49 protein-coding genes and 2 tRNA genes are annotated in these 57452 nt (G+C 58.7%); 29 read left to right on the forward strand and 22 right to left on the reverse strand.

The window, feature by feature from the left end; all coding sequences use genetic code 11:
* Positions 1-1465 (reverse strand): iron ABC transporter permease (locus E3W21_RS11515; RefSeq protein ID WP_134419975.1); only part of this gene is annotated, 1465 nt, incomplete at its 3' end.
* Positions 1465-2475 carry an iron ABC transporter substrate-binding protein gene (locus E3W21_RS11520; protein WP_134419841.1) on the reverse strand — a complete coding sequence of 337 codons (1011 nt, stop codon included), beginning with the start codon at positions 2473-2475 and terminating at the stop codon, positions 1465-1467. The genes E3W21_RS11520 and E3W21_RS11515, both read right to left, overlap by 1 nt.
* Positions 2476-2498: 23 nt before the next feature.
* Here E3W21_RS11520 and E3W21_RS11525 point away from each other — a divergent pair, with 23 nt between their 5' ends.
* Positions 2499-2708 (forward strand): hypothetical protein, encoded by a 210-nt coding sequence (locus tag E3W21_RS11525; RefSeq protein WP_129438964.1) that lies wholly within the window; start codon positions 2499-2501, stop codon positions 2706-2708.
* A gap of 28 nt (positions 2709-2736) precedes the next feature.
* On the opposite strand, the gene E3W21_RS11530 is transcribed toward E3W21_RS11525, so the two are convergent.
* Both E3W21_RS11530 and E3W21_RS11535 read right to left on the reverse strand, forming a co-directional pair.
* Positions 2737-2823: transfer RNA gene (locus tag E3W21_RS11530), tRNA-Leu, on the reverse strand.
* Between the two features lie 167 nt (positions 2824-2990).
* Positions 2991-3077, reverse strand: a tRNA-Leu gene (locus E3W21_RS11535).
* A gap of 229 nt (positions 3078-3306) precedes the next feature.
* Between E3W21_RS11535 and rnr the strand changes: the two genes are divergently transcribed.
* The 7 genes from rnr to dnaB all read left to right on the forward strand — a co-directional run bounded on the left by rnr (position 3307) and on the right by dnaB (position 10611).
* Positions 3307-5937: a ribonuclease R gene (rnr, locus tag E3W21_RS11540; RefSeq protein WP_134419843.1), complete on the forward strand. Its 2631-nt coding sequence runs from the start codon at positions 3307-3309 to the stop codon at positions 5935-5937.
* Positions 5934-6701, forward strand: coding sequence for a 23S rRNA (guanosine(2251)-2'-O)-methyltransferase RlmB (gene rlmB, locus E3W21_RS11545; RefSeq protein ID WP_129438960.1), 768 nt, complete (start codon positions 5934-5936; stop codon positions 6699-6701). The genes rnr and rlmB overlap by 4 nt, the downstream gene beginning before the upstream one ends.
* A gap of 317 nt (positions 6702-7018) precedes the next feature.
* Positions 7019-7441 (forward strand): 30S ribosomal protein S6, encoded by a 423-nt coding sequence (rpsF, locus tag E3W21_RS11555; RefSeq protein ID WP_054595362.1) that lies wholly within the window; start codon positions 7019-7021, stop codon positions 7439-7441.
* Positions 7442-7469: 28 nt separating this feature from the next.
* The gene (rpsR, locus tag E3W21_RS11560; RefSeq protein WP_002551829.1) at positions 7470-7700 is read left to right on the forward strand and encodes a 30S ribosomal protein S18; all 231 of its coding nucleotides are present in this window, start codon (positions 7470-7472) and stop codon (positions 7698-7700) included.
* A 36-nt stretch (positions 7701-7736) separates the two neighbouring features.
* Positions 7737-8630, forward strand: a complete 894-nt coding sequence (locus E3W21_RS11565) for a hypothetical protein (RefSeq protein WP_056746335.1) — start codon at positions 7737-7739, stop codon at positions 8628-8630.
* Positions 8631-8649: 19 nt separating this feature from the next.
* The gene (gene rplI, locus E3W21_RS11570) at positions 8650-9096 is read left to right on the forward strand and encodes a 50S ribosomal protein L9 (protein ID WP_003197251.1); all 447 of its coding nucleotides are present in this window, start codon (positions 8650-8652) and stop codon (positions 9094-9096) included.
* Positions 9097-9216: 120 nt separating this feature from the next.
* Positions 9217-10611, forward strand: a complete 1395-nt coding sequence (dnaB, locus tag E3W21_RS11575; protein WP_134419845.1) for a replicative DNA helicase — start codon at positions 9217-9219, stop codon at positions 10609-10611.
* Positions 10612-10643: 32 nt separating this feature from the next.
* On the opposite strand, the gene E3W21_RS11580 is transcribed toward dnaB, so the two are convergent.
* Positions 10644-13604 (reverse strand): DUF6543 domain-containing protein, encoded by a 2961-nt coding sequence (locus tag E3W21_RS11580; RefSeq protein ID WP_166793818.1) that lies wholly within the window; start codon positions 13602-13604, stop codon positions 10644-10646.
* A complete protein-coding gene (locus tag E3W21_RS11585) occupies positions 13561-14607 on the reverse strand; it encodes a dermonecrotic toxin domain-containing protein (RefSeq protein WP_134419849.1) in 1047 nt (348 codons plus the stop codon). Before E3W21_RS11585 ends, E3W21_RS11580 begins: the two co-directional genes overlap by 44 nt.
* 225 nt (positions 14608-14832) lie before the next feature.
* On the opposite strand from E3W21_RS11585, the gene E3W21_RS11590 reads away from it, so the two are divergent.
* The 4 genes from E3W21_RS11590 to E3W21_RS11605 all read left to right on the forward strand — a co-directional run bounded on the left by E3W21_RS11590 (position 14833) and on the right by E3W21_RS11605 (position 24276).
* Positions 14833-17148, forward strand: a complete 2316-nt coding sequence (locus tag E3W21_RS11590; RefSeq protein WP_134419851.1) for a YgiQ family radical SAM protein — start codon at positions 14833-14835, stop codon at positions 17146-17148.
* A gap of 387 nt (positions 17149-17535) precedes the next feature.
* Entirely contained in the window at positions 17536-20811 is a 3276-nt protein-coding gene (locus E3W21_RS11595) for a DUF2126 domain-containing protein (protein ID WP_134419853.1), read from the forward strand.
* Between the two features lie 88 nt (positions 20812-20899).
* A complete protein-coding gene (locus E3W21_RS11600; protein ID WP_134419855.1) occupies positions 20900-23386 on the forward strand; it encodes a circularly permuted type 2 ATP-grasp protein in 2487 nt (828 codons plus the stop codon).
* Positions 23386-24276, forward strand: coding sequence for a transglutaminase family protein (locus E3W21_RS11605; protein ID WP_134419857.1), 891 nt, complete (start codon positions 23386-23388; stop codon positions 24274-24276). Before E3W21_RS11600 ends, E3W21_RS11605 begins: the two co-directional genes overlap by 1 nt.
* 226 nt (positions 24277-24502) lie before the next feature.
* Here the strand turns inward: E3W21_RS11605 and E3W21_RS11610 are convergent, their stop codons facing one another.
* Both E3W21_RS11610 and E3W21_RS11615 read right to left on the reverse strand, forming a co-directional pair.
* On the reverse strand, positions 24503-24694 hold the full coding sequence (locus E3W21_RS11610; protein ID WP_018928487.1) for a hypothetical protein: 192 nt from the start codon (positions 24692-24694) through the stop codon (positions 24503-24505).
* Between the two features lie 68 nt (positions 24695-24762).
* Positions 24763-25350, reverse strand: coding sequence for a TIGR00730 family Rossman fold protein (locus E3W21_RS11615; protein ID WP_134419859.1), 588 nt, complete (start codon positions 25348-25350; stop codon positions 24763-24765).
* A gap of 343 nt (positions 25351-25693) precedes the next feature.
* Here E3W21_RS11615 and azu point away from each other — a divergent pair, with 343 nt between their 5' ends.
* Complete coding sequence (gene azu, locus E3W21_RS11620) at positions 25694-26140, forward strand: azurin (protein ID WP_046054918.1); 447 nt, start codon at positions 25694-25696, stop codon at positions 26138-26140.
* 193 nt (positions 26141-26333) lie between these two features.
* On the opposite strand, the gene nadE is transcribed toward azu, so the two are convergent.
* The 4 genes from nadE to E3W21_RS11640 form a co-directional block, all read right to left on the reverse strand.
* Positions 26334-27161, reverse strand: coding sequence for an ammonia-dependent NAD(+) synthetase (nadE, locus tag E3W21_RS11625; protein WP_134419861.1), 828 nt, complete (start codon positions 27159-27161; stop codon positions 26334-26336).
* A gap of 4 nt (positions 27162-27165) precedes the next feature.
* Entirely contained in the window at positions 27166-28401 is a 1236-nt protein-coding gene (pncB, locus tag E3W21_RS11630; protein ID WP_123367628.1) for a nicotinate phosphoribosyltransferase, read from the reverse strand.
* 347 nt (positions 28402-28748) lie between these two features.
* On the reverse strand, positions 28749-29006 hold the full coding sequence (locus E3W21_RS11635) for a hypothetical protein (protein WP_134419863.1): 258 nt from the start codon (positions 29004-29006) through the stop codon (positions 28749-28751).
* 130 nt (positions 29007-29136) lie between these two features.
* Positions 29137-30597 (reverse strand): sodium:alanine symporter family protein, encoded by a 1461-nt coding sequence (locus E3W21_RS11640; protein WP_134419865.1) that lies wholly within the window; start codon positions 30595-30597, stop codon positions 29137-29139.
* Between the two features lie 184 nt (positions 30598-30781).
* Here E3W21_RS11640 and E3W21_RS11645 point away from each other — a divergent pair, with 184 nt between their 5' ends.
* Positions 30782-31591, forward strand: a complete 810-nt coding sequence (locus E3W21_RS11645; RefSeq protein ID WP_134419867.1) for a helix-turn-helix transcriptional regulator — start codon at positions 30782-30784, stop codon at positions 31589-31591.
* 90 nt (positions 31592-31681) lie between these two features.
* On the opposite strand, the gene E3W21_RS11650 is transcribed toward E3W21_RS11645, so the two are convergent.
* Positions 31682-32593, reverse strand: coding sequence for a LysR family transcriptional regulator (locus E3W21_RS11650; RefSeq protein ID WP_129438940.1), 912 nt, complete (start codon positions 32591-32593; stop codon positions 31682-31684).
* 174 nt (positions 32594-32767) lie between these two features.
* Between E3W21_RS11650 and E3W21_RS11655 the strand changes: the two genes are divergently transcribed.
* From E3W21_RS11655 to E3W21_RS11695, 8 genes are all read left to right on the forward strand, one after another.
* Positions 32768-34258 carry an aldehyde dehydrogenase family protein gene (locus E3W21_RS11655; protein ID WP_134419869.1) on the forward strand — a complete coding sequence of 497 codons (1491 nt, stop codon included), beginning with the start codon at positions 32768-32770 and terminating at the stop codon, positions 34256-34258.
* Between the two features lie 158 nt (positions 34259-34416).
* A complete protein-coding gene (locus E3W21_RS11660; protein WP_134419871.1) occupies positions 34417-35700 on the forward strand; it encodes an FAD-binding oxidoreductase in 1284 nt (427 codons plus the stop codon).
* Between the two features lie 363 nt (positions 35701-36063).
* Positions 36064-37197 (forward strand): branched-chain amino acid ABC transporter substrate-binding protein, encoded by a 1134-nt coding sequence (locus tag E3W21_RS11665; RefSeq protein WP_033055567.1) that lies wholly within the window; start codon positions 36064-36066, stop codon positions 37195-37197.
* A gap of 170 nt (positions 37198-37367) precedes the next feature.
* Entirely contained in the window at positions 37368-38282 is a 915-nt protein-coding gene (locus tag E3W21_RS11670; protein WP_054044085.1) for a branched-chain amino acid ABC transporter permease, read from the forward strand.
* Between the two features lie 3 nt (positions 38283-38285).
* Positions 38286-39569 (forward strand): high-affinity branched-chain amino acid ABC transporter permease LivM, encoded by a 1284-nt coding sequence (gene livM, locus E3W21_RS11675; RefSeq protein ID WP_129438932.1) that lies wholly within the window; start codon positions 38286-38288, stop codon positions 39567-39569.
* Complete coding sequence (locus tag E3W21_RS11680) at positions 39566-40441, forward strand: ATP-binding cassette domain-containing protein (protein WP_129438930.1); 876 nt, start codon at positions 39566-39568, stop codon at positions 40439-40441. The genes livM and E3W21_RS11680 overlap by 4 nt, the downstream gene beginning before the upstream one ends.
* Positions 40438-41154, forward strand: coding sequence for an ABC transporter ATP-binding protein (locus tag E3W21_RS11685; RefSeq protein WP_129438928.1), 717 nt, complete (start codon positions 40438-40440; stop codon positions 41152-41154). The genes E3W21_RS11680 and E3W21_RS11685 overlap by 4 nt, the downstream gene beginning before the upstream one ends.
* 840 nt (positions 41155-41994) lie before the next feature.
* On the forward strand, positions 41995-42762 hold the full coding sequence (locus E3W21_RS11695) for an SDR family oxidoreductase (RefSeq protein WP_056746308.1): 768 nt from the start codon (positions 41995-41997) through the stop codon (positions 42760-42762).
* Positions 42763-42863: 101 nt separating this feature from the next.
* Here the strand turns inward: E3W21_RS11695 and E3W21_RS11700 are convergent, their stop codons facing one another.
* The 7 genes from E3W21_RS11700 to E3W21_RS11730 all read right to left on the reverse strand — a co-directional run bounded on the left by E3W21_RS11700 (position 42864) and on the right by E3W21_RS11730 (position 48215).
* Positions 42864-43997, reverse strand: a complete 1134-nt coding sequence (locus tag E3W21_RS11700) for an AGE family epimerase/isomerase (protein WP_134419873.1) — start codon at positions 43995-43997, stop codon at positions 42864-42866.
* A gap of 167 nt (positions 43998-44164) precedes the next feature.
* A complete protein-coding gene (locus tag E3W21_RS11705; RefSeq protein WP_129438924.1) occupies positions 44165-44737 on the reverse strand; it encodes a HupE/UreJ family protein in 573 nt (190 codons plus the stop codon).
* 33 nt (positions 44738-44770) lie between these two features.
* Positions 44771-45385 carry an urease accessory protein UreG gene (gene ureG / locus E3W21_RS11710; protein ID WP_008157381.1) on the reverse strand — a complete coding sequence of 205 codons (615 nt, stop codon included), beginning with the start codon at positions 45383-45385 and terminating at the stop codon, positions 44771-44773.
* A 23-nt stretch (positions 45386-45408) separates the two neighbouring features.
* The gene (locus E3W21_RS11715; protein ID WP_129438922.1) at positions 45409-46083 is read right to left on the reverse strand and encodes an urease accessory protein UreF; all 675 of its coding nucleotides are present in this window, start codon (positions 46081-46083) and stop codon (positions 45409-45411) included.
* Positions 46080-46580 (reverse strand): urease accessory protein UreE, encoded by a 501-nt coding sequence (gene ureE, locus E3W21_RS11720; RefSeq protein ID WP_134419875.1) that lies wholly within the window; start codon positions 46578-46580, stop codon positions 46080-46082. Before ureE ends, E3W21_RS11715 begins: the two co-directional genes overlap by 4 nt.
* A 250-nt stretch (positions 46581-46830) precedes the next feature.
* Positions 46831-47463 carry a TetR family transcriptional regulator gene (locus tag E3W21_RS11725; protein ID WP_129438920.1) on the reverse strand — a complete coding sequence of 211 codons (633 nt, stop codon included), beginning with the start codon at positions 47461-47463 and terminating at the stop codon, positions 46831-46833.
* Positions 47464-47618: 155 nt separating this feature from the next.
* The gene (locus E3W21_RS11730; RefSeq protein WP_134419877.1) at positions 47619-48215 is read right to left on the reverse strand and encodes a hypothetical protein; all 597 of its coding nucleotides are present in this window, start codon (positions 48213-48215) and stop codon (positions 47619-47621) included.
* 387 nt (positions 48216-48602) lie between these two features.
* Here E3W21_RS11730 and E3W21_RS11735 point away from each other — a divergent pair, with 387 nt between their 5' ends.
* Positions 48603-50678, forward strand: coding sequence for an AsmA family protein (locus E3W21_RS11735; protein ID WP_134419879.1), 2076 nt, complete (start codon positions 48603-48605; stop codon positions 50676-50678).
* A 156-nt stretch (positions 50679-50834) separates the two neighbouring features.
* On the opposite strand, the gene E3W21_RS11740 is transcribed toward E3W21_RS11735, so the two are convergent.
* Positions 50835-51779 (reverse strand): LysR substrate-binding domain-containing protein, encoded by a 945-nt coding sequence (locus E3W21_RS11740; protein WP_166793819.1) that lies wholly within the window; start codon positions 51777-51779, stop codon positions 50835-50837.
* Positions 51780-51889: 110 nt separating this feature from the next.
* On the opposite strand from E3W21_RS11740, the gene E3W21_RS11745 reads away from it, so the two are divergent.
* From E3W21_RS11745 to E3W21_RS11755, 3 genes are all read left to right on the forward strand, one after another.
* Positions 51890-52528 (forward strand): FMN-dependent NADH-azoreductase, encoded by a 639-nt coding sequence (locus E3W21_RS11745; protein ID WP_129438914.1) that lies wholly within the window; start codon positions 51890-51892, stop codon positions 52526-52528.
* Entirely contained in the window at positions 52529-52834 is a 306-nt protein-coding gene (locus E3W21_RS11750) for a multidrug efflux SMR transporter (RefSeq protein WP_008157366.1), read from the forward strand. It begins immediately after the preceding gene.
* A 109-nt stretch (positions 52835-52943) separates the two neighbouring features.
* Positions 52944-53834: a triacylglycerol lipase gene (locus E3W21_RS11755; RefSeq protein WP_134419883.1), complete on the forward strand. Its 891-nt coding sequence runs from the start codon at positions 52944-52946 to the stop codon at positions 53832-53834.
* Between the two features lie 84 nt (positions 53835-53918).
* On the opposite strand, the gene E3W21_RS11760 is transcribed toward E3W21_RS11755, so the two are convergent.
* The gene (locus E3W21_RS11760; RefSeq protein WP_134419885.1) at positions 53919-54806 is read right to left on the reverse strand and encodes a DMT family transporter; all 888 of its coding nucleotides are present in this window, start codon (positions 54804-54806) and stop codon (positions 53919-53921) included.
* Between the two features lie 96 nt (positions 54807-54902).
* Between E3W21_RS11760 and E3W21_RS11765 the strand changes: the two genes are divergently transcribed.
* The 3 genes from E3W21_RS11765 to E3W21_RS11775 all read left to right on the forward strand — a co-directional run bounded on the left by E3W21_RS11765 (position 54903) and on the right by E3W21_RS11775 (position 57372).
* Complete coding sequence (locus E3W21_RS11765) at positions 54903-55697, forward strand: helix-turn-helix transcriptional regulator (RefSeq protein WP_178084132.1); 795 nt, start codon at positions 54903-54905, stop codon at positions 55695-55697.
* A 64-nt stretch (positions 55698-55761) separates the two neighbouring features.
* On the forward strand, positions 55762-56067 hold the full coding sequence (locus E3W21_RS11770) for a PsiF family protein (RefSeq protein ID WP_033055593.1): 306 nt from the start codon (positions 55762-55764) through the stop codon (positions 56065-56067).
* Positions 56068-56358: 291 nt separating this feature from the next.
* On the forward strand, positions 56359-57372 hold the full coding sequence (locus E3W21_RS11775; RefSeq protein ID WP_129438906.1) for an AI-2E family transporter: 1014 nt from the start codon (positions 56359-56361) through the stop codon (positions 57370-57372).
* Positions 57373-57452 lie beyond the last annotated feature (80 nt).

The following is a 57452-nucleotide window of genomic DNA, read 5'->3' on the forward strand; positions in this document are numbered from 1 at the left end:
TCGCGGTATGCGCCCAGACTTCCGTCGCCAGCGTATTGAGCCCAGTCGGGCTCAGCAGCAACGTCGCCGTCAATTCCTTCATCGCATCCAGAAAAACCAGCGCAAACGCCGCGCCCAATGCCGGGAAGATGATCGGCAACGTCACCCGGCAAAACGCACTGAAGGACGACGCCCCCAGTGTGCGTGCAGCCTCTTCCAGTTGCGGCGCAGCCTTGTTCAGCGCCGTACGAATCGGCGCCTGCGCCAGCGGCAGAAACAGCAACGCATAAGCAATCAGCAGCAGCGCAGAAGTCTGATACAGCGCCGGCACATAATGCAGGGCGAAATACACCAGCGTCAGCGCGATCACCAGTCCTGGCAGTGCATGCAGCAGATACGGCAAGCGTTCGGCCCAGATTGCCAGCTGGCCTTTGTAGCGCACCACCAACAAACCCACCGGCACTGCCAGCACCAGGCACAGCGCCGCGCCGCCCAGTGACAACGCCAGGGAGGAGAGCAGCGCCTCGCTGATTGCCGCCACCGGGAATGCTGCCGACGAACCCACTGCCAGCCAGTACGCGAGCATCCCGAGCGGAATACCGCTGCCGATGATCGCCAGCGCCAGGCAATAAAGTTGTCCGGCAGCAGCCCAAGGCCCCAGCCGAACCTGTTCCGCATGCCGGGCCGCGCCCTGACCGGTGCGCACGTGTCGGCCCTTGCCGCGTACGCGCAGTTCCAACCAAAGCAGCATCAGACACAGCGCCAGCAACACGGCGGAAAGCATCGCAGCATTCGCGTTACTGAACTCGAGCTCGAACTGTTGATAGATCGCGGTTGTGAAGGTTTGCAGGCCGATGATCGACAGCGCACCGAATTCCACCAGCATGTGCAGTGCGATCAGCAGCGAACCGGCGAGCAGTGACGGCCAGAGCAGCGGCAGAGTGATTCTGAAAAATACGCCCCAGCGATTCTGCCCAAGGGTCCGTGCGGACTCCTCGAGAGACGGATCGAGATTGCGCAGGGTCGCCGCGACCGGCAGAAAGATCAGCGGGTACTTGGACAGGGTCATCACCAGGATCGCCCCGCCCAAGCCTTCGAAATGAGCGCTCAACGAGACCCAGGTAAAGCTGCTGACAAATGCCGGTACCGCGAACGGCAGGCACAGAATCACGCCCCACAAGCGCCGCCCCGGCAAGTTGCTGCGCTCAAGCAGCCAGGCCAGCGACAGGCCGATCACGCCACAGGCGAGCGTCACACCGACCATCAGCGCCAGGGTGTTGCGCAGCAGGCCAAACACATAAGGGCGCCACAACAAATGCAGCGCCTCGGCCCAACCGGCCTGCCAGGTTTTGAGCCCGACATACGCCAGCGGCAACAGGCTGAGTACCACCAGCAGCAAAACCGGTAGCAACAGCCAGATCGATGGCCGCTTGCGCCGCGGTACGTAACCCCCGCGCGTGACGGGAGCTGATAACGATGCGCTCATCAGTTCAAGCCAACGTCACGTTCCAGGTCCAGGGCTTCTTCGGCATTGCCGAGATCGGCTGGCGTGACCTTCGGTGCTTCGAGCTCGCTAAACGGCTTGAGCCCACGATCCGATTCCATGCCTTTGTGTAGTGGGTATTCAGCGGTGGTCTGAGTGATCACGCGCTGACCTTCTTCGCTGGCCATGTAGGCGAGAAATTGCTGGGCTTCTTTTGGATGCTTGCTGGATTTCAGCACGGCCGCACTGGAAACAGTGATCAGCCCACCGACGTCGCCGCCGGTGAAATAATGAAGTTTCGAATCGAGCTGGCCTTTTTCGCGCTGCAAGGCGAACCAGTAATAGTTGTTCACCAGCACGGTGGCGACTTCGCCGTTTTCCACTGCCTTCAGTGCAACCATGTTGTTGCTGTAGGTCTTACCGAAAGCACGCAAGCCGGTCAGCCATTCTTCGGCCGCGTCCATGCCGTGCACTTTGATGATTGCCACAGCCTGTTCCTGGAAGGCGCCGCTGGTAGGCACGAAACCGACCTTGCCTTGCCATTTCGGATCGGAGAACTCCATGACCGACTTGGGCAGGTCTTTTTCGTCGATCAGTTTCGGGTTGAAGGCGACCACGCGGACCCGTGCGGTGACACCGATCCAGGTGCCGTTGCCGGCAACGTAATCTTTTGGCAGAGCGGCGAGGGTGGCGGCATCGGTCTGTGCGAGCAGGCCTTGTTCGCCGAGTTTGTTCAGTGGTGGCGATTCTTCGGTGTAGATCACGTCGGCAGGGGAGCGATCGCCTTCTTCGACGACCTGGCTGGCGAGCTGGTTGCTGCTGCCTTTGCGCACATTGACGTGAATCCCGGTCTTGGCTTCGAAGGCTTTGGCGATGGCGTCGCCGACTTCTTTGTGTTGACCGTTATAGAGTGTCAGGGAAACCGGTTCGGCGGCTTGGGTGAGGGGAGTGGCGAGTGCCAGGCCGAGCAGGGTCATGGTCAGGCCGCGGCGTAGGGTATTTCGAAACATCATTCGCAAGGTTCCTCACTGTCGCATTGCAAAAACTTGAAACAATGATAAACGATATTGTTTCTCAAGTGCGCCTTGCAGCGGGTGAGGGGTTGGTAGGAGCTGCCGAAGGCTGCGATCTTTTGATCTTGATTGTTGGTGGAGCTGAAATTGCTGAAGATCAAAAGATCGCAGCCTTCGGCAGCTCCTACACAAACCCCGGAAACGCAAAAACCCGCTTTCGCGGGTTTTTGTGAAATTTCAGATCGACTCTGAAATTTGAATTGGTGCCCAGAAGAAGACTCGAACTTCCACGACCTTGCGGTCACCAGCACCTGAAGCTGGCGTGTCTACCAATTTCACCATCTGGGCATNAATCTTCAGCGTTGCCGCTGTTGATGTGGCGCACTATACGGAGAGCTTTTTGATCTGTAAACCCCTGATTTAGTTTTAATAAATCAGGGGTTTAGAATGCAAAAAACCCGTTTTCGCGGGTTTTTGTGTGAGCCTTGAAATTGATCTAATCTCAAGCTCGAAATTGGTGCCCAGAAGAAGACTCGAACTTCCACGACCTTGCGGTCACCAGCACCTGAAGCTGGCGTGTCTACCAATTTCACCATCTGGGCATTATCGACAATGCGTCTGCGTTGTTGATGGNNNCGCGCACTATACGGAGCGTCTTTTTAACTGTAAACCCCTGAGGTCTAAAAAACCTGGAAAATTTTACCAATGGCATTTAATTCAGCTTCGCGCTGTCGATAAAGGGCTTTAGATGGGCTGTCATAGCCTGAAATTTCCCGTTTCATTACGCCTATGCCAAACTAACCCGCATATAGACAAGGTGAAAACTCTCTAATGGCCGATTGGCAGTCCCTCGATCCCGAGGCCGCTCGTGAAGCGGAAAAATATGAAAACCCTATTCCTAGCCGCGAACTGATCCTTCAGCACCTTGCTGATCGGGGTTCGCCTGCTAACCGCGAGCAGCTGGTCGAAGAGTTTGGTCTGACTACAGAAGATCAGATCGAAGCCCTGCGCCGCCGCCTGCGCGCCATGGAGCGCGACGCTCAACTCATCTATACCCGTCGCGGCACCTATGCGCCGGTGGACAAGCTCGACCTGATCCTGGGCCGCATCAGCGGTCACCGTGACGGCTTCGGCTTCCTGGTCCCGGACGACGGCAGTGACGACCTGTTCATGAGCCCTGCGCAAATGCGTCTGGTGTTCGATGGCGACCGTGCGCTGGCCCGTGTTTCCGGTCTTGACCGTCGCGGTCGTCGCGAAGGCATGATCGTCGAAGTGGTCTCCCGTGCCCACGAGACCATCGTCGGTCGCTACTTCGAAGAGGGCGGTATTGGTTTCGTCGTTGCGGACAATCCGAAGATCCAGCAAGAAGTGCTGGTGACGCCGGGCCGTAACGCCAACGCCCAGATCGGTCAGTTCGTCGAAGTGAAGATCACTCACTGGCCGACACCACGCTTCCAGCCGCAAGGCGACGTGGTTGAAGTCGTGGGTAACTACATGGCGCCGGGCATGGAAATCGACGTTGCCCTGCGCACCTACGATATTCCTCACGTCTGGCCTGAGGCTGTGCTGAAAGAAGCCGCCAAGCTCAAGCCGGAAGTCGAAGAGAAAGACAAAGAGAAGCGCATCGACCTGCGTCATCTGCCGTTCGTGACCATCGACGGCGAAGACGCTCGCGACTTCGATGACGCGGTCTACTGCGAAGCCAAGCCGGGCAAGCTGCGCCTGTTCTCCGGCGGCTGGAAGTTGTACGTGGCGATTGCCGACGTTTCCAGCTACGTGAAAATCGGTTCGGCGCTGGACAATGAGTCCCAGGTTCGCGGCAACTCGGTGTATTTCCCCGAGCGCGTCGTGCCGATGCTGCCTGAGCAGCTGTCCAACGGCCTGTGCTCGCTGAACCCGCATGTCGATCGCCTGGCCATGGTTTGCGAGATGACCATCTCCAAATCCGGGGAGATGACCGACTACTGCTTCTACGAAGCGGTGATTCACTCCCACGCTCGCCTGACCTACAACAAGGTCAGCGCGATGCTGGAAACGCCGAAAGTCACCGAAGCTCGCCAGCTTCGTGGTGAATACAACGACGTTCTGCCGCACCTCAAGCAGCTTTACGCACTGTACAAAGTGCTGCTGGCCGCTCGTCACGTGCGTGGCGCGATCGATTTCGAAACGCAGGAAACCCGGATCATCTTCGGGACCGAGCGCAAGATTGCCGAAATCCGCCCAACCGTTCGTAACGACGCCCACAAGCTGATCGAGGAATGCATGCTGGCGGCCAACGTGGCCACCGCCGAATTCCTGAAAAAGCACGAAATCCCTGCGCTGTATCGCGTCCACGATGGCCCGCCGCCGGAGCGTCTGGAAAAACTGCGCGCTTTCCTTGGCGAACTCGGCCTGTCCCTGCACAAAGGCAAGGACGGCCCGTCGCCGAAGGATTACCAGGCATTGCTGGCGAGTATCAAGGACCGTCCGGATTTCCACCTGATCCAGACCGTTATGCTGCGTTCGTTGAGTCAGGCGGTGTATAGCGCCGATAACCAGGGCCACTTCGGCCTGAATTACGAAGCCTATACCCACTTCACCTCGCCGATCCGCCGCTACCCGGACTTGCTAACGCACCGGGCGATTCGCAGCGTCATCCATTCGAAAATGGACACCCCGCACGTTCGCCGTGCTGGCGCGATGACCATTCCGAAAGCGCGCATCTACCCGTACGACGAAGCGATTCTGGAGCAGCTCGGCGAGCAGTGCTCGATGAGCGAGCGCCGTGCCGACGAAGCGACCCGCGACGTCGTGAACTGGCTCAAGTGCGAGTTCATGAAAGACCGCGTGGGCGAATCGTTCCCGGGTGTGATCACTGCCGTGACCGGTTTTGGTCTGTTCGTCGAGCTGACCGATATCTACGTCGAAGGCCTGGTGCACGTCACCGCGCTGCCGGGTGATTACTACCACTTCGATCCTGTGCACCACCGCCTGGCCGGTGAGCGTACCGGTCGCAGCTTCCGCCTCGGCGACACCGTTGAAGTGCGCGTCATGCGCGTCGACCTCGACGAGCGCAAGATCGACTTCGAGATGGCTGAAAAGACCATCAGCGCGCCGATCGGTCGCAAGAAGCGCGGGACTGAAACCGCTGCACCCGCTACCAAAACGGCTGCAGAGCCGGCCCCGGCGAAAACCGGTCGTCGTCCTGCCAAGGAAAAGGCTGTCGAAGCCTATCGTCCAGGCGATGCTGCGGCGAAAAATGCTGAATTGCGCAAAAGCCGTGAGATGAAGCAGGCGTTGCTGTCTGAAGCGAAAAGTGGCGGTAAAGCGGCGTCTGGGGGAAAGACCGGACGGTCGGCGCCTGACAAGGCTCCCGGCGGCAAGCCAGCCAAGCCGAGCAAACACCGTAAAGGCCCGCCAAAAGCGGGTTCTGCTCCAGCCGCCAAAAGCGGCGGGGCGCGTAAACCGAAGGCCAAGTCATGAGTCAGTTGGAAAAGATCTACGGCGTGCACGCTGTAGAAGCGTTGCTGCGTCACCACCCAAAACGCGTCAAGCAGATCTGGCTGGCCGAAGGCCGCAGTGATCCGCGGGTTCAGACGCTGATTGAGCTGGCTAACGAAAATCGCGTGGCCGTCGGCAACGCCGAGCGCCGTGAGTTGGATGCCTGGGTTGATGGTGTGCACCAGGGCGTGGTGGCGGACGTGAGTCCGAGCCAGGTCTGGGGCGAGGCGATGCTCGACGAGCTGCTCGATCGCACCGAAGGCGCGCCGCTGTTGCTGGTGCTCGACGGCGTGACCGATCCGCACAACCTCGGCGCTTGCCTGCGTTCGGCCGATGCGGCCGGCGCATTGGCGGTGATCGTGCCGAAGGACAAGTCAGCCACGCTGACCCCGACGGTGCGAAAAGTCGCCTGTGGCGCGGCGGAAGTGATTCCGTTGGTCGCCGTGACCAACCTGGCGCGCACCCTGGAAAAACTCAAGCAGCGCGGCTTGTGGGTCGTCGGTACTGCGGGCGAGGCCGAGCAGAGTCTGTATCAGCAAGACATGACCGGCCCGACCATCCTGATCATGGGCGCGGAAGGCAGCGGCATGCGTCGCCTGACTCGCGATCTTTGCGACTACCTGGTGCGCTTGCCGATGGCTGGCAGTGTCAGCAGTCTCAACGTGTCCGTGGCGACCGGCGTGTGCCTGTTCGAGGCCCTGCGCCAGCGTGGCGTCAAAGCCGCCGGAACCGGTAAAAAGTCTTAAACCAGACTCGATCCAAATTGTGGGAGCGGGCTTGCTCGCGAAGGCGGAGTGTCAGTCGACAGAAATGTTGCCTGATACACCGCATTCGCGAGCGAGCCCGCTCCCACAGTGGTTTGTGGTGAAGCAAAAATCGGTGGGCGAACGAACTGTTCAAATAATCACCAATTGCCTTGCACCTCTTCTGTCCCTTCTCTACAATTGCGCCCCTTGCTGTGACGGCAGGCACGCATGTGTCTATCGCAAGCAAGTCCATAAGTGTCATTCACTCCTTGTCTGACCGCTTTTGAGCGGCAGGCTACAACCCGTAAGGAGCATTCATGCGTCATTACGAAATCATCTTTTTGGTCCACCCGGATCAAAGCGAGCAAGTCGGCGGCATGGTAGAGCGTTACACCAAGCTGATCGAAGAAGACGGCGGCAAAATCCACCGTCTGGAAGATTGGGGCCGTCGTCAACTGGCCTACGCAATCAACAATGTTCACAAGGCTCACTACGTGATGCTGAACGTTGAGTGCACTGGCAAGGCCCTGGCCGAGCTGGAAGACAACTTCCGCTACAACGATGCAGTGATCCGTAACCTGGTCATCCGTCGCGAAGAAGCCGTTACCGGCCAATCCGAGATGCTCAAGGCTGAAGAAAACCGCAGTGAGCGCCGTGAGCGTCGCGACCGTCCTGAGCACGAAGGCGCTGAAAGCGTTGATAGTGATGACAGCGACAACAGCGATAACGCTGACGAGTAATCCACGGACCTTTTGAGGAGCCTATTACATGGCACGTTTCTTCCGTCGTCGTAAATTCTGCCGCTTCACCGCTGAAGACGTGAAAGAGATCGATTACAAAGATCTCAACACTCTGAAAGCTTATGTATCCGAGACCGGCAAAATCGTTCCAAGCCGCATCACCGGTACCAAAGCACGTTATCAGCGTCAGCTGGCCACCGCTATCAAGCGCGCCCGCTTCCTGGCCCTGCTGGCCTACACCGACAGCCACGGCCGCTGAGACCGGGCAGTCGACACGTAGCAAAGGATTGAAAGCATGCGTGCCATAGCTGAGTTCATCATGCGCGGCCGTATGCAGGCCACTCTGGTAGTGGCCGGATGCGCAACATTGCCGTTGTTGTATTGGTTGGGTGCTGCCGCTGGTTGCCTTGTGCTCCTGCGGCGCGGATTGAAGGACGCCCTGGGCGTTCTTGCTCTGGGACTGCTGCCGGCGTTGATCTGGTGGCTTTACTCCGATGACCCACGGGCACTTCTGGTGCTGCTGGGGTCTTGGAGCCTTGCGTTGGTTTTGCGCGCAAGCGAGTCCTGGAACCGCGTGCTGCTGGTCAGCATAGCGATGGGAGTGGTGTTTTCAGTGGTGCTGGGGACGGCTTTTGGTCCCCAAATCGAGATGCTGGCGCAGGCTTTGATAAAAGTCATGCCGTCGCTACTCGGTGATGTCTACCAGAAGTTGTCGGTAGACGAGCAAGCGCATTTTGCGTCCCTGATCGCACCGGTCCTGACCGGCCTGATTGCGGCCTTGTTGCAAATCGTCAGTGTGCTGAGCCTGCTTGTCGGGCGCTACTGGCAGGCGTTGTTGTACAACCCGGGTGGTTTTGGTCGCGAGTTTCGCGCCATCCGATTCCCGCTGGGGCTGGCGATGTTACTGCTGGCGTTCATGCTTCTGGGGCCGAATATCGGTCCGCAGATGGCCATGTTGACGCCGTTGTGCAGTGTACCGCTGGTGTTCGCCGGGCTGGCCCTGATTCACGGGCTGGTGGCGCAAAAGCGACTGGCCAGATTCTGGCTGGTGGGGTTGTACGTCACGCTGTTGCTGTTCATGCAGCTGATCTATCCGTTGCTGGTGGTCTTGGCCATCGTCGACAGCCTGATTGATTTTCGCGGTCGTTCGACGCCGAAAGACGTCGATAGCGCGAACGGTGAAGGTTAAAAGTTAAGAGGATTTTCACATGCAACTGATCCTTCTGGAAAAAGTCACCAACCTGGGCAACCTGGGTGACAAAGTGAACGTTAAGGCTGGTTACGGTCGTAACTACCTGCTGCCTTACGGCAAAGCTACCGCTGCGACCGCTGCCAACCTGGCTGCGTTCGAAGAGCGTCGCGCTGAGCTGGAAAAAGCCGCAGCAGATCGTAAAACTTCGGCTGAAAGCCGTGCCGCCCAACTGGCTGAGCTGGAAGTGACTATCACTGCCACCGCTGGCGACGAAGGCAAGCTGTTCGGTTCGATCGGTACTCACGACATCGCTGATGCACTGACCGCCTCTGGCGTTGAAGTTGCAAAAAGCGAAGTTCGTCTGCCGAACGGCACTATCCGCAACGTAGGCGAATTCGACGTAGCCGTGCACCTGCACGCCGAAGTTGAAGCCACCGTACGCGTTGTCGTGGTAGCAGCTTAAGCAGCACTTGTCGGCTGGCACCCTCGGGTGCTTGCCGGTAACATCGGGCACGATCCTGTTTACAGGTCGTGCCCTTTGTCTTTCTGTAACCCCTGCTTTTCATAAAATAACCAAGTGGCCATGAACGATATCTCCGCACCCGAGCAATACGATCTGCAAACCGCTGTCCTGAAGGTGCCGCCGCATTCCATCGAGGCCGAACAGGCCGTGCTCGGTGGTTTGATGCTGGACAACAACGCCTGGGAACGCGTGCTCGATCAAGTCTCCGACGGCGATTTCTATCGGCATGACCACCGTCTGATCTTCCGCGCGATCGCCAAGCTCGCTGACCAGAACTCGCCGATCGACGTCGTGACCCTTGCCGAGCAATTGGACAAGGAAGGTCAGACCTCGCAGGTCGGCGGCCTTGGTTACCTTGGCGAACTGGCGAAAAACACGCCGTCCGTCGCCAACATCAAGGCCTATGCGCAGATCGTACGCGCACGAGCAACGTTGCGGCAGTTGATCGGCATCGCCACCGAAATCGCCGACAGCGCCTTCAACCCGGAAGGCCGCTCGGCTGAAGAGATTCTCGACGAAGCGGAACGCCAGATTTTCCAGATCGCCGAGGCCCGGCCAAAAACCGGCGGCCCGGTGAGCGTGAATGACCTGCTGACCAAGGCCATCGATCGCATCGACACCTTGTTCAACACCGACAACGCCATCACCGGCCTGTCCACCGGTTATACCGACCTCGACGGAATGACCAGTGGCCTGCAACCGTCCGACCTGATCATCGTTGCCGGCCGTCCATCCATGGGTAAAACCACCTTTGCGATGAACCTGGTGGAAAACGCCGTGCTGCGCAGCGACAAGTGCGTGCTGGTCTACTCGCTGGAGATGCCAGGCGAATCGCTGATCATGCGTATGTTGTCGTCGCTGGGTCGGATCGACCAGACCAAGGTCCGTGCCGGACGTCTGGAAGACGATGACTGGCCACGCCTGACCTCGGCGGTCAACCTGCTCAATGATCGCAAGCTGTTCATCGACGATACGGCCGGTATCAGCCCGTCGGAAATGCGTGCGCGGACTCGACGCCTGGTGCGTGAGCATGGCGAGGTTGGCCTGATCATGATCGACTACCTGCAACTGATGCAGATTCCAGGTTCCAGTGGCGACAACCGGACCAACGAGATTTCCGAGATCTCCCGTTCCTTGAAAGCCCTGGCCAAGGAATTCAACTGTCCGGTGGTGGCGTTGTCCCAGCTCAACCGCTCCCTGGAGCAACGACCGAACAAACGCCCGATCAACTCCGACCTCCGGGAATCCGGAGCGATCGAGCAGGATGCCGACGTGATCATGTTCGTGTACCGGGACGAGGTGTATCACCCGGAAACCGAACACAAAGGCATCGCCGAGATCATCATCGGCAAGCAGCGGAACGGCCCGATCGGCACGTCACGACTGGCGTTCATCGGTAAGTACACCCGTTTCGAAAACCTGGCGCCGGGCAGCTACAACTTCGACGACGAGTAACGTCGAGGGTGTCGGCGGTTGATAGCTGTGTTTCAGGCGAACAGGTTTCTGATCGCTTGCTCGGTGTAGCCATAGTTCCAACGTAGCTCGTTGTCGACGGGAATGTCGTCGATGGCAAAGAATGCATACAGCAGGTATTTTTCCTTGCCCCCGCCTTGGGCTTGAACCTCCACATCAAACGGCACGGCTTCGACGTTGTAACCCGTTGTTGCCTGTCGTGCCGGCTTGCCCTGTTCGTACTCGAAGAGGGTATTCATTCGGGACAGCACATTGTCTCCGGACAACAGAACGGTAGGAGGCCTGGCGTGGGTGAACAGCTTCCCAGGCAGTACATCGATGAGGAACGGGTCCTTTCTGGCGACACCGACATAACCGGGTATCAATCCTCCACCATATACCCCAAGAATCTCCCCTTTAACCAGCGGCTTTTTGCTGCTCACCATGTCTTGCCCAATCAAGGTCCTTTCCTCAGGCACCTTGCAGTCGGCGGCGGTGAATGTGCGTAGCGCCAGTTTTTCTTCGTACAGGTTGGCAACGCCTTCGAAGCCCTCCCATTGAATGTAAGGTTTGATTGCCGCGGCCCCGTAGCGGGTACCGCCATCAGCAGATTTGACCTGCTGCTGAATTTTTTTGATGCGTAACGGTTGCCCTTTCAGGTCCCTGAGGGGGTAGCGGCCGTTGTTGGCACGATCATAGTTACCGCGTGTGTTGGGGGTCTGTTGAAAGGATCTGATGCTGGACATGCGGTCGTGTTCGGCGGCAGTGAATGGCACAGGCATGACGTATTCGGTAGCGCTGTGATAGCTGCCGCTTGCCTCCTCCGGGATATCGAGGTGCCTTGACGAGTCAACGCCCGGCGTGCCGCCCGGTAACCCGCTATCGGTATCGATCTCCCAACCACCTCCAGCCTTTTGCCGCACGTAGGGCTTGTACGCTCGATAGGGGCTGCGTGCATCGATGACTTGCCAACCCGGTTTGGCGTATTGCACTTGGTAGTACAGGCGGTTTTCCAGCACGTAATACGTGTGCGTGCCACCTTGTAGGGGGCGCTGTTCATAAACGCCGTCTGCGCGCAGCGACAGGTTCGTCGGTGTTTCTTGCCGGGCGAAATGGGTGTCAAGGGGGAAGCCTGGGTTTGCGGGCTCGGTAGGCCATGACGCAACACCTTCCCGAATAGCCAGTGGTTGTTTGTGCAGACGCTCTATGACGCTGTTGATCGCGGTTTTTACACGGTCAGCCCAACTATTGGCCGCGGCAAAGCGCTCGGCTTCAGGCAGGGCCGCTTTGATCGAGATGTAGAGATCGGCCAGTCCACTAAGCGGATTTCCCGCAGCATCGTAAGCCCTGTACTGCGCTTCTTCTCGAACCAGAACTCTGCGATGAACGGCTGTGTCACTGCCGACGCTGCTCAGCAATGTGCCGTTGAGGGTGGCATCACGCATTTTGATGTGCACCGAGTCGGCCCAGTTGGGCAAGTGCCTGAGGTTCATGAGGATGAGTTGGTCGGTGTCAAGAGGGCGGGCGGAATCAAGATAAAGCCCCTCATAAGTACGTGCTGTTTCAACTTCTTTGGAATATTCGTCTGCTTCCGTTTCCATGAGAGGCAGCAACTGCCTTTCCCGCACGATTTGCTGTTTTTCCAGCGCACTGAGGCTGAGTGTCAGCTGCTGCAGATAGCTTTTTGGCAGCGTTGGATACTTCGTGCGAATGTGTCCCTCTATCGGGGTTTCCGGTTGATCGGTCAGCGCATAAATTTTTGGGAACAGCAGGTCTTTTGTTGCCGCAAGGTGGGTCTCAAGACACTGCGCCAGGCGCTCTGCGTTAGAGGCAGTGGATGGCACCAGCCCTTTGAATAGCTCACTGAGCTCTTCAGTTCTCAGCTTCTCGACAACAGCGTCTGTCAGTTCACCGTTTCTGAGTTGGGCGTAGGTCAATCTAAGTTCGGGCAGTGTTGCATTGGCGGAGTCACCAAAAGCAAACAGCGTTTCAGTCCCATCGACGACGGTTAGGTGTCGAGTGGTTGGCCAGCCGCTCAGTGTGGTGAGCAGGTGCAGCAAGATGAACGGTGAGTAAGGGCCGGTTTTAGTGCCTTTGCTACGTTCTATCTTGAAATCTTTTATTTCCTGTCTCAAATCAAAGCGCTTCAATACATCGGTCAGCAGGGCCGGCGGACGTTGGGTGCTCAGATGAAGTTCAATGAGAGCCAATCTGTCTAATCCGCTGACCAGCAGAATGGGCTCGACGGCTTCTTGGCGGATATTGCGTGCGACAGTGCCAAGACGCCTGATCAGTTTCAACCCATCCCAAGTGCTTGGGTCCTCGTGCAGATGGTGCCATCCGGCGGCATCGTTTTGAAACATCTGTGGGGCATACCCGTTTGGGTCAGAAGGGTGTTGCAGCTCCCACTGCTGGGTGGCGGTGTAGACCTTTACTTCATAGAAATGGTCTTCCAGTGCTACATAGGTTTTTGCGTTGTGGTTATACAACCCTTGAGCGTTGGGGTGGATATTTTCAGGGAGTTGAAGTGCCTTCCGATAGGGCGTCAGATCGGGGTGCCAGAGTCGTTCGCTATTGTCGCGCAACCTGATTTTTACCAGGTTGGTGGCGATCCCGGTGGTTTTTATTGCGCCGGCCGTGATGATGCCCAGGGCAGCGGCGTCTGCGACATCCAGCAGATCATTCAGGGCTTCATCGGTATCGCCACGACTCCAGGCGGCAACGCCGTGATAGACCGAGTTGAGTAACTGCAAGGCTGTTACCGCCAACATCACTTCACCGATGATCGGTATGAAGGACGCGGCGAAAAATAACAGCGACTCCCCTGCTGCCTCGAGCTCCTGACGTTTTTTCAAGCTGCCGGCGGTGTTGGCATCTGCCGTGGGGACCGCCAGCACACGTGCGTCAGCTTTCAGGTGGGCAATGCGTTGCTTGAAGACCGTTTCATAGAAGTCACCGGCAATATCCACGCACCAAGGGTTTGGCAAAAGACGCATTACTACGGCGGTTTGCGCCTGACCACAAAGTGCCTGTGGTCAGCGGCGTTCCCTGGCGCTCAAACGGAATGAAGCGATTGAAGAATTTCCGGTAGGAGGGTGTGTCCAGTTTAATTGCCAGGGCTGTTTGAAGAGCGTTATACGAGTCATATCGTTTGATTGCGTCATCGGGATCATCGGGGATGTAAAGAACGTGTTTAATCTGATGCCATTTATCCCGAAGTACCACGATGCCCGGAAGGGCTATGCCGTCCAGGGTCAGGTGTGAACAGATCAAGTCCTTGTGGCTGCCGGCGTGGCTCAGTTCGAGTAATAGTGCGTAAAGATCTGTGCTGATGGATTTCTTCATCAGGGCGATGTGGATCGCCGCCTCAAAGGTATTTTGGTCGTCGTTCCTGATCAGGGCTTTTATCTGGTTTGCCGAGCGAGTGGCGGTTGTTCCCGCAGTCGCAGAAGGTTCCAGTATTTCGCTGATGTGTCTCTGGTACCGCATGCCGATGTCCAACTCGCGACAAACCCCGGCGAAGTGCTCTGGGCTGACAGCGCTTTTTTTCTTTTCGTCGTACCCGGACAAATAGATGGCCGATCCTGCTTCAAAACCACCGCTCAGGGCTTCGGAAGGTTCGAAGTTCTGCAGAGCGGCGTCTACAAGCGTTTGTTCGGTGGTTTTATGGCGTGTTTTGATCAGCCCCAAGAGGTGGGAGTTCTTCCATTCGCGTAGCAGTGTGGATTTTTCAGCGTCCAGCGATCCCAGGTGTCCTGTGAGCTTTTCGCTCAACAATGTTCGGGCAAAGTTCAAGGGGTTTTTCAGATCTTCGAAGACGGGTGCCAACGCCTGCCTGGCTGCATTGCTTTTTAGCAGGCAGGCGCGAAACGTTTTGCGCTGTTCAGGTGATCCCTCGACTAGCCAGCCAGGCAGCTTGCTCTGGATGAAGCTTGCATGAGCAGATAGGGGCGGCGGGGTAGGTGCGGGGACTGTATTGAGTAAAGTCGAATCGTTCAAGGGAGCTCCGTGGCTCTGGATAAGCCAGTCTGGTAGTTGAAGCGCCAGACTACTCGCGGGTTTTTTTCTTGAAGAATATCTATGTAGTGACGTGTGTTCAGCGAAATGTGATGTATCGGTCAAGGGCAGACCTGATGGTAAAAGCCGACCGCTATTGTCGGAATTGGTTAATTTTTGTGCTATATTCCGCGCCCGCGATTTTTCATCTCAACACCGGTCATCGTCATGCAAACAGCCAAGCCGTTATTTGACTATCCCAAGTACTGGGCCGAATGTTTCGGTCCAGCGCCATTCCTGCCGATGAGCAGGGAGGAGATGGATCAGCTTGGCTGGGATTCATGCGACATCATCATCGTCACCGGTGATGCGTACGTTGATCACCCGTCGTTCGGCATGGCAATCATCGGCCGGCTGCTGGAGTCGCAAGGCTTCCGCGTCGGGATCATTGCCCAGCCGAACTGGCAGTCCAAAGACGACTTCATGAAACTCGGCGAGCCGAACCTGTTCTTCGGTGTCGCGGCCGGCAACATGGACTCGATGATCAACCGCTACACCGCCGACAAGAAAATCCGCTCCGATGACGCCTACACCCCCGGTGGCCTGGCGGGCAAACGTCCGGACCGCGCGAGCCTGGTTTATAGCCAGCGTTGCAAGGAAGCCTACAAGAACGTGCCGATCGTTCTCGGTGGCATCGAAGCGTCCCTGCGCCGCATCGCGCACTACGATTACTGGCAGGACCGGGTTCGCAACTCGATCCTGATCGATGCCTGCGCCGACATCCTGCTTTACGGCAACGCCGAGCGTGCGATCGTCGAAGTCGCCCAGCGTCTGTCCTACGGTCACAAGATCGAAGACATCACCGACGTGCGCGGCACCGCGTTCATCCGTCGCGACACGCCGAAAGACTGGTACGAAGTCGATTCCACGCGCATCGACCGTCCGGGAAAGATCGACAAGATCATCAACCCGTACGTGAACACCCAGGACACTGCGGCGTGCACCATCGAGCAGGAAAAGGGTGCGACTTTTTCAAGTGCAGAAGACCCGAGCGAAGCCAAGGTCGTGCAGATCCTGGCGAGCCCGAAGATGACTCGCGACAAGACCGTGATTCGTCTGCCTTCGGTTGAGAAAGTCCGCGGTGACGCGGTTCTTTACGCTCACGCCAACCGCGTGCTTCACCTGGAAACCAACCCGGGCAACGCCCGTGCGCTGGTTCAGAAGCACGGCGAAGTCGATGTCTGGTTCAACCCGCCTCCGATTCCGATGACCACCGAAGAAATGGACTACGTGTTCGGCATGCCTTATGCGCGCATTCCGCACCCGGCGTACGGCAAGGAAAAGATCCCTGCCTACGACATGATCCGCTTCTCGGTGAACATCATGCGTGGCTGCTTCGGCGGCTGCACCTTCTGCTCGATCACCGAGCACGAAGGCCGGATCATCCAGAACCGTTCCGAAGAGTCGATCATTCGCGAAATCGAAGAGATCCGCGACAAGGTCCCCGGCTTCACCGGCGTCATTTCCGACCTCGGCGGCCCGACCGCGAACATGTACCGCATCGCCTGCAAGACCCCGGAAATCGAATCCGCGTGCCGCAAGCCGTCGTGCGTGTTCCCTGGCATTTGCCCGAACCTGAACACCGATCACTCGTCGCTGATTCAGCTGTACCGCAGTGCCCGTGCCTTGCCGGGTGTGAAGAAGATCCTGATTGCTTCCGGCTTGCGCTACGACCTCGCGGTCGAGTCGCCGGAATATGTCAAAGAGCTGGTGACCCACCACGTCGGTGGTTACCTGAAGATCGCCCCGGAACACACCGAGGAAGGTCCGCTCAACCAGATGATGAAACCGGGCATCGGCAGCTATGACAAGTTCAAGCGCATGTTCGAGAAGTACTCCAAGGAAGCCGGGAAAGAGCAGTACCTGATTCCGTACTTCATCGCCGCTCACCCGGGCACCACCGACGAAGACATGATGAACCTGGCCCTGTGGCTCAAGGGCAACGGCTTCCGTGCCGACCAGGTGCAAGCGTTCTATCCGTCGCCAATGGCCACCGCCACCGCGATGTACCACTCGGGCAAGAATCCGCTGCGCAAAGTCACTTACAAGAGTGACGCCGTGACCATCGTCAAGAGCGAAGAGCAGCGTCGTCTGCACAAGGCGTTTTTGCGTTATCACGACCCGAAAGGCTGGCCGATGCTGCGTGAAGCGCTGACCCGCATGGGCCGCGCCGACCTGATCGGGCCGGGCAAGAACCAGTTGATCCCGCTGCATCAGCCGGCGACCGACAGCTACCAGAGCGCCCGTCGCAAGAACTCGACACCGGCCGGCAGCCATAAAGTGGCAGGGGAAAAGACCACCAAGATCCTGACCCAGCACACTGGCTTGCCACCGCGCGCCAGCGATGGCGGCAACCCGTGGGACAAGCGTGAACAGGCCAAGGCTGCGGCATTCGCCCGCAACCAGCAGGCGGCCAAAGAGCGCAAGGACGCGGCTAAAGGCAAGGGGCCCAAGCCTGCGCGTAAGCCCGTCGTACCACGCTAAGCCTCGCTTGAGCTGAACAAAACGCCAACCTTCGGGTTGGCGTTTTGCGTTTCTGCGCCACGGAAAACCGGGGCGCTGGGTCGGAAGCTGTGTTGGGGCAACCGGCCTCTTCGCGGGCAAGCCCGCTCCCACAGGGATCTGCTGTGAACACAGAACCGGAGACAACCTCGAACACTGTGGGAGCGGGCTTGCCCGCGAAGAGGCCGGTGTTGGTGGCGACTATGCAGCTGAACGCCACAAATCCGTGCAATCGATGCAAACCAAATTCCCGCATCGCCCGATTTTGGTGCTGTACTGCCTCAAGCAACCGGAGAAAGCGCCAGCGCTGCGCGATGGCATAAGTCTTGCGCGCTTTCCAATACGCTTAAGGCTCGCAGGAGGCACGCCGTGTCGATTCATGTCGCATTGCACCACGTCACGCATTACCGCTACGACCGCGCCGTCGAGCTCGGTCCGCAGATCGTTCGCCTGCGCCCGGCCGCCCACAGTCGCACGCGGATACTGTCCTACGCGCTGAAAGTGTCGCCCGAGCAGCACTTCATCAACTGGCAGCAAGACCCCCAGGGCAATTACCTGGCGCGGTTGGTGTTCCCGGAGAAAACCGATGAGCTGCGGATCGAAGTCGATCTGTTGGCAGAGATGGCGGTCTTCAATCCGTTTGACTTCTTCCTTGAGCCCTACGCCGAAAAGATCCCGTTCGCCTACGCCGCGGATGAGCGCAAGGAACTGGCGCCGTACCTGGAAACCTTGCCCCTGACGCCGAAGTTCAAGGCGTACCTGGATGGCATCGACCGCACGCCACTGCCTAGCGTTGATTTCCTCGTCGCACTCAATCAGCGCCTGAGTGAAGACATTGGCTACCTGATTCGCATGGAGCCGGGCGTGCAAACGCCCGAACATACCCTCGAACATGCCTCCGGTTCCTGCCGCGACTCTGCGTGGTTGCTGGTGCAATTGCTGCGCAACCTCGGTCTGGCGGCGCGTTTCGTCTCCGGCTACCTGATTCAACTGACCGCCGACGTCAAAAGCCTCGACGGCCCGTCGGGCACTGACGTGGACTTCACCGACCTGCACGCCTGGTGTGAGGTTTATTTGCCCGGTGCAGGCTGGATCGGCCTGGACGCGACGTCAGGGCTGTTTGCCGGTGAAGGACACATTCCGTTGGCCTGTAGCCCCGATCCGGGCTCTGCGGCACCGATCAGTGGCTTGGTTGAACCGTGCGAGTGCGAATTCACCCATGAAATGTCCGTGGAGCGGATTTGGGAAGCGCCACGGGTAACGAAGCCCTACACCGAAGACCAATGGCTGGCGATCCAGGCGTTGGGTCGGCAGATTGATGCCGACCTGCTGGAGGGTGATGTACGCCTGACCATGGGCGGCGAACCGACGTTTGTTTCCATCGATGACCCGGACGGGGCCGAATGGAACACGGCGGCACTTGGGCCAGACAAGCGGCGTCTGTCCGCCGAACTGTTCCAGCGCATGCGCAAGCACTACGCGCCCCAAGGCCTGGTGCATTTCGGTCAGGGCAAGTGGTACCCCGGCGAGCAATTACCGCGCTGGTCGCTGAACTGCTACTGGCGCCGCGACGATGTGCCGATCTGGCACAACAGCGCGTTGATTGCCGATGAGCAGCAAGACTACGGTGCCAATGGCGAGTTGGCCGGACGCTTTCTGGCGAGTGTCGCCGAACGCCTGAAAATCCCCACACGGTTTGTGTTTCCGGCCTACGAAGACAATTTCTATTACCTCTGGCGCGAAGGCACTTTGCCGCAGAACGTCAGCGCCGAAGACTCGCGTCTTGAAGAGCCTCTGGAGCGTGCACGCCTGCGCAAAGTCTTCAGCCAGGGGCTGGACAAAGTCATCGGCCAGGTCCTGCCGCTGGCACGCACCACCAAGGGTGATCAATGGCAGAGCGGCCGCTGGTATCTGCGCGATGAGCATTGCCGACTGGTGCCGGGGGATTCGCCGCTGGGCTATCGCTTGCCGCTGGGCTCGCAGCCTTGGGTGAAAGCGGCGGAGTACCCGTTCATTCACCCTGTGGACCCGAATCAGGATTTCCCAGCACTGCCCGACACTGCACAACTTCAGAGCCAAGGCGAGCCTGCGGTTGCTGATGAACGCACGCCAAAGATCGACGAATCCGCCGACTGGCTGACCCGCACGGCGTTCTGCGCCGAAGCGCGAGAAGGACGGTTGTATCTGTTCATGCCGCCGCTGGAACGGGTCGAGGATTATCTGGAACTGGTCAGCGTCATCGAAGCGACCGCCGAGGAACTGCATTGCCCGGTGTTGCTGGAAGGCTATGAACCGCCGAGCGATCCGCGGCTGAGTAACTTCCGCATCACGCCCGACCCGGGTGTGATCGAGGTCAACGTGCAGCCTTCTGCCACGTGGGATGAGTTGGTCGAGCGCACCGAATTTCTTTACGAAGAGGCACGCCAGACCCGACTGACCACCGAGAAATTCATGATCGATGGCCGGCACACCGGCACCGGCGGCGGTAACCATTTCGTACTGGGCGGCGCGACGCCGGCTGACTCACCGTTTCTACGCCGCCCCGATCTGCTGCGCAGCCTGATCAGCTACTGGCATAACCACCCGTCCTTGTCCTACCTGTTTTCCGGATTATTCATCGGCCCGACATCTCAGGCGCCACGGGTTGACGAAGCACGCAACGATGCCTTGTATGAACTGGAAATCGCCTTTGCCCAGATGCCTGAGCTGGGTGAGGAGTGCGCACCGTGGCTGGTGGATCGGCTGCTGCGCAACTTGCTGATCGACGTGACCGGCAACACTCACCGTGCCGAATTTTGCATCGACAAACTGTATTCACCGGACGGTGCTACCGGTCGCCTTGGATTGCTTGAGCTGCGAGCCTTCGAAATGCCACCCCATGCGCGCATGAGCCTGGCTCAGCAGCTGTTGCTGCGAGCGCTGGTGGCTCGGTTCTGGCGCGAGCCTTATGCGCCGCCGAAACTGGCGCGCTGGGGCACTGAGCTGCACGATCGTTTCCTGTTGCCGCACTTTATCGAACAGGATTTCGCCGACGTCATCGTCGACCTTAATGCCGCCGGTTATCCCGTGCGCGCCGAGTGGTTTGCGGCGCATCTGGAGTTCCGTTTTCCCAAGGTCGGCGATTACGCCGTCAGCGGGATCGAGCTGGAAGTGCGTCAGGCGCTGGAGCCCTGGCATGTGCTGGGCGAGGAGGGCGCAGTCGGCGGCACGGTGCGTTATGTGGATTCGTCGCTGGAACGCTTGCAGGTCAAACTTACGGGCTTGCCGCCGCAGCGTTATCTTCTGACATGCAACGGCATCCCGGTGCCATTGCAACCCACCGGGCGGGTCGGCGAGTTTGTCGCTGGCGTGCGCTTCCGCGCCTGGCAACCGGCCAACTGCCTGCAACCGACTATCCCGGTCCACGCGCCGTTGGTGTTCGACCTGCTCGACACCTGGATGCAGCGCTCGCTGGGTGGCTGTCAGTACCACGTCGCCCACCCGGGCGGGCGCAACTACGACAGCTTGCCGGTGAACGCCAATGAGGCAGAGAGCCGGCGAATGGCGCGTTTCTTCCGCATCGGACATACGCCGGGGAAACTTCCTATACCCAATATGGAAATTAACGACGAGCTGCCGATGACTCTCGATTTACGACGTTTCTAAACCGTACGCGACGCTCGGATTTTTCGTATATCCGGGCGTCATGAGCCTGCGTTAGTCTGACCGTTCTTTGCTGTCTGCCGAGCTTTCCATGCCTGACCTGCTTGACCGCTACCCGCTGACGGCGGGCACTTATCACGAACTGCTCGACGACAGCGGCGCGGTGCGCCCGCACTGGCGTCGGTTGTTCGACCAACTGCAACGCAGCACACCAACGCAATTGGTGCAGCGTCAGGCGCTGCTGACCCGGCAGATCCAGGAAAACGGCGTGACTTACAACGTCTACGCTGACCCCAAGGGTGCCGATCGGCCGTGGGAACTCGATCTGCTACCGCATGTGATTGCTGCTGATGAATGGCAGCAGTTATCGGCCGGTATCGCCCAACGGGCACGCTTGCTCAATGCTGTGCTCGCAGATTTGTACGGCCCGCAACGCTTGATCGCCGAGGGCTTGCTGCCTGCTGAGCTGGTCTTCGGCCACAACAACTTCCTCTGGCCCTGTCAGGGTATCACGCCGCCCGACGGGGCTTTTCTGCACCTGTACGCCGTGGATCTGGCGCGTACACCCGACGGTCGCTGGTGGGTCACGGCGGACCGGACGCAAGCACCATCCGGTGCCGGTTATGCGCTGGAAAACCGCACCATCGTGTCCCGGGCCTTTCCCGAGTTGTACCGCGATTTGAAAGTGCAGCACCTGGCCGGATTCTTCCGCACGCTTCAGGAAACCCTGGCCCGACAGGCGCCGAGTGATGACGAAGCGCCGCTGATCGTGCTGCTGACACCGGGACGTTTCAACGAAAGCTATTTCGAACATCTGTATCTGGCGCGTCAGCTCGGTTATCCACTGGTAGAGGGCGGCGACCTGACCGTCCGGGATGCCACGGTCTACCTGAAAACCTTGAGCGGACTGCGCCGGGTCCACGCGATCATGCGGCGGCTCGACGATGACTTCTGCGATCCGCTTGAGCTGCGCACCGACTCGGCCCTTGGCGTGCCGGGATTGCTGGAAGCGGTGCGCCAAGGGCGAGTGCTGGTGGCCAATGCCCTCGGCAGCGGCGTGCTGGAGTCGCCGGGATTGTTGGGTTTCCTGCCGAAGATCAATCAATTCCTGTTCGGCGAAGAACTGATTCTGCCCTCCATCGCGACCTGGTGGTGCGGTGAAGCACCGGTGCTGGCTCAGGCCCTGGAAAAATTGCCGGAGTTGTTGATCAAACCGGCTTTCCCGTCACAGAGCTTCACGCCAGTATTTGGGCGCGATTTGAGTGAAAAACAGCGTCAGGAACTGGCTGAGCGCATGCAGGCCAGGCCTTACGCCTATGTGGCGCAAGAATTGGCTCAGCTTTCTCAAGCCCCGATCTGGCAGGCTGAAGAGGGTCATCTGCAACCCCGGGCCATCGGCATGCGTGTGTACGCCGTGGCCAGCCGTGAGGGTTATCGGGTTCTGCCCGGCGGCCTTACCCGGGTTGCCGCCGAGGCTGACGCCGAAGTGGTGTCGATGCAGCGCGGTGGCGCGAGCAAAGACACCTGGGTGTTGGGCGATCGCCCGCCGAGTGGTGAGCAATGGAAAACCCAGCGTACGATCGGTGTGCACGACCTGGTAAGACGTGATCCGTACCTGCCGTCGCGGGTGGTGGAAAACCTGTTCTGGTTCGGGCGTTACTGCGAGCGCTGTGATGACAGCGCGCGGCTGCTGCGAATCATGCTGGCTCGGTATGTCGATGGCGATGACCCGCAAGCCCTGGAGGCGGCGGTCGATCTGGGCGAACGATTGATGTTGTTGCCCGATGAAGGCGAGTTGCCGGAGCGTTTGCTGGCGGCATTGCTCGGCGATGACTGGTCGTTCAGTCTGCGCTCCAACCTGCAACGTTTGCAGTGGGCGGCCTCGCAAGTGCGCGGCAAGCTCTCGCGGGAAAACTGGCAAGCGCTGGTGGAGCTGCAGCGCGAAGCCATGGAGCTGGAAGCCGAAGAGCCGGATTTCGGCGAATTGCTGGATTTCCTCAACCGTTTGGTGATGTCCCTGGCGGCGTTATCCGGTTTCGCCCTCGACGACATGACCCGGGACGAAGGCTGGCGCTTCCTGATGATCGGCCGCCGGATCGAACGTCTGCAGTTTCTCAGCGCCAGCCTGGCGGCGTTTCTGCGCGGTGCCGGTGCATTCGATCAGGCCGGACTGGAGTGGCTGCTGGAGCTGGGCAACAGCAGCATCACTTACCGTTCGCGGTATCTGGCGGTGGCGCAACTGATCCCGGTGCTTGACCTGTTGCTGCTCGACGAGCAGAACCCCCACGCCGTGCTGTTTCAGTTGAAACTGGTGACTCGAACCTTGAAACGCTTGAATGACGACTTCGGTGTGCCTCGCGAAGCGGGCTTGCCGCAGTTGGTGGAACGCTTGGCACAGTTCGATCTGGGATGCCTGGAGAACTCGCTGTTCGGCGAAGCCAGCGTTCGGGCAGCCATTGAGGGGCTAGCCGACCTGTTGCAAGAAATCGCCGACGCCAGTGGGCAAGTGTCGGATCGTCTGGCCTTGCGCCATTTCGCCCACGTCGATGACGTCAGCCAGCGCACGGTGTCCGTCTGATGAGCGCCCATTACCAGATTCTCCACGACACCCATTACCACTACGACAGCCCGGTCTCTCTGGCTCAGCAGCTCGCGCACCTATGGCCGCGGGCGTGTGCCTGGCAGCGCTGCACCGAGCAGCAACTGCAGATCAGTCCCGACCCGACTACGCGCCGCGATGAACTGGATGTGTTCGGCAATCCGCTGACCCGGTTGGCGTTCGAGCGGCCGCACGATGAATTGCTGGTCAACGCCCGGCTCACCGTCGAAGTGCTGGCCCGGCCTGCGCTGGATTTCAATCAATCCCCCGCGTGGGAAGAAACCCGCAATGCGCTGACCTACAGCAGTCTGCCGCTTTCCCCCGAATTGCTGGAAGCATGTCGTTACCGGTTCGAATCACCCTACGTGCATTTGAAGCGCAACTTCGTCGAGTTTTCCGAAAGCTGTTTCCCAGCGGGTCGGCCGCTGCTGTTGGGTGTTCAGGCGCTGATGGAGAAGATTTTCAGCGAATTCACCTTCGACGCTGAAGCGACCCAAGTGGCGACACCGCTGGTGGAAGTGCTGGAGCGCCGGCGCGGTGTTTGTCAGGACTTCGCGCATCTGATGCTCGCCTGCGTACGCTCCCGTGGATTGGCGGCGCGCTACATCAGTGGCTACCTGCTGACCCAGCCACCACCCGGGCAGCCTCGATTGATCGGCGCGGACGCGTCTCATGCCTGGGTCTCGGTGTTTTGCCCGGTACTCGGTTGGGTGGATTTCGACCCGACCAACAACGTGCAGCCGGCGCTGGAACACATCACCTTGGCCTGGGGCCGGGATTTCTCCGATGTCTCACCGTTGCGTGGGGTGATTCTGGGTGGCGGCAACCATGACCCCGAAGTCCGTGTCACCGTAATGCCGCTGGACTAACGCAGATCCCCTGTGGGAGCGGGCTTGCTCGCGAAAGCGGTGTGTCAGTCGATATTAATGTTGAATGACACACCGCTTTCGCGAGCAAGCCCGCTCCCACAGTGGAGATGTGTAAATAGTTTCTAGATGGGGGTATTTCAGAGGGGACTGTGAGGGTCAGCAAAGTGACTGCTGACCCTGGACACAGATCCGGTGGGCCTGATCAGATCATCGGGCCCTGAGGGTCTCAGGCGTCGGGCGCCTGATCTTTCGGTGCTTCAACATCATCTTCTGCGGCCACTTCACCTTCTGCATCCGGGTTCAGTGCGGCGGCTTCTTCTTCAGCTGTAGCTTTCTTGCGCTGAAGCTTTTCCTCTTTCTTCTGCTCCTTGGCCAAGTCTCTCTGACGTTTGGCGAAGGAATAATTGGGTTTAGCCATGGGCGATCCTCTGGGGTCGAAGGTGAGGTTGAGCGGCGCGTATTCTGCCCTGTATCGATGCCCAGCCGTTAGTTGGGTTTTTGCTCGGCCCATTTTGGCAGTACCGAGGGTTGCCAGGCGTCCAGTGCATCGAGCAAGGTCTGCGGCGATTCGCTCACTTGCAGCATGTCACGGTGCGGTTCACGAACGAAGCCTTCGCCGACGATATGATCGAGAAAAGAGGTCAATTTGCTGTAGAAGCCGTTCACTTCCAGCAGCCCCAGCGGTTTGCCGTGGTAGCCGAGCTGGCCCCAGGTCCAGACTTCGAACAGTTCTTCCAGTGTGCCCAGGCCACCGGGGAGGGCGATAAAGGCGTCACTGAGCTCGGCCATCCGCGCCTTGCGCGCATGCATGCCGTCGACCACTTCCAGGCGAGTCAGGCCGCTGTGACCGATTTCCTTGTCTTTGAGGCTTTGCGGGATGATCCCGATCACTTCACCGCCGGCCGCCAGCGCAGCATCGGCGACGATGCCCATCAGCCCGACGGCACCGCCGCCATAGACCAGAGTCAGCTTACGCCCGGCCAATGCTCGCCCCAAGGCGACAGCCGCTTCACGATAAGCCGGGTTGGTGCCAGTGCTGGCACCGCAAAATACACAAACGGACGCTAAAGACATGCCTTACTCCATGGTCAGGATGGCCACAGAGTAAAGGCAGGCACGCAGCGTTCCAAGGTCTACACTTCGCGTTCAGGTGTTTCACAGGTTCCGCTGGCGCCACAGGCGTAGGCGGCGAGCAAGCTGCGCAACAGGCTGTTAAGGGACATGACTGACGCTCCAGATGGGTGAGGACGACCTGATGATAGGGCCGCCCCAGACGTCTGGCTGGTAGATTGTTTCGATAGGTGTCATAGCCCGAAAGTTGTATACAATTTTTGATTCAGGTCATAGGAACTTGCGAAGTTTTCAGGCAGTCTTCTGTCCATTCGCACTTTTGTTAACCCTGCCTTGGAGATTCACCATGTTTGCCAAACTTGTTGCGGTATCCCTGCTGACACTGGCCAGCAGCCAATTGATGGCTGCTGAATGCAAGGTCACTGTCGATTCGACTGATCAAATGTCCTTCGATACCAAGGAAATCAGCATCGACAAGAGCTGTAAGACGTTCACCGTGGAGCTGAAACACTCCGGCAACCTGCCGAAAAACGTCATGGGTCATAACTGGGTGCTGAGTAAAGAGGCTGATATGCAGCCGATCGCCACTGCGGGCCTGGCCGCAGGCATCGAAAAGAACTACCTGCCGGAAGGTGACGCGCGCATCATCGCCCACACCAAAATCATCGGCGCCAAGGAAACCGACTCGGTGACCTTCGACGTATCGAAGCTCGATGCTGCCGAGAAGTACGGTTTCTTCTGCTCGTTCCCTGGCCACATCTCGATGATGAAAGGCACTGTTGTCCTGAAGTAATAGAATCGTTCTCATAAAAAAAGCGTCCGCTCGGGACGCTTTTTTTTGCTCATTTTTGGGCCAGCCCGAATCCTTGTAGGAGCTGTCGAGTGAAACGAGGCTGCGATCTTTTGATCTTGCTTTTAAGATCACAATCAAAAGATCGCAGCCTCGTTTCACTCGACAGCTCCTACAAGTTTCTACAGGGGCAGAGTCAAGGCGCGAACGGCATCACTCGCTTGTGATGGGTCTTTTTATACGTGTCACAAATAATCTTGAGCGCTTCCTCACGCACCGGCTCGCCGTGCAGGAACGCGTCGATCTCGGCATAGGTCACGCCGTGGGACGCTTCGTCCGGTTTGCCGGGCGACAGGTCTTCAAGGTCGGCCGTCGGGATTTTTTCCACCAGCGACTCCGGCGCGCCGAAGCTGCGGGCGATGTTGCGGACCTGGTTTTTCACCAGGCCGCTCAGTGGCGCCAGGTCGCACGCGCCATCACCGAACTTGGTGAAGAAACCCATCACCGCTTCCGCCGCGTGGTCAGTGCCGATCACCAGGCCGTGGGCCGCGCCGGCGATGGTGTATTGGGCGACCATGCGCATCCGCGCCTTGGTGTTGCCGAGTACGAAATCCACCGAGACTGCATGCTTGCCTTCAAAGGCCGCTACTTCAATGGCCAGGGCTTTGACCGCCGGGCCGATGTTTACGGTGTGGCGCTCGTCCGGGGCGATGAAATCCACCGAGGCCTGGGCGTCGTGTTCGTCGAACTGGGTTTCGTACGGCAGGCGCACAGCGATGAACTTGTAGCTGTTGTCGCCTGTGCGGGTGCGCAGTTCGCGCATGGCACGCTGGGCCAACAGGCCGGCGGTCAGGGAATCGACGCCGCCGCTGATGCCGAGAACCAAGGTCTTGAGCCCGGAATTGACCAGGCAATCCTGGATGAAGGTAATCCGCCGGGCGACTTCAGCCTCGAGGGCGGCCTGGTCGGCGAACGGCGGCTGGACCTTGAGCTGTTCAGCAATCTCACGCTGTTCGGCTTGCATGAATTCACTCCTTGCTAGATGTGCTTGATGTGCTGGAAAGGGCGGCAGGTACTTTGAAAACGTGTCGCAAATAGGCGACGAAATTCGGGTCTTTACAGTGAGTCTTGCCAGGCTCATCGGAAATCTTTGCCACGGGCTGGCCGTTGCAGGCGGCCATTTTAAGCACGATGCTCATCGGTTCAACACCCGGAATATCGCACGTCAGGTTGGTGCCGATGCCAAAGCTGACATTGATCCGACCGCGCAACGCCCGAAAAATCTCCAGGGACTTGGGCAGCGTCAGGCTGTCGGAGAACACCAGCGTCTTGCTCATCGGGTCGATGCCGAGCTTGTGATAGTGCGCAATGGCCTTTTCTGCCCAGAGCACCGGATCACCGGAATCATGGCGCAGGCCGTCAAACAGCTTGGCGAAGTACAGATCGAAATCATTGAGGAAGGCATCGGTGGTGATGCAGTCGGTGAGGGCGATCCCCAACAGGCCGCGGTACTCGCGGACCCAGCAATCGAGGGCGGCAATCTGACTGTCGATCAGCCGCGGGCCGAGTTGCTGATGGGCCATGATCCATTCGTGGGCCATGGTGCCCAACGGCTTCATGTCCAGCTCCCGTGAAAGGTGCACGTTGCTGGTGCCGACAAAACGACCGGGGAAATCGTGCTTGAGCACGTTCACCACTTCTTCCTGCACGCGGTACGAGAAGCGACGACGAGTGCCGAAATCGGCGACCTGCAATTCGGACAATTCCTCCGCGCTTGCGTTGGCGGTGAGCCAGTCGAACTTGCGGTAGAGCTGCTCGCGCGCCTGCTCCAGCACGACCTCACGGTAGCGATAGCGGTTACGCACCTCGCTGACGATGGACAGCAGCGGCACTTCGAACAGGATCACATGCAGCCATGGCCCGCGCAGGCGGATGAACAGCTCGCCGTTTTCGATACCGGTGTGGACGTAGCGCAGATTGAAGCGGAACAACCCGAGAAAGCGCAGGAAATCCGGCTTCATGAAGCTGATGCGCTCCATGAAACTCAACTGGTCGGCGCTCAGGCTCAACTCGGCAAGGCGCTCGATCTGGAAGCGGATTTCCGCCAGATACGGGCGCAAATCTTCACTGTTACGGCAACGAAACTCCCATTCGACTTCCACATTCGGGTAGTTGTGCAGCACCGCCTGCATCATCGTCAGTTTGTAGAAGTCGGTGTCGAGCAGGTTCTGCACGATGCGATCGCCAAACACGCTCTCGCTCATAACGGGGTTCTCCAGGCTGGCCACGGCCCGTGGCGGCGACGTTGCAGCTGTTTCAATGAATGGGGCTAGTGGCGCATATCAGTGGCCCGGTTTGCCAGCCTTTTTTGCAGTAGCATCGATTTCTGGCGGATTTCATGGGCTGTCGAAGGCGACAGCACTTGTTTGAACAATTCGGAGGGGGCTCAACTATCGGGGTAGCGTCAACCGCGGCTTGGACGACCAACGCAAGGCTTTCCCAGCTTCTTAAATACCCATCAAGGTGCGAGTAACTAGGGATAAGGCCGGTTTCAATTGCTTTTCTCATTGCAGCCTTAAGCATTTCATTAGTTGCAGGGGTAGCCATGATCTCACTCCGCCTTCAAGGTGATTTGTTCCAGTGTGTCGACACCATCCTGCAGTAATACATAAGCCGGAAGTATTAGCCGGTATAGATCAATGTCAGCGGTATGCTTTATGGTTACTGATGTGAGTGTTTCTAAAAGACTGGTGGCGGTTCGAATCCTGAAGCAGGCATTTTCAAAGAGGTGATTTGGGGTTATGTGTGTATCTATACAAAGCACCGGAACTTCGGAAGTGTTGGATTTAAGAGGGCGATAACGATTCATTAACAATCTCCTTAAGAGTTTTTAATCGTGTTTGAATAGTGAAATCTATTGTTTGTAGATAGCCAATAATTGTTGCTAAGTTTCGCTGCTGAGCCGTTGCGGGTTCGCAATGGCTCAGAGTTTTTTTCATTTATGCCGATTGCGGATATGTGCAGTTACGTGAAAGGTGGGCAGGATGCTTTAACGTGTTCTGGTCATTCTCTATCGCCGGCCAAGCCCTAAAATCGAGATCCAGATCCTTGAACTTGCTGGAGTCGAACACTGGATTCTTGACTCCTGCGCGACGTTGCTCGTCATAGTCGTTCAAGATGCGCATGCCAATGTTAAACAGTAAGGCCATGGCTATAAGGTTGACGAAGGCAAGAAGTGTCATGGTGATGTCGGCAAATGCGAGTACGGTGGAAAGGTCTTCAATCGAGCCCCAGAACACCAGCGCCAACACCAGTGCGCGGTAGATGAGCAAGGTTTTTCGGGGCTCACCGAACATGAACCGCAAGCTGTTTTCGCCCAAATAGTAGTTATAGAGCATTGCGGTAAATACAAATAATGTCAGCGCCACGCTAATAAACATTCGACCCCACTCGCCAACGATGGCTGCCAGCGAGTTTTGTGCAAGCGCAATGCCGTCGCCTTCGAAACCGGGTGTATAGAAACCGGATAACAGGATGACCAATGCTGTGCAGGTGCAGATGACGAAGGTATCGATAAAAACACTCAGTGCTTGCACCACGCCTTGGCTTATCGGATGTTCGACTTTGGCCACCGAAGCAACGTTGGGGGCGCTGCCCAGGCCCGCTTCATTGGAAAATACACCGCGCCTCACACCCATGATTATTGCAGTGCCGAGTAGTCCGCCGAACGCTTGATCCAGGCCGAACGCGCTCTTGACGATAGTCATTAACATCGAGGGCACCTGCTCCGATTGCAGGACAATTACATAGAGCGTGACCCCGACGTAGGCGAGAACTTTAAGCGGTACCAGCAGGTCGGCTACAGCTGCTATTCGTTTGATCCCACCCACAAATACAACAGCCAGCATCACCGACAATGCCAACCCCGACCAAGTGGTCGAAATGTCGAAAGCATCCTTAAGCGAGTGCGATACGGCATGAGCCTCCAGGCCATTGATTGCAAAACCGAAGGTCACCAACAACAAGAGGGCGGCAATTATTCCTAGCCATCGTTTACCCAGACCATGCTGGATGTACCAGGATGGACCACCACGATAAAGACCGTTGCCGTCGCTACGTTTGTAGAGTTGTCCAAGAGCGCATTCGAAAAAACTGCTCGACATGCCCAAGAGCGCGGTCATCCACATCCAGAACACGGCCCCTGGCCCACCCATGCTCACGGCGATGCCGACACCAACGATGTTGCCCGTCCCGACTCGACCTGCGAGGCTGAGGGTTAATGCCTGTAATGAGCTCAGATGATGATTGCCTGTGCGCCAACTGCCGCGCAATACCGATAGCATGTGAAAAAAATACCTGAACTGGACAAATCTTGATCGGATGGTGAAGTAGCCTCCCAAACCGAGGACCAATGGAATAAGGATTTTTCCGGAGAGAAAGTCATTAATGACTTCAAGCATTGAGTGCTCCCTGCTGTTTTTAGAGTAGTGGCGAATTGTTCGGCTTTTGTTGGCTGTCTTGAGAAAACCTCAAGGCTCGTAATATCCGGTTATCGTATCGCTGAGTGCAATTTCGCGACTTGCTTAAAAATGATGCGAGTTGCTGCTATGTTTGAGCCTTCTAGCACTATTGTGATGAGCTGATATGCGTGAATTTTTTCCGAATAACTTAAGACAGCTATGCAGCCACTACCGATCTATCGCGGAGGTTTGTAGGAGACTTCGTATTAATCGAGGGCAGTTTAATAAGTACTTGAGTGGGAATAGTCTTCCGACACCGTTTAATCTTAAACGGATCTGTGATTTTTTTGGGGTTGAAGAGTACGAGATGTATTTGCCGAGGGAGCAATTCATCACGCTCATTGGCGTTAAATCCAAGAAAATCAAACCCTCGGACGAGATGGCAGCGCCTCAGCGCATGCTTGCTCACCTTCGCAGACAGTCTTCGTCGCAGCTCAAGGCCTATTGTGGTTATTACTACGAGTACTACTACGCGATGACAGAGCCAGGTTGCATTCTGTGTTCATTGGTGCACATAAGGGAGGAGGGCCAACATTTCGTGTATGAACGAAATGAGCGGATACAGATTGGTGGGGCAGAGGGGACATTTGAGCGGTATCGATACGTTGGGGTTGCCTACTATCTACAGGATCGCTTGTTCCTGCTCGACTATGAGTCGCTGACGTCCAACGAGATCAGTCAGACCATTCTTATTCCAAACTACAAAAGCCGGATTATTCGACTCAATGGCTTGAAGATGGGTGTTTCAGCGGCCGACCATCGCACTCCGGCATGTTCGCGGGTGGTTTGGGAGTATTTGGGGCGAGAGATCAATCGAGTCAATGCGTATCGCAAGGTGCGGCTGTACAGAATGGATGATCCCTCCATCGATGAGGACCTGCGCGGACGCCTCGCTCAGACCAAAATCGTCGACGGCCTCTTTGGTATTGCGTGACGCCACTATGAGCCTGACAACCCGGGTTGTTGGCTCATAGGGTCGACCCAACGGGGGCAAGCCCCCTCGCCACAGGTGTTGTGTCAGGTCTCAACTCTGCGGCGCATCCGGGTTATCGATCTGTTCCAGCATCCACTTCACAAAATCCCGCACCTTCGGCACTTCCGCCGAATGCTCCGGATACGCCAGGTAATAGGCATCGGTGCTGGGCATCGCGTGCTGCCAGGGTATGACCAGTTTGCCGTCGGCCAATTCCTCTTCCACCAGAAACCGCGGCAACAGCGCCACACCGCAGCCGACCTGGGCTGCGCGGATGCACATGTAAAAGGTTTCGAAACGCGGGCCGTGGTAGCTGTGTTCGGTGTGGTAGCCCTGACTGTCGAACCAGTCGTGCCAGGCCTGGGGCCGGGAGGCGTTTTGCAGCAGGACCAGGTCGGTGAGTTGCGTAGGATCGGTGAACGGCGTGTTCGGCAGGCTGCCTGGTGCGCAGACCGGCACCAGCTCTTCGCCGAACAGCTTCAGGCATTCAGTGCCGGGTCGTGAGCCCTGGCCGAAATAAAACGCCAGGTCGCTGCGACCTTGCAGCAGATCGTCGGCTTCCTGTTCGCTGCACAGGTCCAGATGGATCGAGGGATGGCGCAGGCGCCAGCCTTTCAAGCGTGGCACTAGCCAGCGCGCGCCGAAGGTCGGAGGCGTCGAGACGCGCAGGACTTCGGTTTCACCGCCGTAGGAGCGCAGGTAGTGGGTCGACATCTCGACCTGCGTGAGGATTTTTCGTACCTCCACCAGATACAAATCACCGGCCGGGGTCATTTGCAGGCGTCGGCGTACCCGGCGGAACAACAGGTGCTGCAGCAATTCTTCGAGTTGCGCGACCTGTTTGCTGACAGCGCTCTGGGTCAGGTTCAGCTCTTCAGCCGCCCGGGTGAAGCTCAAATGCCGGGTTACGGCCTCAAAACACTGCAGCGCGGTGATCGACGGCAAGTAGCGTTTATTCAGCATTGGTTGTCCTTTTTCTTGTTTCTTTCTTACCAGCAATTCGCAGCATGAATAAACGGAATGATATCTCTCTTAAAGGTCGTTTGTTGGGTAACGTCGGGAGCGCTAAAACTACAGGCCTCACCAGCCGAATTAATCCGGCTGCACGTTTTCTGTTTTTCGCTTGAGGAGTGACCCATGGTTGCCGCATTGCTTGATCGTCTTGGTGTGAACCCGGCCCTGTACCAGAACGGCAAAGTGCCGGTGCATTCGCCGATCGATGGCAGCCAGATCGCCGCCGTGAACTGGGAAGGCGCCGCTGAAGTCGAGCAGCACATCAGTCGTGCAGATCATGCGTTCGAATTGTGGCGCAAGGTCCCGGCCCCGCGCCGTGGCGAACTGGTCCGCCAACTGGGCGATATCTTGCGTGAATACAAGGCCGACCTCGGCGAGCTGGTGTCCTGGGAAGCCGGCAAGATCACTCAGGAAGGTCTGGGTGAAGTTCAGGAAATGATCGACATCTGTGATTTCGCCGTCGGCCTGTCCCGTCAGCTGTACGGTTTGACCATCGCTTCCGAGCGTCCTGGCCACCACATGCGCGAAACCTGGCACCCGCTGGGCGTCGTCGGCGTCATCAGTGCGTTCAACTTCCCGGTCGCGGTCTGGGCCTGGAACACTGCGCTGGCGCTGGTCTGCGGCAACCCGGTGATCTGGAAGCCATCGGAGAAAACCCCGCTGACTGCCCTGGCCTGCCAGGCGTTGTTCGACCGTGTACTGAAGAACTTCAGCGACGCGCCGCCACACCTGAGCCAAGTCATCATCGGCGGTCGCGATGCCGGCGAAGCCCTGGTCGATGACCCGCGTGTCGCGCTGATCAGCGCCACCGGCAGTACCCGCATGGGCCGCGAAGTGGCACCGAAAATCGCCGCACGTTTCGCTCGTAGCATTCTGGAGCTGGGCGGCAACAACGCAATGATCCTCGGCCCAAGCGCCGACCTGGACATGGCCGTACGGGCCATCCTGTTCAGCGCCGTCGGCACCGCCGGTCAGCGTTGCACCACGCTGCGTCGCCTGATTGCCCATGAATCGGTGAAAGAAGAAATCGTCACCCGCCTGAAGGCCGCGTACTCCAAAGTGCGTATCGGCAACCCACTGGAAGGCAACCTGATTGGTCCACTGATCGACAAGCACAGCTTCGAAAACATGCAGGATGCGCTAGAGCAGGCCTTGAGCGAAGGCGGCCGGGTGTTCGGTGGCAAGCGCCAACTGGAAGACAAATTCCCTAACGCTTATTACGTCTCCCCGGCCATCGTCGAAATGCCGGAGCAGAGCGATGTGGTCTGCAGCGAAACCTTCGCGCCGATTCTGTACGTGGTCGGTTACAAGGATTTCGACGAAGCGCTACGCCTGAACAACGCCGTGCCACAAGGCCTGTCCTCGTGCATCTTCACCACTGACGTGCGTGAAGCCGAGCAGTTCATGTCGGCGGTGGGCAGCGACTGCGGCATCGCCAACGTCAACATCGGCCCGAGCGGCGCGGAAATCGGCGGGGCGTTTGGCGGTGAGAAAGAAACGGGCGGTGGTCGTGAGTCCGGTTCCGATGCATGGCGCGGCTACATGCGCCGTCAGACCAACACCGTGAACTATTCGCTGGAGTTGCCGTTGGCTCAGGGCATTACGTTCGACTAAACCTCGAGTCGAACAGTGATCCCCCTGTGGGAGCGGGCTTGCTCGCGAATGCGATCTGTCAGTCGACATTGATGTTGTCTGACACACCGCTTTCGCGAGCAAGCCCGTTCCCACACTGGGAACTGTGTGTTGGTTAGGTTTCTGATTGGAGTCTGGCAATGCCGTTACGCGAAGAGTGTCTGTGGGAAAAACTGACGCCGCAAAGGCCTGATAACGCGGCGCTCAAGGGTGAGGTGACGGTGGATGTCTGCGTCATCGGCGCCGGTTTCACCGGTCTGTCGGCGGCGGTGCATCTGCTGGAAAAAGGCAAAAGCGTCTGTGTACTGGAGGCCCATCGCGCCGGTCATGGCGGTTCGGGGCGCAACGTCGGGCTGGTCAATGCCGGGATGTGGATTCCACCGGACGAGATCGAAGCCGGTTTCGGCGAGGCGGTCGGCAGTCAGCTCAATCGCATGCTCGGTGCGGCACCGTCCCTGGTGTTCAGCCTTGTGGATAAGTACAACATCGATTGCCAGTTACGCCGTGAAGGCACGTTGCACATGGCGCACAACGCCCGTGGCGAAGCGGACTTGCGCAGTCGTGAAGAACAATGGAAGCGTCGCGGCGCGCCGGTGAAATTGCTGACCGGTCAAGCTTGCGAACAAGCGACGGGTACCAAAAAGATCGCCGCTGCGCTGCTTGATCGACGTGCCGGCACGATCAATCCAATGGCCTACACGACGGGGCTGGCCAAAGCGGCCATCGGTCTCGGCGGTCAGTTGTTCGATCATTCCCCGGTGACCCGGCTCGAACGTCAGGGCCAACGCTGGTCGGTACAAACCGCTCAGGGTTCGGTGCTTGCCGAGCAAGTCGTGATTGCCTCGAATGCTTACACCGAAGGTGACTGGACGGAATTGCGGCGCAATTTCTTCCCCGGTTATTACTATCAAGTGGCCTCGGTCCCGCTGACCGAAGAGGCAGCGCAACAAATTCTCCCGGGTGGCCAGGGTTCCTGGGACACCCGCCAGGTCCTCAGCAGTGTTCGTCGCGATAAGGATGGTCGTCTGCTGCTCGGCAGTCTCGGTAATGGCAATCAGAAGCCGACCTGGTTCCTTAAAGCTTGGGCCGACCGGGTTCAGCAGCACTATTTTCCTTACCTCAAACCGGTGGAATGGGAGTGCACCTGGACCGGTTGCATCGCCTTCACCCCCGATCATTTGATGCGTTTGTTCGAGCCGGCGCCCGGTTTAGTGGCAGTCACTGGTTACAACGGCCGGGGCGTCACTACTGGCACTGTCGTCGGCAAAGCCTTTGCCGATTACCTGTGTAACGGAAATCCTCAAGCGCTGCCGATTCCCTTTGCGCCTATGCAGCCATTGGCGGGCGTGGGATTGCGCAGCTGTCTGTACGAGGCCGGATTCTCGCTGTATCACGCAGGCCAGTGCCTGCGGATCGTTATTTGATTGTTGAAATTTGTTGCTGAAAGCGGCGCTTTTTCGCGCAGCGACTAGCCTGTAAAAGGTGCGGGTTGTAGCAGTTGCGCACCAGCAGTGTGCACTTCGGTGACGCACGTTGTTACAGGCTGGTTGCACGTCGTTTGACGCCGCGGTTGCAATGATGGCGCGCTCGGGTTGCGCCTTTAAACATAAATGGTTTCACCTTCCGCGGTTTAGACGGTTGCACGCCCAATGAAAATGGGATCGAAACAGTCGAAATAACAATAAAGCAGCGACTTTTTTCAGAATAAAAAACCGATGGCACGGCCCTTGCTCTGAGCATTCAGGAAGTCGCAGTGCCAACTAAAAAAAACCTTGGAGCACCACCTCATGTCCCAGACGTTTTACAAAAAAGGCTTTTTGGCCCTCGCAGTTGCAACTGCGTTGGGTGTTTCTGCGTTTGCACAGGCTGATGTGAAAATCGGTGTGGCGGGACCAATGACAGGTGCCAACGCGGCATTTGGCGAGCAGTACATGAAGGGTGCACAGGCTGCGGCCGATGCGGTCAACGCAGCGGGTGGCGTAAACGGGGAAAAAATCGTACTGGTCAAAGGCGATGACGCCTGCGAACCGAAACAGGCTGTGACGGTCGCCAAGGACCTGACCAACCAGAAAGTCGCTGGCGTAGTCGGTCACTTCTGCTCCTCTTCGACGATCCCGGCTTCGGAGATCTACGACGAAGCGGGCATCATCGCGATCACTCCAGGCTCCACCAACCCACAAGTTACTGAGCGCGGCCTGGCTGCCATGTTCCGTATGTGCGGTCGTGACGACCAGCAAGGCATTGTGGCCGGCGACTACATCGTCGACGTGCTCAAAGGCAAGAAAGTCGTGGTTCTGCACGACAAAGACACCTACGGCCAAGGTCTGGCGGACGCCACCAAGGCTCAACTGGTCAAGCGCGGCGTAACGCCGGTGTTGTACGAAGGCCTGACCCGCGGCGAGAAAGACTTCAGTGCCGTGGTGACCAAGATCCGTGCGGCCGGTGCCGACGTGGTCTACTTCGGCGGCTTGCACCCGGAAGCCGGTCCACTGGTTCGCCAACTGCGTGAACAGGGCCTCAAAGACGTCAAGTTCATGTCCGATGACGGCATCGTGACCGACGAGCTGGTGACCACCGCCGGTGGCCCGCAGAACGTTGACGGCGTGTACATGACCTTCGGCGCCGACCCACGCCTGCTGCCAGACAGCAAGACGGTAGTGGACGAGTTCCGCAAAAAAGGCACCGAGCCTGAAGGCTACACCCTGTACGCCTACGCTTCGGTCCAGACCCTGGCCGCTGCATTCAACGGTGCCAAGTCCAACAAGGGCGACGACGCTGCCAAATGGCTGAAAGCCAACAAGGTCCAAACCGTGATGGGCGAGAAGACCTGGGACGCCAAGGGCGACCTGAAAGTCTCCGACTACGTGGTTTACCAGTGGGACAAGGACGGCAAATACCACCAACTGGAAAAACAGAAGTGATATGAACTGCTGATGGCTCGGCGCCTTGTGCGCCGGGCCATCAATCAACATGTCCGTGCAGTACCTGTCTTTTCTCGTAGAGCTGCACACAACCGTGTTGCGCCGGCGGCTGAACCCCGGTCCGTCGTACACGGTTTCTGTGCAGTCTCTCAAATGCGTGAGATTGCGTTATGGATGGTATTTTCCTGCAGCAACTGGTCAACGGCCTGACCCTCGGGTCGGTCTATGGCCTGATCGCCATCGGCTACACAATGGTCTATGGCATCATCGGCATGATCAACTTCGCCCACGGCGAGGTTTACATGATTTCCGCTTACCTCGCGGCAATCAGTCTGGCTCTGCTGGCTTACTTCGGTATTGAATCCTTCCCCCTGCTGATGCTCGGCACACTGGTCTTCACCATCATCGTCACGGCGGTGTATGGCTGGGTCATCGAGCGCGTCGCCTACAAACCGTTGCGCAACTCCACACGACTGGCACCGTTGATCAGCGCCATCGGTATTTCCCTGATCCTGCAAAACTATGCACAGATCGCCCAGGGCGCCCGTCAACAAGGCGTGCCCACACTGCTGACCGGTGCATGGCGAGTTGAAGTCGGGACCGGCTTCGTCCAGCTCACCTACACCAAGATCTTCATTCTGGTCGCAGCGTTCGTCGGTATGGGCCTGCTGACCTATGTCATCAAGTACACCAAGCTCGGCCGTATGTGCCGCGCCACCCAGCAAGACCGCAAGATGGCCTCGATCCTGGGGATCAACACCGACCGGGTGATTTCCTATGTGTTCATCATCGGTGCAGCGATGGCGGCCCTGGCCGGCGTTCTGATCACCATGAACTATGGCACGTTCGACTTCTACGCAGGCTTCGTCATCGGGATCAAAGCGTTCACTGCCGCGGTACTCGGCGGGATCGGTTCGCTGCCTGGCGCCATGCTTGGCGGGATTATTCTGGGGATCTCCGAATCACTGTTCTCAGGTCTGGTGAACTCGGACTACAAAGACGTTTTCAGCTTCTCGCTGCTCGTTCTTGTTCTGGTCTTTCGGCCTCAAGGCCTGCTCGGCCGTCCTCTTGTGTCGAAGGTGTAAGCGATGTCTTCAACCACTAAAAAAACCATTGATATCAAAAGAAGCCTGGTTGACGCGATTCTCGCCGGCCTTGTCGCCCTGATTGTGTTCGGCCCGATTGTCGGCATCGTCCTCGACGGCTATGGCTTCAACCTGCAGCCGACCCGCGTGGCATGGATTGTCGCTATCGTCATGGCCGGCCGCTTTGCCTTGAGCCTGTTCCTGCAAACGCCGAAGGGTCTGAGAATTCTCGAAGGCTTTGAAAGCACCGGCTCCGGCGTTCATGTACTGCCGCCTGATTATAAATCCCGGTTGCGCTGGATCATCCCGCTGTTGATCGTCATTGCCGTGGTGTTCCCGTTCTTCTCCAACTCCTACCTGCTGGGCGTGGTCATCCTCGGGTTGATCTACGTATTGCTGGGTCTGGGGCTGAACATTGTGGTCGGCCTGGCCGGTCTGCTCGACCTGGGTTACGTGGCGTTCTACGCCATCGGTGCCTACGGTCTGGCGCTCGGTTACCAATACCTCGGTCTGGGCTTCTGGACGGTGCTGCCGCTGGCGGCGATTACCGCTGGCCTTGCCGGTTGCATCCTCGGTTTCCCGGTGCTGCGCCTGCACGGTGACTATCTGGCGATCGTGACCCTGGGCTTTGGTGAAATCATCCGGTTGATCCTCAATAACTGGTTGTCCCTGACCGGCGGCCCGAATGGTATGGCCGCTCCGTTGCCCACCTTCTTCGGCATCGAGTTCGGCAAAAGGGCGAAAGAGGGCGGGGTGCCGTTCCATGAGTTCTTTGGCATCGCCTACAACCCGGACGTGAAGTATTACTTCATCTACGCGGTGTTGTTCCTGGTGGTATTGGCCGTGTTGCATATCAAGCACCGCTTGACCCGCATGCCGGTCGGTCGTGCCTGGGAAGCCTTGCGTGAAGACGAAATCGCTTGCCGCTCCATGGGGCTGAACCACGTACTGGTCAAACTCTCGGCGTTCACCATCGGTGCATCGACGGCCGGTCTGGCCGGCGTGTTCTTCGCCACCTACCAAGGCTTCGTCAACCCGACCTCATTCACCTTTTTCGAATCGGCATTGATTCTTGCCATCGTGGTACTCGGCGGCATGGGCTCGACCATCGGCGTGGTGATTGCGGCCTTCGTGCTGACCGTCGCCCCGGAACTGCTGCGGGGTTTCGCGGAGTATCGCGTGCTGCTGTTCGGCATCCTGATGGTGTTGATGATGATCTGGCGACCGCGCGGCCTGATTCGGATCAGCCGTACCGGTGTGACCCCGCGTAAAGGAGTAGCGCCATGAGCGAAGTCGTACTCTCGGTCGAGAAACTGATGATGCACTTCGGCGGCATCAAGGCGTTGAACGATGTCAGCCTGAAGGTCAAACGCAACTCGATCTTCGCCCTGATCGGCCCCAACGGCGCCGGCAAGACCACCGTGTTCAACTGCCTGACCGGGTTCTACAAGGCCTCGGGCGGCAAGATCGAACTCAACGTGCGCGGCGAGCAAACCAACGTTATCAAGCTGCTGGGCGAATCATTCAAACCCACCGATTTCGTTTCGCCGAAAGCGTTTGCCAGTCGGATGTTCTACAAAATGTTCGGCGGCACCCACCTGGTGAACCGGGCCGGCCTGGCGCGGACGTTCCAGAACATTCGCCTGTTCAAGGAAATGTCGGTGCTGGAAAACCTGCTGGTGGCCCAACACATGTGGGTCAACCGCAATATGCTGGCCGGCATCCTCAACACCAAGGGTTATCGCAAAGCCGAAAGCGATGCGCTGGACCACGCGTTCTACTGGCTGGAAGTGGTGGACCTGGTGGACTGCGCCAACCGTCTGGCCGGTGAGCTGTCTTACGGTCAGCAGCGCCGTCTGGAAATCGCCCGGGCCATGTGCACCCGGCCGCAGATCATCTGCCTCGACGAACCGGCCGCCGGCCTCAACCCTCAGGAAACCGAAGCGCTGAGCGCGATGATCCGGCTGCTGCGCGACGAGCACGATCTGACCGTGGTGCTGATCGAGCACGACATGGGCATGGTAATGAGCATTTCCGACCACATCGTGGTACTGGACCACGGCATCGTCATCGCCGAGGGCGGCCCCGACGCCATCCGACACGATCCGAAAGTGATTGCGGCCTACCTGGGCGCTGATGAAGAGGAAGTGGTGCTATGAGCCGACCCATCCTCGAACTGAAGGAATTGGATGTGTTCTACGGGCCGATCCAGGCCCTGAAGAAAGTCTCGCTGCACATCAATGAAGGTGAAACGGTCAGCCTGATCGGCTCCAACGGCGCCGGTAAATCGACCCTGCTGATGTCGATTTTCGGTCAGCCGCGTGCGGCGGACGGGGAGATCATCTATCAGGGTGTGGATATCACTCACAAGTCATCCCACTACATCGCGTCCAACGGCATCGCACAATCGCCGGAAGGCCGGCGGGTGTTCCCCGACATGACTGTCGAGGAAAACCTGCTGATGGGCACCATTCCTATCGGTGACAAGTACGCCAAGGAAGACATGCAACGCATGTTCGAGTTGTTCCCGCGACTCGAAGAGCGGCGCACCCAGCGGGCCATGACCATGTCCGGCGGCGAGCAGCAAATGCTCGCCATCGCCCGTGCGCTGATGAGCCGGCCGAAACTGCTGTTGCTTGACGAGCCGAGCTTGGGTCTGGCGCCGATTGTGGTGAAACAGATCTTCGCGACTCTGCGGGAACTGGCGAAAACCGGCATGACGATCTTCTTGGTCGAGCAGAACGCCAACCACGCCCTCAAACTGTCGGACCGGGCGTACGTGATGGTCAACGGCGAGATCCGCCTCACAGGCACCGGCAAGGAGCTGCTGGTTAACGAGGAAGTGCGTAACGCCTATCTCGGCGGGCACTGAGTTCTGTTGAAGTACCCGAAGCCTCGACGAGCAATCGCCGGGGCTTTTTTACACCTCCAAAACACCACTAATCCCTGTGGGAGCGGGCTTGCTCGCGAAGGCGGCGTTCCAGTCACTTTGATGCTGAATGTGCCACCGCATTCGCGAGCAAGCCCGCTCCCACAAGGACGGTGGTGTGCTTTCGGCAAATTGTGGAAAACAAATTTGCCAAGCTCTCAAAGCGCGACATAAAGCCGCTGCAAATAGTTGTTTTGTCACGGTTTTGACTTGTCCCCGTTTGCTGTGGAGCTGGCTGTGAATAACGTGGGAGTAGCTGGCTGAAAGCCTTTGAAACCGTGGCTTTCAGAGTTGTGGTTGTTTTTTGATCAGGCGTTTTTGCGGGACCGAGAGCGGGCTTTGTCAACCTTTTTGTTGGTGACGAAAGCAGGGCGGAATGGAGTGGAGCTGCCTGTGGATAAGTCTGTGGTTAAACTCTGGAAAGACTCGGCTGAAGGCCGTAGTTGCTGGCTTGGCGCCATCGTCGGTATGGTCGGTCAATCGTGCAAAATGCCATGGGCTACACACCCCGCGTTCCAGGGTCAAGCAAAAAAATTTCCAATTTGCCCGCAAAGCCTTGTGCACAGCGGCTTACAGCTTTTCCACTTGCCCCCGGAAACTGTGGACCGGCCTGTGGATAAGGTGCGCGCACATGGCTGTAAGCCACGGCAGGTAAGGCGTGGCAACGTTTGATCGTTTTTTGTACAGCTTCTGCGGTAGTTGCCGCTGTGGGCAAGGCCGGGCATGCTGGCTGCTGATTTTCTATTCCAGTGGCTGTCGATCAGCCGAAGCAAGGAGAACACGATGTCCAACACCCTGTTTATTACCGGCGCGACCTCCGGTTTTGGTGAAGCCTGCGCCCGTCGTTTTGCCGAAGCCGGCTGGAAACTGGTGCTGACCGGCCGTCGTGAAGAGCGCCTCAATGCGCTGTGCGCCGAGTTGTCGAAGCAGACCGAGGTCCATGGCCTGGTGCTCGACGTGCGTGATCGCAAGGCCATGGAGGAGGCAATCGCCAACCTGCCGCCGTCCTTCGCCAAACTGCGCGGGCTGATCAACAACGCCGGGCTGGCCCTGGGTGTTGACCCGGCGCCCAAGTGCGACCTTGATGATTGGGACACCATGGTCGACACCAACATCAAAGGCCTGATGTACAGCACTCGTCTGTTGTTGCCCCGCCTGATCGCTCACGGTCGTGGTGCCGGCATCGTCAACCTTGGTTCCATCGCCGGCAACTACCCGTACCCGGGCAGCCACGTGTATGGCGCGAGCAAGGCGTTCGTTAAACAGTTTTCCCTGAACCTGCGCTGCGACCTGCAAGGTACAGGCGTGCGGGTCAGCAATATCGAGCCGGGCCTGTGCGAAAGCGAGTTCTCACTGGTGCGTTTCGCCGGTGACCAGGAGCGTTACAACGCGACCTACGCCGGTGCCGAGCCGATCCAGCCGCAAGACATCGCCGACACCATTTTCTGGGTGCTCAATGCTCCGGCGCACATCAACATCAACAGCCTGGAGTTGATGCCGGTGAGCCAGACGTGGAGCGGGTTTGCGATTGAGCGTAATGCCAAGGCTTAAGACCGCGTAACGGCCATTCGCGAGCAAGCCCGCTCCCACATTAGTCCTGCGAACACAGGTCCAGTGTGGGAGCGGGCTTGCTCGCGAAGGCGATCGCCCAATCAACGAAGATAGTCGGCTATTCCGCGATAGCAGGTTGCCAAGTGATAAGGCGTGGTCGACGGCATGTCCCGACGGGTCACGTCACCGTTCTCGTCACGGCACTCATACCAGCCCCCCGCATGCAGAAAGCGCAGCTGCAACGCCTGCAATTGGTGCAGCACCGCTGCCTCGCTGTCTGGCCGCAAGGTCAGGGCACGCAGGTATTCAGCCTGCGCCCAGATTCGCTGCGTAGCGTCCCGAGGCGGGCCGTTCGGTTCTAGGTCGAGCATGGCCCGCACGGCGCCGGTGTGTTGATCGACGCCCAGTTGTTCGGTGAACGCAAAAGCACGTTCCAGAGAAGCATGCAGTGCCGAACCGCGCAGCAACGAAGACGATTCCAGCAGGAAATACCACTCGAACTGGTGCCCCGGTTCAAACCAGTTATCCACAGCGCCCAGCGGTTTCTCCATCAACACACCGTGTTGCGGGTCAATAAAACGCTTCTGCATCGCTGTGCATAACTCGACGAGCGCGTCTTGCACGGCGACGTCTTTGCGCACCGACAGCGTGGCGAGGAAGGCTTCGGCCAAGTGCATCAGGGGATTTTGCAGCGGTCCGGACTCGAGCGAGGACCAGTCACGGTCGAGGCTGGCTTCGTACAGGCCGTCGCCCGTGGCAAAGCGCTGCGCGACCACTTCCAGTACGGCGTTGAGCACCGATTCCACCAGCGGCTCGCGGACTTTGTCCCAGTAATGGGCGCAGGCGAACAGGATGAAGGCGTGGGTGTAGAGGTCTTTACGCTGATCCAGGGGCGCGCCCTGCGGGTCGACGCTATAGAACCAGCCGCCATGCTCGGCATCGTGGAAATGCTGCTGCAAGGAACGGAACAGCGCTGCGGCGCGCTCTTCGGCGGCCGGTACCTGGCCGATCAGGCTGGAAAACAGGTAGAGCTGCCGCGCGCAGGCCATGGCCCGGTAGCGTTGGGGCGGCAGCGGTTGATGCTCGGCGTCCAGCGCCTCATAGGGCAGCGCCATGTCGGCATTCCAGCCGGGGCCTTGCCAGAGCGGCACGATCACGTCCTGGAAGTGCTGATGCACCGAGGCAAACAGAGCGGTCAATTCAGGCTGGGAGGCGGAGCGGGAAACAGGCGGCATTGGCTGGCGTCGTCACGGCAGGGTTGATTGCGCGACATGTTATCAGGCCTGAGAGATGCGGTGTCTGTCAGACCGCTATCGCGAGCAAGCTCGGCTCCCACAGGAGTACGCATTCCAATGTGGGAGCCGAGCTTGCTCGCGATGAGGCCCTCGCAGGCGATAGAAAGTCAGCCTGCCAGCAACCACACACCTGTCGCCGCCGACGCTGCACCCGCCAGTCGAACCAATGGCGCCGCCGCTTGAGGCAACACCCGCACGACGGCGTAACCCAACCCATGCAACGCAGCTGTCGCCGCGACAAAACCGGTGGCATACGCCCAAGGGCTAGACATGTCCGGCAATTCCAAGCCATGCGCCACCCCATGGAACAGCGCAAACAACGCGGTTGCCGCAACCGCCAGGCTCAACGGCGGACGCACGGCCAACGCCACCGCCAGACCCAGCGCCAGCACCGACGCCGCAATCCCGCTCTCCAGCGCTGGCAGGTTCAGCCCTTTAAACCCCAATAACCCGCCGATCAGCATGATGCCGACGAATGTGCACGGCAGCGCCCAGCGTGCAGCGCCTTTCTGCTGCGCTGCCCACAAACCGACCGCAACCATCGCCAATAAGTGATCGAGGCCTCCGATCGGGTGGCTGATGCCGGCGATCAAACCGTTGTCGCCATGCCCCGGGTGGGCGAAGGCGATGGCCGGGGTCAGCAGCAGGGCCATGGCGCCCAGAATGCGTTTAAGTGTCATGGATAAGCTTCCTTGTTGATAAGTTGATCGTGTTCACGCCGCTGTCAGCAGGCCCTGGCGTTCGATAAAGGCGATGATTTCTTCCAGGCCGAGGCCGGTTTTCTGGTTGCTGAAAACGAACGGTTTGCCGTTGCGCATGCGCTTGGTGTCGCTGTCCATCAACTCCAGCGACGCACCCACCAATGGCGCGAGGTCGATTTTGTTGATCACCAGCAAGTCGGATTTGCAGATCCCCGGCCCACCCTTGCGCGGCAGCTTGTCGCCGGCCGAGACGTCGATCACGTAGATGGTCAGGTCGGACAGTTCCGGGCTGAAGGTGGCGGACAGGTTGTCGCCACCGGACTCCACGAGGATCAGGTCCAGCCCCGGAAAACGGCGGTTCAGTTGATCCACGGCTTCAAGGTTGATCGAGGCGTCCTCGCGAATCGCCGTGTGCGGGCAGCCGCCGGTTTCCACGCCGATGATTCGCTCCGGCGCCAATGCTTCGTTGCGCACCAGAAAGTCGGCGTCTTCGCGGGTGTAGATGTCGTTGGTGACCACCGCCAGGTTGTAGCGGTCGCGCAGCGCCAGGCACAGGGCCAAAGTCAGAGCGGTTTTGCCGGAACCGACCGGGCCGCCGATGCCGACGCGCAGGGGTTGTGTGTTCATGTGATTCTCCAAATTTAAAGGCCCTAGGAACGGAACAGACGGCTGTACTGGCGCTCATGGGCCATGCACGCCAGGGACAGGCCGAAAGCGGCGCTGCCATAGTGTTCGGGGTTGATTCGGGTGGCGTTCTGTTGGGCTTGTTGCAGCAGCGGCAGCAGTTCGCTGGTCAGGCGTTGCGCGGCTTGCTGGCCCAGTGGCAGGGTTTTCATCAGCACCGCTAATTGGTTTTCCAGCCAACTCCAGAGCCACGCCGCCAGTGCGTCTTGCGGGCTGATATTCCAGGCGCGAGCGGCCAGTGCCCAGCCGAGGGCCAGGTGCGGCTCGGGACGTTGTTCAAGAAAGGCGCGGGCCGGCGCATCAAGCTCAGGCAAACCGTTGAGCAGTTGCTGCAACGAATAACCCATCTGCCGACTTTCCTGATGCAGCTCGCGGGTTTCCCGGCTGGCGCGATGTTCTTCGCAGCGTTGCAGTAATTCACCCCAGTTTTCATCAAAGGCGGCCACACAATGGGCGAGCAGCAACGGCGCTTCGAAGCGCGCCAGGTTCAGCAGCAACTGATCACTGATCCAGCAACGGGCGCTATTGGAGTCGTTGACGCGGCCGTTATCCACAGCCATTTCCAGGCCTTGGGAATAGCTGTAACCGCCAATCGGCAACTGCGGACTGGCCAGGCGCAACAGCGCCCAGGCTGGGTTCATAGCCGTACGCCGAACTGGTGCAGTTTCGGCGGGTAGTTGAAGTCTTCGTCGCCGTGGCGCGAATGGTGGTGGCCGCCACCGTAGGCGCCGTGTTCCGGCTGGAACGGCGCTTCGATGTTTTCGACCTTGGCATCAAGCTGTTCGAGCATGGCCTTGAGCACGTAGTCGTCGAGCAGGCGCAACCAGCCATCGCCAACTTGCAGGGCGACGTGGCGGTTGCCGAGGTGATAGGCGGCGCGAGTCAGTTCGAAAGCATTGGCGCAGGTGACGTGCAGCAGTTGCTCGGCCCGGGCGCAGACGCGCACGGTGCGCCCGTCTTCGGCTTGCAGACACTCGCCGTCATGCAGCGGTGGCTGACCGCGCTCCAAAAACAGCCCGACGTCTTCACCCTCGGCACTGAAACAGCGCAAACGGCTTTTGCTCCGGGCTTCGAAGGTCAGGTGCAACTCGGCGGCCCAGACGGGTTGAGGGTCGATTCTGCGATGAATCACCAGCATCGGAAGGCTTCCAGCAATGGACAATGCTTAGGCTAGAGCAAGGGGCTTGCCAATCGGGTGATACGTAGGAAATGCCTGTCGGAGCTCAGCAAATTCTCCAGGATGCTGCGGCGATTTGGATGAATTTGGTGCGGTGCAGAGCTGCTCGCACCAAATTGCGGCGCACAAAAAAAGATCGCAGCCTTCGGCAGCTCCTACAGGGAAATGCGATCCATGTAGGAGCTGCCGAAGGCTGCGATCTTTTAAGAAGTCACTCGGTGCTGCCCAAGCCTTGCCAGTGTTTGAGGCCGATAAAGATAAAGCGCAACTGCTGAGTGATTTTCGCCTGCGGCGTCAGATGCTCGGGCAGCGCCTGCGCAGGCGGATCAATGATATCCGGCAAGGTCGCGAACACGCTTTTAACAATCAGATCGGCCATGACGCTCAGGCCGGCGATGTCCAGGTGTTGCAGTTTCGGCATCAAGGACAAGTCGGCTGCCAGGTCCGAGCTGATGTCTTCGCGCAAGCGGCCAATGGCCTGGCGCACTGGCAGCGAGCCGCCGTACTGCTCGCGAGCGAGAAACAGGAACTGCGAGCGATTGGCCGTGACCACGTCGAGAAAGATCCGCACCGAGGCGTCAATGATGCCGCCCATGACGAACTCGTTGTGGCGCACCAGGCGAATGGTTTCGCGGAAGGTCTGACCGACTTCACTCACCAGTACCAGGCCCAGTTCATCCATATCGGTGAAATGCCGGTAGAAACCGGTGGGCACAATCCCGGCGGTTCTGGCGACTTCGCGCAGGCTCAGGCTGCCGAATCCTCGGCCGCATTCCATCAAGTGGCGGGCAGCGTCCATCAGGGCGTTGCGGGTCTGTTGTTTCTGTTCGGCGCGGGGCAGCATCGCAAGGGTGTTTTCTGGATAAGACAGCGGCGCACTCTAGCAAATCGGCTTTGCCGGCGTCGAATGACTATCGGGGAATCAAGCGGGGAAGTGAGGCCTCTATAACGTCAAAAGCCCAATCCGGGGATTGGGCTTTTTTCAGGGCCGCCATGGGCTCAGCTCAAAGCGCTGTTGCGTTCGATGACACGGTCACCACCACCTTCAGCGAGGGTTTGACCTTGTGGAGTGCGGTCGGAACCGTCAGCAGCCAGGGTTTGACCTTGTGGGGTGCGATCGGAACCGTCAGCAGCGAGGGTTTGACCCTGTGGAGTGCGATCGGAACCATCAGCAGCCAGGGTTTGACCTTGTGGAGTGCGATCGGAACCATCAGCAGCCAAGGTTTGACCTAGTGGAGTGCGGTCGGAACCATCAGCAGCCAAGGTTTGACCCTGTGGAGTGCGGTCGGAACCATCAGCAGCCAAGGTTTGACCCTGTGGAGTGCGATCGGAACCATCAGCAGCCAAGGTTTGACCTTGTGGAGTGCGATCGGAACCGTCAGCAGCCAGGGTTTGGCCTTGTGGAGTACGGTCCGAACCATCCTGGGTGATCAGGCCTTTTTCTTTCAGGCGATCATTGCCACCTTCGGCGACGGTTTGGCTGAATACCGAGTGGGTGGATTTGACTTGTGGGGTCGCCTGGTCAGCAGCTGGCAGGGCGAAAGCCGTGCTGGCCAGCATCGAGAGGGTAAGGCTAAACAGTAATTGGCGTTTCATGATTGGGTGCTCCGTAGGAGGGCGATAAAGTGGGTACGAGGGCAATGCTACTCTCGATAAGTCGATATAAAAGTTCATAAACGCAATGGTAATAATCAACGGAATTGATTGTTCCGTGGAACAGCTCTAAATCGGGCGTTTCCGGCAGACGTTTTTGCGCTGAGATGGGTATTTTCGACTCACTTGCGCCTTGCAAAAGTGCGGGTCCGGTAACGCTGGATTGAGGGGGCATCCTGTCGCCGACCGATTAATTGAGCGTTAAGCGGCATTTCGGTTAAACCTGCGCGCCATTTCCCAGTCGTAGACTCCATGGCAGGCCGGTTCTGGCCTAACGTTTCAAACGTGCGTCGCAGTCAGGGCGCTCAGTCGTATCAGGAGCCCTGTGCAATGACGCGCACTCGTAAAGTTTTTACCTGGACCCTCGCCAGCCTTGTTGTCCTGCTGGTCGTCCTGGTTCTGATCATCGCGTTCTTCGATTGGAACCGGATCAAGCCACCGCTTAACGCCAAAGTTTCCGAAGAGCTGCACCGCCCGTTCGCCATCAACGGCAACCTCGCGGTGGTCTGGCAACGTGAACCCGACGAGAGCGGCTGGCGCGCGTGGGTGCCGTGGCCGCATGTCGTGGCGCAGGACTTGAGCCTGGGCAACCCGGACTGGTCGAAGAAGCCGCAGATGGTCACCCTCAAACGCGTCGAGTTGCGCCTCTCGCCCCTGGCCTTGCTGGCGCAGCGCGTGATGATCCCGCGTATTGACCTGACCGAACCGAATGCCGACTTCCAGCGCCTGGCCGATGGTCGCGCCAACTGGACCTTCAAGTTCGACCCCAAAGACCCGAACGCCGAGCCTTCAAGCTGGGTGGTGGACATCGGTGCGATCGGCTTCGATAAAGGCCACGTCACCCTCGACGACCAGAGCCTGAAAACTCAGCTCGACTTGATCATCGACCCGCTGGGCAAACCGATTCCGTTCAGCGACATCGTCGGTGACAAAGCCGCGAAAACCGCGTCGGAGAAGGGCGCTGCGCCGCAGGATTACGCATTCGCGCTGAAGGTCAAAGGCCAATACCACGGCCAGAAACTCGCGGGCGAAGGCAAAATCGGCGGCCTGCTGGCGTTGCAGGACGCCGCCAGACCGTTCCCGCTTCAAGCACAAGTGAAAATCGCCGACACCAGTGTCGAACTGGCCGGCACCCTCACCGATCCACTGAACCTCGGCGCCCTGGACTTGCGCCTGAAACTGGCCGGCACCAGCCTGGGCAATCTCTACCCGCTGACCGGCGTGACCCTGCCGGACACACCGCCGTACGAGACTGACGGCCACTTGATCGCCAAACTGCATGAAGCGGACGGTGCAGTGTTCCGTTACGAAGAATTCAACGGCAAGATCGGTCAGAGCGACATCCATGGCAGCCTGGCCTATGTCGCCAGCCAGCCGCGCCCGAAGCTGAGCGGATCGCTGGTTTCCAATCAACTGCTATTTGCCGACCTGGCTCCGCTGATCGGTGCCGATTCCAACGCCAAACAAAAGGCCCGTGGCGGCGAAAGCAAGCAGCCGGCGGACAAGGTATTGCCGGTCGAAGAGTTTAAAACCGAGCGCTGGCGCGATATGGACGCTGACGTCGAGTTCACCGGTAAGCGCATCGTCCATAGCGAAAAACTGCCGTTCAACGATCTCTACACCCACCTGATACTCACTGACGGTGTGCTGAGCCTTGAGCCCCTGCGCTTCGGCGTGGCCGGTGGCAACCTGGATGCTCAGATTCGCCTCAATGGCCGAACCGAACCGCTGGAAGGCCGGGCAAAACTCACCGCACGCAAGTTCAAACTCAAGCAGTTGTTCCCGACCTTTGAGCCGATGAAAACCAGTTTCGGCGAGCTCAATGGCGATGCCGACATCACCGGTCGTGGCAACTCGGTGGCCAAACTGCTGGGCACCGCCAATGGCAATCTGAAGATGCTGATTAACGATGGCGCTATCAGCCGCGAGTTGATGGAGCTGGCCGGGCTGAACGTCGGCAACTATGTGGTGGGCAAGATCTTTGGCGACAAGGAAGTGAAGATCAACTGCGCTGCCGCCGACTTCGACATCAAGACCGGACTGGCGACCACGCGCCTGTTCGTCTTCGATACCGAGAACGCGATCATCTACATCGATGGCACGGCGAACATGGCGACTGAGCAACTGGACCTGACCATCACCCCGGAATCCAAGGGCTGGCGCTTGATTTCGCTGCGTTCGCCGCTGTATGTGCGGGGCAAATTCATCAAGCCTGATGCCGGTGTGAAGGCTGTGCCACTGATACTGCGTGGGGCGGGGATGGTGGCGTTGGGTGTGATTGCGGCGCCGGCGGCGGGGTTGCTGGCGCTGGTGGCGCCGAGCGGTGGCGAACCGAATCAGTGCGCGCCGTTATTGGAGCAGATGAAGGCCGGCAAGGCCCCCGTGACCGTTAAACCCACCAAGTAATCAGGTGCCTATAAGGACGCCATCGTCGGATCGCCGCCCGGAGCAAGCTCGCTCCCACAGGTACAGTGATCTCCTGTGGGAGCGAGCTTGCTCCGGGCGGCGATCCGACGATGGCGGTCTGGCAGGCGCTACAGGTCTTTCAGAGTGTCGGCCATGTCATCCCCTCATAGGAGCTACCGAAGGCTGCGATCTCGGCAATAGCCCTGATAACGCTGCTTCCTCCTTTAACCACGCAAAAAACGCCCGCACCGGCGGATGCCGTTCGCGCCCCGGCACGCACAGTGCAGCGTAACCGGCACCATCGACCTGAACCTCACCCTTGTAAGCCACCAGCAAACCACTGGCCACGCTCTCGGACACCAGAATGTTGCTGGCCAGCACCAGGCCTTGCCCGGCAATCGCCGCTTGCAGGGCGTAATGTTCTTCGTCGTATTCACGAACCGCTGGCTTCCCCGCAAGCCAGTTCTCGCCGGATTGTGCGCACCAGGCCTCCCAGCCGTGGGCGTACAGTTTGGAGTTGTGCCAGCGCACGCTGATCAGTGTCGGCGCTCGGCTGGCGGCCAGGGCGACTTGCTCCGGCGAGCCATAGACACCGAAGGATTCGTCGAACAGACACAGGCCATAAAGGTTCGGGTAATCACCGAGGCTATAGCGCAGCACCAGATCGACGCTGGCGTCCTGATGCAAATCGATGACTTCGCAGTGGGTATCGAGCCGCAGGCTGATGTTCGGGTGCCGGGCGTAGAACCGGCCCAGCCGGGGCACCAGCCACAACGCAGCGAAAGCGGCGGTGGTGGAGATCGTCAGGCTCGCGCCGCTGCGTTGCGGGCGCAAGGTATCGACACTTTGCGCCACCTCCAGCAAAGCACCGTGCAAGCTGTGGAACAGCCGTTCACCGCAGTCCGTCAGGCGAACTTGCCGTGGCAGTCGCTCGAATAACGGCACACCGAGCCAGGTCTCCAGCGAACGAATCTGATGAGAAACCGCGGTCGGCGTCACCGAGAGTTCTTCGGCGGCAGCCTTGAAGCTCAGCAGGCGCGAGGCGGATTCAAAGGCGCGCAGGGCGGTCAGCGGCAGCGAGGCAAACATTGAAAGCTCCATGGATGAAATAAACTCATCCAGACTGATTTTTGGTCATTTGAAGAGGGGCGGCTACGCGCTTCAAGCTGCAAGCCACAAGCAGTTTGAGTTTAGTCCTTCAGGAGATTCAGATGAGCAAAATTCTTGCCGTACATGCCAGCCCCCGTGGCGACCGTTCTCACTCCCGGCGTTTGGCTGAGGTGTTTCTTTCAGCCTGGCAAGCGGCCAATCCGCAGTCGCACCTGACCCGTCGCGAAGTCGGTCGGGCGTTGATTCCGCCGGTCAACGAGGCTTTTGTGGCCGCAGCGTTTTACCCCGAGCCCGATGCGCGACCGCTGTCGATGCAGGCCGACCTGGCGTTCAGCGATGAACTGGTGGGCGAGTTACTTGGCCACGATTTATTGGTGATTTCCACGCCGATGCACAACTTCAGCGTGCCCAGCGGCCTCAAGGCCTGGATCGATCAGATTGTGCGACTCGGGTTGACCTTCAATCACACCCTGGACAACGGCGTCGCTCAATACGAACCGCTGGTGCAGGGCAAAAAGGCGTTGATCGTCACCAGTCGCGGCGGGTTCGGTTTCGGGCCCGGTGGAGCACTTGAGGCGATGAACCATGCCGATCCGTTGTTGCGAACGGCATTGGGGTTCATCGGCATCACCGACATCACGGTCGTGGCCGCCGAAGGCGAAGAATCCGAGGCGCGCACCTTCCAGATCTCCGCCGCCGAGGCCGAGCAGCGTTTGCGGGCGCTGGCCAGGGAGTTCTAGATGGCCTGGCTGTTTTTGCTGATCGCCGCCGGCTTCGAAGTCACCTTTGCCATGGGCATGAAGTACGCCGAAGGCTTCACCCGGCTCTGGCCGTCGATGATCACCGTGGTGGCCGCGGTGGGCGGGATCTACTTCCTGACCCTGGCTATGCGCGAGTTGCCGGTGAGCATCGCTTACCCGATCTGGACCGCCATCGGCTCACTGGGAACGGTGTTTCTCGGGTTTGCGCTGCTCGGCGAAAGCCTGACGGCGGTCAAACTGGTGTCGGTCGGGTTGATCGTGGCAGGGGTGGTAGGGCTGAAGTAGGGTGGGGTGTCATAAACTTGTCGTCGAGTTGTCATCTTCGATGCCGATGCTTGGCTGATGGCTTGCATTCAGCCTTGCGTCACCTCACCGATCACAAGGACGTTCGCCCATGTCGCAAGGTTCCGCCACGCGTTACCCGTTGGTGCTGGTCCCGGGAATGCTCGGGTTTATCCGTCTGCTGATCTATCCGTATTGGTACGGGATTATCTCGGCGTTGCGCCGGGGTGGGGCGACGGTGATAGCGGTGCAGGTCTCGCCGATCAACTCCTGCGAAGTGCGCGGCGAGCAACTGCTGGCGCGGATCGAGGAAATTCTGTGCGAAACCGGGGCCGAGAAAGTCAACCTGATCGGCCATAGCCAAGGGGCGCTGACCGCCCGTTATGCCGCCGCCAAACGCCCGGACCGGGTCGCCTCGGTTACCTCGGTCGCAGGACCCAATCACGGTTCAGAATTGGCGGATTACCTGCACAAACACTATCCGGGAGACAGCGCCAAGGGGCGTTTGCTCAGCGTTTTACTGCGCTGGACCAGTGCGCTGATGAGCCTGCTGGAAACCGGTTATCGCGGGCCGAAATTGCCGGTGGATATCCATGCCTCCCATCATTCACTGACGACTGAAGGCGTGGCGCTGTTCAACCAGCGTTATCCACAGGGCTTGCCTGATACCTGGGGCGGGCATGGGCCGGAAGAGGTCAATGGCGTGCGGTATTACTCATGGTCCGGGACCTTGCAGCCGGGCAAGACCGATCGCGGGCGAAACCTGTTTGATGGGACCAACCGCAGTTGTCGGTTGTTTGCCAGGACCTTCGTTCGAGAAGTCGGGTATTGCGACGGAATGGTCGGGCGTTACAGCTCGCACCTTGGGACAGTGATCGGCGATGAGTATCCGATGGATCACTTCGACATCGTCAATCAGTCGTTGGGTTTGGTGGGCAAGGGCGCGGAGCCGGTCCGGTTGTTTGTCGAGCATGCTGCGCGGTTGAAGGCCGCGGGTCTATAAGATCAAAAGATCGCAGGCTTCGCCAGCTCCTACGTTGGAATGCGTTCTCCCGTAGGAGCTGCCGAAGGCTGCGATCTTTTTCTATCAGGCGACGCTTATCTTACGGCCCAACACCGTGGTCCAGCGCTCGGAAAGAATCACCCCACCCAACGTCAACATCCCGCCCACCAAGTGATACATCGCCAACTGCTCATGCAGCACCACCGCCGCAATCAGCGCAGTAATCAACGGCAGCAGATTGAAAAATAGCGTGGTCCGGCTCGGCCCCAGGCGGATCACTGCCTGCATCCACGCCAATGGCGCAACCATCGAGGCCAGCAGGCAGGCGTAAAGCACCAGCGGAATGTTCTGCAGCGTGGGGCCGATCTTCGGTGACGCGAGGAACAGCGGAAACAGCACCACCACCGCCACCCATACCTGCAAGTACAGCAACACCAGCGGCGGCAAACGCAGCTGCCACTTTTTCAGCAGCGTGCTGTAAATCGCGTAGGCCAGGGTGGCGATCAGCATCATCGCGTCACCCAGGTTCACCCCGTGTTCGAGCAGCGCACCAAGGCTGCCGGATGAGACGACCACCAAAACCCCCGCGAGCGACAGCACCGCACCGGCCAGGGCCCCGATGGTCAGGCGCTGGCCCAGGCTAATGATCGCCATGGCCAGCGACATCAGTGGCATCAGCGACAGGATGATGCCCATGTTGGTGGCCGAGGTCAGGCTCGCAGCGAAGTACGCCAGGCTTTGGTAAACAGCCATGCCGAGCACGCCGAGCACAACGATCTTGCCCAGGTTCGGGCGGATCGCTGGCCAATGGTCGATCACCGGTTTGAGCATGAAGGGTGTGAACAGCAGTCCGGCAAGCAGCCAGCGGTAAAAGCCGATCTCGGCGGGGAAGATCGCCCCGGCCGACATCTTTGTGATTACGGTGTTGCCGGCCCAAATGAAAATGGCCAACAAGGGATAAGCGTATTGCATCGATAAAAACCAGAACGTTAATGAGGGGTGATTATCGCCTGTCTGGATGCAGGCCTATACTTCGATCCAGACAACCTGCCCCTGATGACGGACAGCATGAACAGTAAACACATCGATCTGCTCGACTTCAGCGAACTGCCTGCCCCGGTGTACTTCCGTTATGCCGACTTTGATGCGCATCGTTATGCCTCGGCGCACCGTCATCCATGGGGCACGCTGGAGTATTCGGCCCACGGCGTATTGCACATGGAAATCGGCGGCAGCCGCTTTATGTCACCGCCGCAATATGCGGTGTGGGTGCCGCCGCAGACCGAGCACAGCTTCAACAGCCATCAGCCGATCAACTATCGCGCGGTCTGCCTGGCTCCGCCGATGTGCCAGGATCTGCCGCAACAGGCCTGCACCCTGGCCATCAGCGACATCCTCAAAGCGATCCTCAAAGACTTTGCCGCACGCGATGTGAAGATTCCCGAGCACGACGCTGACAAACGTCTGGCTCAGGTGTTGGTAGATCAGCTGCAACAGGCGCCCATCCACGAGTGTTATTTGCCCTACGCCAGCAGCCCCGGCTTGCTCGGGATACTCGAAGCCTTGCAGGCCGAGCCCGGTGATAACCGGTCCTTGGCGGAGTGGGCCGCGCAGATCCATGTCAGCGAACGCACGCTGGCGCGGCGATTCGTGCGTGAGTTGGGCATGAGTTTTGGCGAGTGGCGGCAGCGGTTGCGGTTTCTGGCAGCGATCGAAGCGCTGGACAGCCACCGCAGCATTCAGGAGATCGCCTTCGACATGGGCTACAGCACCGGGTCAGCATTTATCGCGATGTTTCAACGTCAGGCGGAGTGCACGCCGGAACAGTATCGACGCAGTCACCTTGAGGCCAGGAAGGTGTAACAGGTGTTGTCTACACTTCAGAGCGAGGCCGTGCTCCTCGGTGCGGCAACAAGGAGAAAACTCCATGAAGATGTTGCGTGTCCCTTTGTTGATGATCGGTTTGCTGCTTTGCGCCCAGGGCTTCGCCGCCACTGAGCAACAGAACAAGATGACCACCTGCAATGCTGACGCTACCGCGAAAACCCTCAAGGGAGACGAACGCAAAGCTTTCATGAGCAATTGCCTCAAAGCTGCACCCGCCGCCGATGCCGCCAAACCCCTGACGCCTCAGCAAGAAAAAATGAAAACCTGCAACGCCGATGCCGCCACTAAGGCGCTCAAGGGCGATGCGCGCAAAACCTTCATGAGCGATTGCCTGAAGAAGAAATAAACAACAGGGTCATGGGTGGGGCGGGAGATTTGTGGGGGCTGTGAGGTCCCCTTCGCGAGCAAGTCGAATCGTCGCACCGCCGCTCCCACATTTAGCCGCATTCCATCTGGAAGAACTCGGTCGAATGTGGGAGCGGCGGTGCGACGATTCGACTTGCTCGCGAAGAGGCCGGCAAGGACATTGCAAAAATCCGCCACCATTGCGACCAAGGTCGACCTACACAATCCCTAGTGCTGGCATCGGAACGCTGGCAGACTGCCAATCCTTTTACGCCGTTCGTTTTGAGGCTGTATGCCAACGTTTTCTCAACGTCACGTCTTGCTATTCATCAGTTGGGTCATCATTTTCGGCGGTTTGTTGCTGGTGATACCGCTGCGGTTGCTGCCCAGTCTGCTGGCCGGGCTGCTGGTGTTTGAACTGGTTAACATGCTCACCCCGCAATTGCAGCGCCTGATCGAAGGTCGGCGTGCGCGCTGGCTGGCGGTGGCGTTGTTGGGAACGCTAGTGGTCAGTGTGTTGACGCTGATCTTTGCCGGTGCCTTCAGCTTTCTGCTGCATGAGGCGGAAAACCCCGGCGCTTCTCTCGACAAATTCATGGGTGTGGTTGATCGGGCGCGCGGGCAACTGCCGCCGTTCATCGACGCCTATCTGCCCGCCAGCGCTGCCGAGTTCCGCGTGGCGATTGGCGAGTGGGTGAGCAAGCACCTCAGCGACTTGCAGCTGGTGGGCAAGGACGCGGCGCACATGTTTGTGACGCTGCTGATCGGCATGGTGCTGGGGGCGATCATTGCCTTGCAGCGCGTGCCGGACGTGACCAAGCGCAAGCCCTTGGCCGCCGCGCTGTTCGACCGCTTGCACCTGCTGGTCCAGGCGTTTCGCAACATCGTGTTCGCCCAGATCAAGATTTCCCTGCTCAACACCTTCTTCACCGGGATTTTCCTGGCGGTGGTCCTGCCGATGTTCGGGATCAAGCTGCCGCTGACCAAAACCCTGATCGTGCTTACCTTCCTGCTCGGCCTGCTGCCGGTGATCGGCAACCTGATGTCGAACACCCTGATCACCATCGTCGGTCTGTCGCTGTCGATCTGGGTGGCCGTGGCGGCGCTGGGGTACCTGATTTTTATCCACAAGCTCGAATACTTTCTCAACGCGCGCATCGTTGGCGGGCAGATCAGTGCCAAGTCGTGGGAGTTGCTGCTGGCAATGCTGGTGTTCGAGGCCGCGTTCGGCCTGCCGGGGGTGGTGGCGGGGCCGATTTATTACGCGTACCTGAAGAGTGAGTTGAAGCAGGTGGGGATGGTTTGATCCAAGGGATGCAGTGCCTGGTCTGACGTCATCGCGAGCAAGCTCGCTCCCACATTGGAATGCGTTCCCCTGTGGGAGCG

The organism is Pseudomonas sp. F01002, assembly GCF_004402115.1.
In the GTDB taxonomy this organism is placed as follows: Bacteria; Pseudomonadota; Gammaproteobacteria; order Pseudomonadales; family Pseudomonadaceae; genus Aquipseudomonas; species Aquipseudomonas frigoris.

What these genes read in the sequence shown, in the direction of transcription:
- E3W21_RS11520 (WP_134419841.1), bottom strand. Translation starts at nt 2,475, where the DNA reads ATGATGTTTCGAAATACCCTACGCCGCGGCCTGACCATGACCCTGCTC.
- rnr (WP_134419843.1), top strand. Translation starts at nt 3,307, where the DNA reads ATGGCCGATTGGCAGTCCCTCGATCCCGAGGCCGCTCGTGAAGCGGAA.
- rlmB (WP_129438960.1), top strand. Translation starts at nt 5,934, where the DNA reads ATGAGTCAGTTGGAAAAGATCTACGGCGTGCACGCTGTAGAAGCGTTG.
- rpsF (WP_054595362.1), top strand. Translation starts at nt 7,019, where the DNA reads ATGCGTCATTACGAAATCATCTTTTTGGTCCACCCGGATCAAAGCGAG.
- rpsR (WP_002551829.1), top strand. Translation starts at nt 7,470, where the DNA reads ATGGCACGTTTCTTCCGTCGTCGTAAATTCTGCCGCTTCACCGCTGAA.
- E3W21_RS11565 (WP_056746335.1), top strand. Translation starts at nt 7,737, where the DNA reads ATGCGTGCCATAGCTGAGTTCATCATGCGCGGCCGTATGCAGGCCACT.
- rplI (WP_003197251.1), top strand. Translation starts at nt 8,650, where the DNA reads ATGCAACTGATCCTTCTGGAAAAAGTCACCAACCTGGGCAACCTGGGT.
- dnaB (WP_134419845.1), top strand. Translation starts at nt 9,217, where the DNA reads ATGAACGATATCTCCGCACCCGAGCAATACGATCTGCAAACCGCTGTC.
- E3W21_RS11580 (WP_166793818.1), bottom strand. Translation starts at nt 13,604, where the DNA reads ATGCGTCTTTTGCCAAACCCTTGGTGCGTGGATATTGCCGGTGACTTC.
- E3W21_RS11590 (WP_134419851.1), top strand. Translation starts at nt 14,833, where the DNA reads ATGCAAACAGCCAAGCCGTTATTTGACTATCCCAAGTACTGGGCCGAA.
- E3W21_RS11600 (WP_134419855.1), top strand. Translation starts at nt 20,900, where the DNA reads ATGCCTGACCTGCTTGACCGCTACCCGCTGACGGCGGGCACTTATCAC.
- E3W21_RS11605 (WP_134419857.1), top strand. Translation starts at nt 23,386, where the DNA reads ATGAGCGCCCATTACCAGATTCTCCACGACACCCATTACCACTACGAC.
- E3W21_RS11610 (WP_018928487.1), bottom strand. Translation starts at nt 24,694, where the DNA reads ATGGCTAAACCCAATTATTCCTTCGCCAAACGTCAGAGAGACTTGGCC.
- E3W21_RS11615 (WP_134419859.1), bottom strand. Translation starts at nt 25,350, where the DNA reads ATGTCTTTAGCGTCCGTTTGTGTATTTTGCGGTGCCAGCACTGGCACC.
- azu (WP_046054918.1), top strand. Translation starts at nt 25,694, where the DNA reads ATGTTTGCCAAACTTGTTGCGGTATCCCTGCTGACACTGGCCAGCAGC.
- nadE (WP_134419861.1), bottom strand. Translation starts at nt 27,161, where the DNA reads ATGCAAGCCGAACAGCGTGAGATTGCTGAACAGCTCAAGGTCCAGCCG.
- pncB (WP_123367628.1), bottom strand. Translation starts at nt 28,401, where the DNA reads ATGAGCGAGAGCGTGTTTGGCGATCGCATCGTGCAGAACCTGCTCGAC.
- E3W21_RS11635 (WP_134419863.1), bottom strand. Translation starts at nt 29,006, where the DNA reads ATGAATCGTTATCGCCCTCTTAAATCCAACACTTCCGAAGTTCCGGTG.
- E3W21_RS11640 (WP_134419865.1), bottom strand. Translation starts at nt 30,597, where the DNA reads ATGCTTGAAGTCATTAATGACTTTCTCTCCGGAAAAATCCTTATTCCA.
- E3W21_RS11645 (WP_134419867.1), top strand. Translation starts at nt 30,782, where the DNA reads ATGCGTGAATTTTTTCCGAATAACTTAAGACAGCTATGCAGCCACTAC.
- E3W21_RS11650 (WP_129438940.1), bottom strand. Translation starts at nt 32,593, where the DNA reads ATGCTGAATAAACGCTACTTGCCGTCGATCACCGCGCTGCAGTGTTTT.
- E3W21_RS11655 (WP_134419869.1), top strand. Translation starts at nt 32,768, where the DNA reads ATGGTTGCCGCATTGCTTGATCGTCTTGGTGTGAACCCGGCCCTGTAC.
- E3W21_RS11660 (WP_134419871.1), top strand. Translation starts at nt 34,417, where the DNA reads ATGCCGTTACGCGAAGAGTGTCTGTGGGAAAAACTGACGCCGCAAAGG.
- E3W21_RS11665 (WP_033055567.1), top strand. Translation starts at nt 36,064, where the DNA reads ATGTCCCAGACGTTTTACAAAAAAGGCTTTTTGGCCCTCGCAGTTGCA.
- E3W21_RS11670 (WP_054044085.1), top strand. Translation starts at nt 37,368, where the DNA reads ATGGATGGTATTTTCCTGCAGCAACTGGTCAACGGCCTGACCCTCGGG.
- livM (WP_129438932.1), top strand. Translation starts at nt 38,286, where the DNA reads ATGTCTTCAACCACTAAAAAAACCATTGATATCAAAAGAAGCCTGGTT.
- E3W21_RS11680 (WP_129438930.1), top strand. Translation starts at nt 39,566, where the DNA reads ATGAGCGAAGTCGTACTCTCGGTCGAGAAACTGATGATGCACTTCGGC.
- E3W21_RS11685 (WP_129438928.1), top strand. Translation starts at nt 40,438, where the DNA reads ATGAGCCGACCCATCCTCGAACTGAAGGAATTGGATGTGTTCTACGGG.
- E3W21_RS11695 (WP_056746308.1), top strand. Translation starts at nt 41,995, where the DNA reads ATGTCCAACACCCTGTTTATTACCGGCGCGACCTCCGGTTTTGGTGAA.
- E3W21_RS11700 (WP_134419873.1), bottom strand. Translation starts at nt 43,997, where the DNA reads ATGCCGCCTGTTTCCCGCTCCGCCTCCCAGCCTGAATTGACCGCTCTG.
- E3W21_RS11705 (WP_129438924.1), bottom strand. Translation starts at nt 44,737, where the DNA reads ATGACACTTAAACGCATTCTGGGCGCCATGGCCCTGCTGCTGACCCCG.
- ureG (WP_008157381.1), bottom strand. Translation starts at nt 45,385, where the DNA reads ATGAACACACAACCCCTGCGCGTCGGCATCGGCGGCCCGGTCGGTTCC.
- E3W21_RS11715 (WP_129438922.1), bottom strand. Translation starts at nt 46,083, where the DNA reads ATGAACCCAGCCTGGGCGCTGTTGCGCCTGGCCAGTCCGCAGTTGCCG.
- ureE (WP_134419875.1), bottom strand. Translation starts at nt 46,580, where the DNA reads ATGCTGGTGATTCATCGCAGAATCGACCCTCAACCCGTCTGGGCCGCC.
- E3W21_RS11725 (WP_129438920.1), bottom strand. Translation starts at nt 47,463, where the DNA reads ATGCTGCCCCGCGCCGAACAGAAACAACAGACCCGCAACGCCCTGATG.
- E3W21_RS11730 (WP_134419877.1), bottom strand. Translation starts at nt 48,215, where the DNA reads ATGAAACGCCAATTACTGTTTAGCCTTACCCTCTCGATGCTGGCCAGC.
- E3W21_RS11735 (WP_134419879.1), top strand. Translation starts at nt 48,603, where the DNA reads ATGACGCGCACTCGTAAAGTTTTTACCTGGACCCTCGCCAGCCTTGTT.
- E3W21_RS11740 (WP_166793819.1), bottom strand. Translation starts at nt 51,779, where the DNA reads ATGGAGCTTTCAATGTTTGCCTCGCTGCCGCTGACCGCCCTGCGCGCC.
- E3W21_RS11745 (WP_129438914.1), top strand. Translation starts at nt 51,890, where the DNA reads ATGAGCAAAATTCTTGCCGTACATGCCAGCCCCCGTGGCGACCGTTCT.
- E3W21_RS11750 (WP_008157366.1), top strand. Translation starts at nt 52,529, where the DNA reads ATGGCCTGGCTGTTTTTGCTGATCGCCGCCGGCTTCGAAGTCACCTTT.
- E3W21_RS11755 (WP_134419883.1), top strand. Translation starts at nt 52,944, where the DNA reads ATGTCGCAAGGTTCCGCCACGCGTTACCCGTTGGTGCTGGTCCCGGGA.
- E3W21_RS11760 (WP_134419885.1), bottom strand. Translation starts at nt 54,806, where the DNA reads ATGCAATACGCTTATCCCTTGTTGGCCATTTTCATTTGGGCCGGCAAC.
- E3W21_RS11765 (WP_178084132.1), top strand. Translation starts at nt 54,903, where the DNA reads ATGAACAGTAAACACATCGATCTGCTCGACTTCAGCGAACTGCCTGCC.
- E3W21_RS11770 (WP_033055593.1), top strand. Translation starts at nt 55,762, where the DNA reads ATGAAGATGTTGCGTGTCCCTTTGTTGATGATCGGTTTGCTGCTTTGC.
- E3W21_RS11775 (WP_129438906.1), top strand. Translation starts at nt 56,359, where the DNA reads ATGCCAACGTTTTCTCAACGTCACGTCTTGCTATTCATCAGTTGGGTC.